This is a genomic window from Rhizobium sp. S152, assembly GCF_030380735.1.
Lineage (GTDB): Bacteria > Pseudomonadota > Alphaproteobacteria > Rhizobiales > Rhizobiaceae > Rhizobium.
On sequence record NZ_JAUDRZ010000008.1, the window covers coordinates 449227 to 505679 of the forward strand.

A 56453-nucleotide genomic window follows, 5' to 3' on the forward strand; every position below is an offset into this window, starting at 1 on the left:
ATCTGGGCGCTCACCATCATCGTCACCATCAAATATGTGCTGCTGCTGCTGCGCGCCGATAACGAAGGCGAAGGCGGCACGCTGTCGCTGCTGGCGCTGCTGCTGAAGACGGCCAACGGCCATACCGCGCTGCTGATGACGCTCGGCCTCGTCGGCGCGGCACTCTTTCTCGGCGACGCGATGATCACCCCGGCGCTGTCGGTGCTCTCGGCCGTCGAAGGTCTGAAGCTGGTCGCGCCATCGCTGAGCAGCTACATCGTGCCGATCTCGGTCGCCATCCTGGCGGTGCTGTTTGCCGTCCAGTCGCGCGGCACCGGCACCATGGCGCGCTACTTCGGCCCGATCACCGCACTCTGGTTCATCGTGCTCGCCATCGTCGGTATCTCCCATATTTCCGACGACTTTGGCATTCTTGCCGCGTTCAATCCCTATTACGCCGTGAGCTTTCTGATGCATGAGGGCTTCTTCGGCGTGATCGTACTCGGCGCCGTGTTCCTGACGCTGACGGGCGCGGAAGCGCTTTATGCCGACCTCGGCCATTTCGGCCGCCGCCCCATCCAGTGGGCATGGTTCGTGCTGGTCTTCCCGGCGCTGGCGCTCAACTATCTCGGCCAGGGCGCGCTGGTGCTCGGCAATCCGCACGCCATGTCCGACCCCTTCTACCTGATGTTCCCGAAGTGGGCGCTGCTGCCGGCCGTGATCCTAGCCACCGCCGCCACCATCATCGCCAGCCAGGCAGTCATCACCGGCGCCTTTTCGCTGATCCGCCAGGCGATCAACCTGGGCTTCCTGCCGCGCATGGAAATCCTCTTCACCTCGGAGACCAATACCGGGCAGATCTTCGTCCCGTCGGTCAACCTCCTGCTGTTCCTCGGCGTGATCTTCCTCGTCATCTCGTTCGGAAGTTCGGATTCGCTCTCGACCGCCTACGGTATTTCCGTCACCGGCGCGATGGTCGTGACATCGATCATGGCCTTCGAATTCGTCCGCGCCCGGTGGAACTGGTCGGCCCTGACGGCGACAGCGGTGCTCGCGCCGCTCTTCGTTCTGGAACTGATCTTCCTCGGCGCCAACCTGATCAAGATCCACGATGGCGGCTATATCCCCGTCCTGATCGCAACCGCCTTCGTCGTCGTCATGTGGACGTGGCGTCGCGGCTCGGCGCTGCTGATGGAAAAGACCCGCCACACGGATATTCCGCTGGCCTCGTTCATCAGTTCGATCGAGCGCAAGAGCGATCACTCGCCGGCGCACGTGCCGGGCACGGCGATCTTCCTCACCAGCGATCCGGAATCCGCCCCGGCAGCATTGCTTCACAATCTGAAGCACAACCACGTCCTGCACGACAAGAACGTCATCCTGACGATCCGTACCGTCAACAAGCCGCGCGTGCCGAGTGCCGATCGCTACAAGGTCGAGCAGATCTCCGAGCGCTTCTCGCGTGTGGAACTGCTGTTCGGCTTCATGGAATCGCAGAATGTCTCGCAGGCGCTGGCGACCTTGCGCAAGACCGGCCTGAAGTTCGACATCATGTCGACCTCATTCTATCTCGGACGCCGCAAGCTGGTGCCGGATGCGAAGTCGGGCATGCCTTATTGGCAGGACCGCCTCTATATCGCGCTCGCCAATGCCGCTGCGAACCCCTCGGATTACTTCCGGCTTCCCGCCAACCGCGTGGTCGAACTCGGCTCCCACGTCATCATCTGACCGCATCGTTTTCAAAAAGCCCGGCCATCGCGCCGGGCTTTGTGCGTCTTTCGTAAAATACAAGTTGCTCATGGAGCTTTCTGGGGCAGCGCATTAACCAAGCATCAAGGTTAATGAGAGATTTTTGACGGCATGTTCATGCGTCCCATGCCGGAGTCTGGTTTTGCGTCGAAATATCCGTTCACGTGGCAAGCTGCGTGTCTTGCTTCAGAGATGGAGCTCTCCCGCTCTCTTCGGTATCTGCGGGTGGCTCGTATTCCCGACCATGGCATCTCATGCCGATCTCGCGGCTCTGCTCGCCGGCCTTGACCACGGGGGCGAAAACTGGCGCATGGTGATGACCAATTCGCCGGCCGGCTCCATTCATCAGGCCGAACTCACCTTCACCGACCCGACCGTGACGGGCGCGATATCAGCCGGCGCCGGCATGGTGCTGCCCGATGGCCGCAAGGTCGCCTTCATGGCCAGGGACAAGGGCCACGAAAACACCGAGGACGAAGATCGCGTCAACCGTGGGCAGAAGAAGGGCAGGGTGGTCGCCGTCGAGCGCGTGCAGCCGCCAAAGGATTTCTCCGCCGGCTCCATCCTTCAGCGCACGCAGCTTCTCTTCGAACCGAAGTTCAATCTCAAGGACAGGTCCGCCTTCGTGAAGCCGAAGATCCGCGGCAAGGAAATCGAGATCGCCACCGCTTTCTACAAAAAGGAAGCGCCGAAGCTCGATCGCGGCGTTTCGCCGATGCTGGCCGATCTCGTGACCAGCCAGAAGGCTGACGTGCTGGCGACGGCATTCGCGCCCGCGGCACCCGACTATGCCCGCCAGTCGCCCTTCGATTCCATCCTGACCGAGAACAAGGACGACGGCCGCTTCGTGCCGCAGATCGGCCCCAAGGATCATGCCTGGGCCGCAAGCGTGCTGCCGCCCACCGTCTTTTCCGCCGCCGAGCAGCAGTGCCTCGCCTCCGGCATCTATTTCGAGGCCCGCGGCGAAACCGTGAAGGGCCAAGCGGCGGTGGCGCAGGTCATTCTCAACCGCGTCCGCAACCCGGCCTATCCCAAGACCATCTGCGGCGTCGTCTACCAGAATGAGGACTGGCGCAACCGCTGCCAGTTCTCCTTTGCCTGCGATGCCATCAAGGACCGCATCAACTCGCAATATCACTGGCGCATCGCCCGCGAAGTGGCGATGGCGGTCACCGCGGGCAAGATCTGGTTGCCGCAGGTTGGTTCGGCGACTCACTATCATGCAGTCTATGTCCGCCCGAAGTGGGCGAAGACGATGGAAAAGGTTGGTCGCATCGGTCTGCACGTCTTCTATCGCACCTATGGCGGCGGCTGGAGCTGATCCAAAAAGCCGATCCGCGACGGTTTTCCTGCCCGAGAACCGCCGCCCGGCGCGGATTCTTTCCACTGAATCCGTCCCGCGCCGGATAAATCGACCTAAGCATATGTTTCTGATCAGTTATTTTATGGCTGGACATCAGGTGCCTACGCCTTGACTATGCTTTTTGCTAAAACTATGTTGCGCGCGACTTCAAAGCGGGCCGGAAGGCTCTTTCGCCTTGGGGTCGTTGTCCGGAAAACCGGGGTAGCGGCATAACGGACGGCGGCAGGCGGAGGAGAGCATGATGGCGGATGACCGCGAGGAGAGTCTAGAAGAGCGCCGTGCGCAATTGGGAGCGAAACTCGCGACCAGGCGCATCGAAGCGGGGAAGGACGAGGCCGACGAGGCCCGCGCCGAGGTAAGTCGCAAAGGCTACGCCCAGGCGATGAAGCTTTCGAGCGAGTTCATTTCCGCCGTCGTCGTCGGCGCCGTCTTGGGCTATCTCTTCGACCGTTTTGTCGGCACTGCGCCTTGGGGGTTGATGGTTCTTCTTCTTCTTGGATTCGGTGCTGGCGTGTTGAACGTTATGCGCGCGGCTGGAAAGGTGTCGAAACCGAGCCCGGCCAGTCGCAGCGACGACAATAAATAGGGCGGACGCTCCGGCGTTCGATCCAGTGCAGAGCTCCCGTGTCATGCGGGCCAAAGATAGAGAGAACAAGCGGTGTCTAACGATCCGACCCATCAGTTCCTGATCCAGAAGATTGTGCCGATCGAAGTCGGTGGAATTGATTTCTCGTTTACGAATGCATCGCTGTTCATGGTGGCTTCCGCGGCCGTTGCCGCCGGCTTCCTGTATTTCTCGACCTCGAACCGCGCCATCGTGCCGGGCCGTTCGCAGTCCGTCGCCGAAATGTCCTACGAGTTCATCGCGGGCATGCTGAAGGAAGGCGCCGGCACCAAGGGAATGAAGTTCTTCCCGCTGGTCTTCTCGCTCTTCATGTTCGTGCTGACGGCAAACCTGCTCGGCATGTTCCCTTACTTCTTCACCATCACCAGCCAGATCATCGTTACCTTTGCTCTCGCTTTGCTCGTCATCGGCACGGTTCTGGTCTACGGCTTCTACAAGCACGGCTTCGGCTTCCTGAACGTGTTCATTCCGCAAGGGGTGCCCGGATTGCTGCTGCCGCTGGTCGTCGCGATCGAAATCATCTCCTTCCTGTCCCGGCCGATTTCGCTCTCCGTTCGTCTTTTCGCGAACATGCTGGCTGGCCACATCACCCTCAAAGTGTTCGCGGGCTTCGTTGCCTCGCTGGGAGCGCTGGGTGCCGTGGGTATCGGCGGAGCCGTTCTTCCCCTCATCATGACGGTCGCCCTGACCGGTCTCGAGTTCCTCGTCGCCTTCCTCCAGGCTTACGTCTTCGCGGTACTGACTTGCATGTACCTCAACGACGCGATCCATCCGGGTGGCCACTAAGGGATACCGACATTGACGCCTTTCCGGCGTCAGTCAAATCGCCGCAACACAACCATTTCAAAGGAGTTCAACATGGAAGCGGAAGCAGCAAAGTTCATCGGTGCAGGTCTGGCTTGCTTTGGTATGGCCGGTACGGCTCTCGGCCTCGGCAACATCTTCGGCAGCTACCTCTCGGGTGCTCTGCGCAACCCGTCTGCCGCTGACAGCCAGTTCGGCCGTCTGGTATTCGGCTTCGCCGTTACGGAAGCTCTGGGCATCTTCTCGCTGCTCGTCGCTCTCCTCCTGCTCTTCGCCGTTTAATTTCGGCGCATTGAAGGATCACGGCCTGCGGACCGCAAGCCGTGATCCTTTGCATTTGCAGTACACCTGGAGGTGAGCATGTTTTTTGTGACCCCGGCTTACGCTCAAGAAGCCCCGGCGGGAACCGCAGAAACTGGTGCAACGACCGGTACCGATACGCATGCTGCCCCGGCCGCAGGCGAGGTCCACACCGAGACTGGCGTGCCAGCCGAACACCATGGCGGTGTGTTTCCGCCTTTCGATTCGACGACCTTCGCATCGCAGCTCCTGTGGCTGGCGATCACGTTTGGCGTCTTCTTCGTGCTCATGCAAAAGGTCATCGCACCGCGCATCAGCGGTATCCTCGATCAGCGCCACACGCGCATCAGCCAGGATATCGACGAGGCAGGCCGCCTGAAGGCGGAAGCCGACGCAGCCGTTGCGACCTATGAAGCCGAACTTGCCGAAGCCCGTGCGAAGTCGAACGCGATCGGCACGGCCGCCCGCGACGCCGCCAAGCTGAAGGCCGAAGCCGACCGCAAGGCTATTGAAGCCAATCTTTCGGAGAAGCTGAAGGCAGCCGAAGGCCGCATCGCCGAAATCAAGGCGAAGGCATTCAGTGACGTCGGCACGATCGCCGAGGAAACCGCGACCGCCGTCGTCGAACAGCTCATCGGCGGCACCGCTGCCAAGGCTGATGTCGCCGCTGCCGTCGCAGCCGCCAAGAAGGGAGCTTGATCGATGGAATTTGCACTGGACGCAACATTCTTCGCATTCGTTGGCCTCGTCCTGTTCCTGGCGCTGGTGGTTTACCTCAAGGTTCCGGGCATGATGGCCAAGTCGCTCGACGACCGCGCCGATCAGATCCGCAACGAACTCTCCGAGGCCAAGCGCCTGCGCGAAGAGGCCCAGCACCTGCTGGCCGAATATCAGCGCAAGCGCAAGGAAGCCGAGGCTGAAGCCGCCAATATCGTGGCTGCCGCCGAGCGCGAAGCGGAAATGTTCACCGCCGAAGCCAAGAAGAAGACGGAAGAATTCGTCGCCAACCGCACTGCGGTTTCCGAGGCGAAGATCAAGCAGGCGGAAGCCGACGCGATGAAGCAGGTTCGTTCTGCTGCCGTCGATCTGGCGATCGCTGCTGCTGAATCCGTTCTGGCGAAGAAGGCCGATGCGAAGGTTCAGTCCGAACTCTTCAGCAACGCGCTGGGCCAGGTGAAGACCCGCCTCAACTAACGTTGTCGCACTGCTTTTTAAGAACCCCGCTTCGGCGGGGTTTTTTCGTTTCGGGATGGGCGTTTGCGATGGGCGAGGCAGGCGAGCGTTCACTCGCCTTCGATGACGAGCGTCTTCTTCAGCGGCCGGAACGACATGCGATGAAGCGGGCAGGGGCCGTGCTGCTCGATGCCGGCCCGATGCTGGGCGGTGCCGTAGCCGGCATGCGCAGCGAAGCCATAGGCGGGGAAGATGAGATCGGCGCGCGCCATCATCCGGTCGCGGGTGACCTTGGCGACGATCGAGGCGGCGGCAATGGAGACCGAGCGCGCATCGCCCTTGACGACCGCCTGGCCGGGGCATTCGAGCCCGGGAGGCACGTCGAGCCCGTCGGTGAGCACGTAGCTCGCCGGAATGGCGAGGCCCATGATCGCCCGTCGCATGGCGTCGAGGCTCGCCTTGCGGATATCGGTGTCGTCGATGCGCGTGGACGAGGAGGAGGCGATGGCGACCGTGGCGGTCGCAAGGATCTGAACGAACAGTTCTTCCCGCTTCTGCGCCGAAAGCTGCTTGGAATCGTTCAGTCCCTCGGGAATGCGCTTCGGGTCGAGAATGACCGCTGCGGCGACGACGGGACCGGCGAGCGGCCCCCGACCGGCTTCATCGGCACCGGCAACCGGCCAGTGGCCGGCCTTGCGCGCCTTCAGCTCGAGCCGGAAATCCGGCACCAGCGGGACATCTTCGAAGAGCATAGGAGAATCGGGTGGCGTGCGACGTTTCATGCGGCTGAACCTCGCACGCCAACCCGATTTCCTGCAAGTCCCCGGATAGGGCGGCACACCGGGGACTTGAGCGCGGACGGGCAGGGCAGCCGTCCGCGAAGCTGAGGCATGTCTCCCGAAAGTGGTCACCGGTTTCGGGATAAAGACATGCTGAGAAAATCAGAGCAGCGACAGCTGCACGCCGCTGCCATCCGGCGGCACGAAGAGATCGTCGCGAAGCGGCATGCTGCGCCTCGTCATGCCAAGCCGTTTCGTCGCCATCTCGAAGCGGCGGGAGATCTGCCAGGCATAGGGACCGGCCCCTTTCATCCGCTTGCCGAACTCCGCGTCGTAATCCTTGCCGCCGCGCATCGAGCGCACCAGCGACATGACGTGGCGGTAGCGGTCGGGATAATTCTGCAGCAGCCAGTCGCGAAACAGCGGCGAAACCTCAAGCGGCAGGCGCAGGATGACATATCCGGCCTCGGTGGCGCCGGCGGCCTGCGCCGCGTCCAGAATGCGCTCCAGCTCGTGATCGTTCAGCGCCGGGATCATCGGCGCCGCCATGACGGATGTCTGTACGCCGGCCTCGGCCAGCGCCCGAATGGCTTCAAGCCGCCGCGTCGGCGTCGAGGCGCGCGGTTCCATCGTCCGTGCCAGCTTGCGGTCGAGCGTCGTCACCGACAGCGACGCCCGCACGAGGTTGCGCTTTGCCATGCTCTCCAGGATATCGAGATCCCGCATGATCATCGCCGACTTGGTGACGATGGAGACGGGATGATTGGCCCTGTCCAGCACCTCGAGGATCTGCCGCATCACGCGCCACTCCTTCTCGATCGGCTGGTAGGGATCGGTATTGGTGCCGATCGCGATCACCCGCGGCTTGTAGCCCGGCTTTGCCAGTTCCCGCTCGAGAAGCCTGGCGGCATCCGGCTTGGCGAACAGTTTTGCCTCGAAGTCGAGGCCCGCCGAAAGCCCCATATAGGCGTGCGTGGGCCGCGCGAAGCAGTAGATGCAGCCGTGCTCGCAGCCGCGATAGGGGTTGATCGAACGGTCGAACGGGATGTCGGGCGATTCATTGCGGGTAATCGCCGTGCGCGGCTTCTCGATCTGTACTTCGGTCCTGAATGGCGGCAGGTCTTCCAGCGATTCCCAGCCGTCGTCATAGACCTCTCGGCGCAGCGGCTCGAATCGGCCGCTCGGGTTCAGCCCGGCTGCCCGGCCACGACGACGGTCCACCTCGATCCTGAGACCGGAAGAAACGATCATTGCGTCGGCAATATCCGCCGTATTGGCAGGCGCAAACGCGGCCTGCCCTGCAAGGGACTGTTCGTTCATTGGATTCTCCACCGACGGAAACGTTGTGCGCCCGTCCGTTCTTGTGATTAGATTCCTATCGCCAAAAAGAGAACAATACAAGAACAAAAATGGAGAACATCGCCGCTGGAAAAATTTTGTGCGCCGCTCTATGAATAGGCAATGTTGACGGTTTTACTTGAGTGCCACGATCAGGAACCTGAGCTGGCGCAGACACTATCGGTATTGGTGGCAGGTGCGGTCGAGGGCCTCGTGTGCGACGTCGTCGTGCTGGATCACGGATCTCGCGACGGCACCTCGCGCGTGGCCGATGCCGCCGGCTGCCGCTTTCACCAGCAGTGGGATATCAAGGACGTGCTGCGCTCGGCGCGCGGCGAATGGCTGCTTTTCGTCGAGCCCGGCGCCCGTCCGCAGAGCGGCTGGATCGACGAGATCGCCGAATATGTGTCGCTGAACAAGACACCCGCCCGCTTCACCGCCTCGCGCGGCTATCGCCGCCCGTTCTTTCGCCGCATCGGCCGCTCCACGCCGCCGCTGGAGCTTGGCTATCTCGTGTCGAAGAAACAGGCGATCGCGGCCGCGAGGAACGGCATGCGGCTGGCGGAATTCGTCAAGGGCCAGAAGCTGCGCAAGCTCTCCAGCGAGCTGATCCCCTCCTGGGTCGCCCGCGCCGCGCGCTAAGCGGGCAGGGGAAGGCTCAACCGCCCGCGCCGCGCTTCAGATGCTCATCGAGACGCGGCATGATCTCCACGAAATTGCAGGGCATGTGGCGGTAGTCGAGCTGCGCCTTCAATATGCCGTCCCAGGCGTCCTTGCAGGCACCGGGGGAGCCTGGCAGCACGAAGATAAATGTCGCGTTGGCGACGCCAGCCATGGCGCGAGACTGGATCGTCGACGTCCCGATCTTGTCGTAGGAGATGCGGTGGAACACTTCCGAGAAGCCGTCCATCCGTTTCTCGAACAGCGGTTCCAGCGCCTCGGGCGTCACGTCGCGGCCGGTAAAGCCGGTGCCGCCGGTGGTGATGACGACGTCGATGCCGTCGGTCTCGGTCCATGCCTTTACGCGCGAAAAGATCGCCTGCCGGTCATCCGGCACGATCGCGCGGTCCATCAGCCGGTGCCCGGCCTCGGTGATCCGTTGCGCCAACGTATCGCCGGAGCGGTCGTCGGCGGCCGTGCGCGTGTCCGAAATGGTGAGAACGGCGATGCCGACCGGAATGAACGGCCGCTGCTCGTCAAGACCTGCCATGTTCCTCTCCGTCCATGTTCTCTCCGGGAATGGTTTCCGTAGCCTGGAAATACCAGTCCGGCCGCTGCCTGTGAAGCATGACCGCAGCCGCCTCTGCCAGCTCGAATGATTGGAATAGCCCGAAGCAGGTCGCACCGGAGCCGGACATGCGCACGAGGTCGGCTCCCTGTTCTGCCAGCATCGCGGAAATCTCGCCGATCTCGGGCAACAGCGCGCGCGCCGGCGGTTCCAGGTCGTTGCGCATCAAGCGGATGGTGTCGAGCCAGTGCGCGGCTCTCCCGGTCGAGAGGGGGGGATTGGTCTTGGTCCCAAGCCTGCGGAATACCTCGGGCGTGGAGACGCCCTTCAGCGGGTTGGCGAGCACCATTGCGAATTGAGGCATGTCGGCAACGGGTTCGATGAGTTCGCCGATCCCGCGCGCAATCAGCGGCGTGCTGTGAAGGCACATCGGCACGTCGGCGCCGAGGCCGAGGGCGATCTCATCCAGAACCGAAGCAGGCAGCGAAATATTCCACAGCCGCGACAGCCCGCGCAGCGTCGCCGCCGCATCCGCCGAGCCGCCGCCGATGCCCGAGGCGATCGGCAGCTTCTTCTGAAGATGGATATGAACCGGCGGCGCATCGGCTCCTGCCTGTAGCACGGCATCGCGCAGCCGGTCGCGGGCGCGGATAACCAGATTGTCCGCTCCCGCATCGCCGAGAGCGGCGCCGAAGCGCCCGGACATCTCGAAGCTGTCCTTGTCGGCGGTGCTAAATTCCAGTCGGTCTCCATGCCGGGCAAAGGTCACCAGCATGTCGAGCAGATGGTAGCCGTCGTCTCTCTGGCCCGTCACATGCAGGGCCAGATTGATCTTCGCGAACGCGTCCTCGACGATCATGCCTTTATCAGGCATGGCCTATCAGGACTTCTTGTCGGCTGGCTTCGGCTCCACCGGGGCGGGATCGGGCTGCTTCTTGTCGGCGGCCTTGGTGTCGTCGCCGTCCTGCGGCAGACCCTTCGCGATCTTTTCCTTGATCTTCGGGATTTCGGCTTCTTCCGGATCGGAGCTGAGCGCGCGGTTCCACTGGTAGACGGCCTCGAGCTTGCGACCGACGCGCCAGTAGGCATCACCGAGGTGGTCGTTGATCGTGGCGTCGCCCGCCTTGATCTGCGCCGCCTTCTCCAACTCGGTCACGGCGTCGTCGAACTTGTTGAGGCGGTAATATGCCCAGCCGAGCGAATCGATGATGTAGCCATCGTCGGGACGTAGGTCGACGGCCTTGCGGATCATCGTCAGCCCCTCATCGAGGTTCCGGTTCATGTCGATCCAGGAATAGCCGAGATAGTTCAGCACCTGCGGTTGGTCCGGGTTGAGGTCCAGCGCCTTGCGGAAGTTCGGCTCCGCCTGGTCCCACTTCTTCAGGCGCTCATAGGCGATGCCGCGCTGGAAGAACACGGTCCACGCGCCACGGCCTGGCAGCGGTCCGATGACCTCAACGGCCTTGTCGTAGTTGGCGGCCATCGCCGCATAGTCCTTGGCGTCCGAGAGAACGCTGCCATAGGCGAGATAGCTGCGCACATCCTTGGGGTCGGAGGTGATCAGGTCCTGCAGGTGCTTGCGGGCTTCCTCGATCTTGCCACCCTGCGCGAGCGCCAGGCCGAGTTGCAGCTCGGAAACGCGGCTCATCGGAGAGTTGTCAGGCACCTGGTTGTAGAGCGCGATGGCGCGGTCCATCTGGTTCTGCTTTTCCGCGATGCCGCCAAGCATGACCAGCAGGTCGGCGCTGTCGGGGTCGAGCGCCTTGGCGGTCTGCAGGTAGAGCGAAACGATATCCTCGGCGCCGTCACGGTTCAGCGCGCCGCCGATCGAAAAGAGGACGCCTGCGGCCCCCTGCTTGGCGGTCTGCACCTGCTGTTCCTGCTTCTCGCCTTTTTCGATGCTCTGGCGCAGCGCGTTGAGCGGCGCGTAATTGGCGATCAGGTTGTCGCCCACCGAGATCGCGTCCAGCGCCTTCTGCTTGTTGCCCTGCGAAGCCTCGAGGCGGGCAAGCGCGATCACCGCGCGCATGAAGGTATCGGGCGCGGTCGCGCCGCCGTCCTTGTCGAGAACGGCATCGTTGAGGTTCTGGCGGGCGGCCTTGATGTCGCCGTTGACGATGGCGATGGCGCCGGCATTGTACGACTTGAAGATGCCGACCCAATCCGGGCCCTTGATCTTCTGCGCCATGGCCAGCGCTTCCTTGCCGCGGCCGGCGCCGAGGCGTGCCCAGGCAGCCAGAAGGTCGTTCATCATCCGGTCGAGATCATTGGGACCGTTGTATTTCAGAAGCGTTTCGGCGCTCTTGAACTCGCCGCGGCGAACGGCGTCCATGCTGCGCACGATCGTGGTGATGCGCTCGACCGACGAATCCTTCTTCAGGTCGTTGGCGTATTTCACGCCATCCTGGATGTCGCCGTTGAGCAGCAGCGAGATCATCAGCCGCTGGCGGATCTCGGGATTGCCAGGCTCGAACTGCAGCGCCTTCTTATAGAGCTCGATCGCCGTTTCATAGTCGTGGTCGACATCGGCGGTGCGGGCCGCGAGAAAGGCGCCGGCGAAGCTGTCGACGCTGTCGGGGTCGAACATCACGGTCGCGGCGGCATCGGCCGGCTTGGCCGCGTCTTCGGCATTCGCGCCACCGAGCGCTGCCAGCGATAGGACCGCTGCCAAGGCTGCGCTCGAAAGAAGACGGATGGCACGTGTCTGCCGCATTAGAAAACCTCTCTCACAGGGCAGCCGGCCTCGCCCGACTGCAAAATCAGTAGAATGACTGATTCACAACAGGATGGCTTTTTTGAAGCGGCCCCGCAATAAAATCAGCCGCGATCCGTGACCGTCGATTAGTTGACGCGCTCGATGCAGAAGTCGATGACTTCCATCAGGGCCGATTTCCATGCCGTGTCGGGAAGCGGCGCGAGGGCATCCCGCGCGATCGTTCCGTAATGCACGGCCCTGCCGATCGTGTCGTTCAGCGTGCCGTACTTTGTGATCAGGCCGAGAGCCCGTTCCAGGTTCTGGTCGCTGCTCTCGCCACCCTCGATCGCCTTGCGCCAGAATGCGCGCTCTTCCTCGGTACCGCGGCGGTAGGCAAGGATGACTGGCAGCGTGATCTTGCCTTCGCGGAAGTCGTCGCCGACATTCTTGCCGAGATCGGCAGCCTTGCCGCCGTAATCCAGCACGTCGTCGACCAGCTGGAAGGCCAGCCCAAGGTTCATGCCGTAGGACTTCATGGCGTTGCGTCCGGCCTTGCCGGCATCCGCCACGATCGGGCCGACTTCGGCGGCCGCTGCAAAAAGCGCCGCCGTCTTGGCGCGGATGACCGAGAGATAGTCGTCCTCGGTGGTCTCCATGTTCTTGGCGACCGAAAGCTGCAGCACTTCGCCTTCCGCGATCACACAAGCAGCGGAAGAGAGAACGTCGAGCGCATCGAGCGAGCCGACATCGACCATCATGCGGAAGGCCTGGCCGAGCAGGAAGTCGCCGACCAGAACGCTTGCCTGGTTGCCCCAGATCATCCGGGCCGTGGATTTGCCGCGGCGCAGGTCGCTTTCATCGACGACATCGTCGTGCAGAAGCGTCGCCGTGTGCATGAACTCGACCGCGGTCGCCAGCTTGATGTGGTTTTCGCCCTTGTAGCCATAGAGCACGGAAGAGGCGAGCGTCAGCATCGGGCGCAGGCGCTTGCCGCCGGACGAGATCAGATGGTTCGCCACTTCGGGGATCATCTGCACGTCTGAACCGGCCTTCGAAAGGATCAACTGGTTGACCCGCTCCATGTCTGCCTTGGTTAGATCCACCAAAGGCTTGACGGATGCCAGTTTGTTTTTGCTTTCTTCAAGCGGTATGACCACGCCCAACGACCCGGACTCCTGTTCACTCATTGTTTTTGACAATAGAAAGGGGCGGCTTGAGCGGCAAGAGGCGAAATTGCCACGTCGCGTAAATTTGAAAGGGATTTCACGGCAAATGCATGAACTTATCCGAGCCAACGATCCCGTTCTGCTCTCCTTCGCGGAAAGCCTGATGAAGGATGCCGGCATCCATTGCTTCATCGCCGACCAGGGCATGAGCATCCTGGAAGGCTCGCTCGGCATGCTGCCGCGCCGCCTGCTCGTCGAGGACGATCAGGCCGATCGCGCCCGCCGCATCCTCATCGACGCCGGTCTTGGCGACGAACTGCGCGAACGGAAGTGAGCGACGCCGTGACCAGCGAGCCGACGCCCGTGACCGAAACCGTCGACGCCTTCCACCGCGGCGGTTTTCACATTCTTCAGCCGAAGGGCAGGGGCCATCGCTCCGGGATGGACGCCATGCTGCTTGCAGCGCTCGTAGACGATGACCGTGCGATCAAGGTCGCCGATCTCGGCGCCGGCGCCGGTGCCGCGGGTCTCGCCGTTGCCTCGCGGCTGCCGAAGGCCGAGGTCGTGTTGTTCGAGCGTTCCGCCGAGATGGCCGACTATGCCCGCCGCAGTCTCGATCTCAAGGAAAACGCCCACATATTGGGCCGCGTCACTGTCATCGAGGCGGATGTGACGCTGAAGGCCAAAGCGCGCAACGATGCAGGCCTGATCGACGAAAGCTTCAATCATGTCATCCTCAACCCGCCCTTCAACGATCCCGGCGACCGCAAGACGCCGGATGCGCTGAAGGCCGAGGCGCATGCGATGACCGAGGACCTGTTCGAAAGCTGGCTGCGCACGGCCGGCGCCATCATGATCCCCGGCGGCCAGCTGTCGTTGATTGCCCGCCCGGAATCGATCGCCGAGATCATCGACGCCTGCGGTCGTCGCTTCGGCGGCATCGAGATCACCGCCATCCACCCGCGCGAAGGCGAAAACGCCGTGCGCATCCTGGTGACCGCGATCAAGGGCTCGCGCGCCCGGCTGTCGCTGCGCGCACCGCTGATCATGCATGACGATAATCGGAGCCACAAGTTCTCCCCCTTCGTCGACGACCTCAACAATGGGCGCGCGGCCTATTCGAGGCGTTAGCCAATCACAAAATCGAACAGCAGCTTGATGTTCAGCCCGGCGATGATGATGGCGATCGTATAGGCGATGGCCGAGAGCCAACGGGGTGCCACGAGGTCGCCCATCTTCGTCTTGTTGGCGGTGAACATCACCAGCGGAAAGACCGCGAAGGAGAGCTGCAGGCTGAGCACGACCTGCGTCAGGATCAGAAGTTCGGCCGTGCCCGCGTCGCCATACCAGATGGTCACGAAGCCGGCCGGCACGATGGCGATGGCGCGGGTGATCAACCGCCGGATCCAGGGCTGCAACCGGATCTTCAGGAACCCTTCCATGATGATCTGCCCGGCCATGGTGGCCGTCACCGTCGAGTTCAGGCCGCAGCATAAGAGCGCGATACCGAACAGCGTCGGCGCCAGCGCAAGACCGAGCAGCGGCGCCAGCAGCGACGAGGCTTCGCCGAGTTCGGCAACGTCGGTGCGTCCATTGGCATGAAAGGCGGCGGCCGCCAGGATCAGGATCGAGGCATTGATCAGAAGCGCGAAGCAGAGCGCCACGGTGGAATCGATCGTCGCATAGGTCAGCGCCTCGCGCTTTTCCGGCAGGCTGTGGCCGTAGTCGCGGGTCTGCACGATGCCCGAATGCAGGTAGAGATTATGCGGCATGACCGTGGCGCCGAGAATGCCGAGCGCCAGATAGAGCATCTCCGGATTGGAGACGATCTCGGTCGTCGGGAAGAAGCCGCGGATCACTTCGCCCCACTGCGGATCGGCCATGAAGATCTGCACGCCGAAGCAGACGGTGATGATCCCGAGCAGCGCGATCACGAAGGCCTCGACGAAGCGGAAGCCGATCTTCTGCAGATAGAGGATGAGGAAGACGTCGAGCGCGGTGATGAGGACGCCGAGTTCGAGCGGAATGCCGAACAGCAGGTGGAGGCCGATGGCCGTGCCGATCACCTCGGCGATATCGGTGGCGATGATCGCGATTTCGGCGAACAGCCAGAGCGGGATCGACACCCAGCGCGGGAAGGCGTCGCGACAGGCCTGCGCCAGATCACGGCCGGAGCCGATGGCAAGGCGTGCGCAAAGCGATTGCAGCACGATCGCCATCAGGTTGGACAAGAGCGCCACCGTCAGCAGCGTATAGCCGAACTTCGAGCCGCCGGCGAGCGATGTCGACCAGTTGCCGGGGTCCATGTAGCCGACGGCCACCAGATATCCGGGGCCGACGAATGCGATGGCGCGGCGCCAGCGCGAGGCGTGCTTCTGTGTTCCGATCGAACGGTGGACATCGGCAAGCGAGGCCTCCTCGCGCTCGTGGCGCCAGCCCGTCTTGGCCTTCGGTGTCATAATGTCCATGCAGCATCCGCCTGTTTTATCGATAGAAGCAATATGGCCGATTAGAATGATAATGCAAGTCATTCGCAACAAGAAACTTTGCGCGCAGTTGTTTTGCGTCTCGCCCATTGCGTTTGCCGTTGTGACGCATACATGGAGGTGACGTTTCACGCAGCCTATACGAAGGAATGGGAATGGCCGGATTTTTGAGAAAATTGATGCCGAAGCGCTTCCGCAAGGAGGGCATCGTGATCCCGGTCGTCAGGCTGCAGGGCACGATCATGACCGGCGGCAGCCAGTTCCGCCCGGCGCTGAACCTTGCCTCGACCGCGCAGACGCTAGAAAAGGCCTTCGGTTTCAAGGACGCGCCCGCCGTCGCCATCTCCATCAATTCGCCCGGCGGTTCGCCCGTTCAGTCGCGGCTGATCTTCACCCGCATCCGCGAACTGGCGCGCGAGAAGCAGAAGAAGGTCATCGTCTTCGTCGAGGATGTGGCTGCCTCCGGCGGTTACATGATCGCGCTTTCGGGCGACGAGATCATCGCCGACCCCACTTCGATCGTCGGCTCGATCGGCGTCGTCTCCGGCGGCTTCGGTTTCCCCGAGCTTCTGAAGAAGATCGGCGTCGAGCGCCGCGTCTACACGGCGGGCGAAAATAAGGTGATCCTCGATCCCTTCCAGCCGGAGAAGGAAAAGGACATCGAATATCTGAAGACCCTGCAGCTGGAGATTCACCAGGTCTTCATCGCGATGGTGCGCGAGCGCCGCGCCGGCAAGCTGAAGGATGACGAGACGGTGTTTTCCGGCCTGTTCTGGACCGGGACGCGCGGCCTGGAACTCGGGCTGATCGACGGCCTCGGCGACATGCGCCAGGAACTGAAGAAGCGCTACGGCTCGAAAACCAAGCTCGAACTCGTGACCCCTGCAAGGGGGCTTTTCGGACGCCGCATTCCCGGCATATCATCATCGCTCGAAGGAGCCGCCTCCGGCTTCGCGGCCGGCCTTGTCGAGACCGCCGAAGACAGGGCATTGTGGAGCCGATACGGCCTTTGAGGCTAGGAAGACAGAAGGACGAAAACGGACGACATGCCGCAGCTTTTGATCATGGGTGTGCTCGTCCTGGGCGCCTGGCTCCTCTACCGCCGCTTCGTCGCCGAAGCGACGCGCCTTCAGGAAAGATCCCGCCGCGCCCAGAAGGAGCAGCAGACCGGAGCGATCGGCACGCTGGTGAAGGACCCGGTGACGGGAGAGTATCATTTGAAGAAGGATGAGGAGTGAGGGGCGTTAGCCGCGCTCCCGAACTCGCTCCTGCCAGTTCGCGCCGCCATAGCTGACGCATAGAATGAAGACGGATTGAGCTTCGTCGTTGACAGTGAAGCAGACAACCGCCTTCTCCGATGCCGGCACGGCCCGCAAGCTGGGATAGAGGTCGCTTCGAATGCTGCCGATGTTGGGGAAGTCCGCAAGAGAACGGAGCTTACGCTCTATTTCGTTGATCTTCGTTTCAGCCACATCGTAGCCGGCATACTCGCCGACCAAAATGGTAATATCGACCAGATCGGTCTTGACCAGGGGATGGCGCGTAACCCTATACGCCATGCACCTTGGCCGCCTTCCGCTCGCGAATAAGTGTTCTTATCTCATCGAACATGGTGTCGCCGTCGAAAGGAATCCTTTGATCCTCGGGCAGTTCCGCGCGCCGTCGGATTTCGTCCGCCATTCCGGCCAACGGATCCTCGGACACACGATCAAGCATCCGCATCCGCGTCAGACCCGCGCTGATCACGTCGGATACGCTGGGGAACCGCCCGTTCTCGACAAGCTCTTCCGCATAGCGAAGATCCTCATCCGATAGGGTCACGGCGTTTTTGATATTCATTGGCCGTCTCCAAGGCAAAGCATGCCTTGTTATAAGCCAATGAACGCTGTTTGTCCTCCCTGCAAACTGTGGGGTAAGGAGATCGCAAGGCGAAACCCTTGACCCTCACCGCCGCCCGTGGCACCTGTCGCCGCATCGAACCAATTGAACGGCGACCAACCTCATGTCCGCATCCAGCATCCCCGACCATATGAACCCGAAGCGCTCGTTCCAGGCGCTGATCCTGACCCTGCACAGCTACTGGGCGGACAAGGGTTGCGCGGTGCTGCAGCCTTACGACATGGAAGTCGGCGCCGGCACGTTCCATCCGGCGACCACGCTGCGCGCGCTCGGCCCCAAGCCCTGGAAGGCCGCCTACGTGCAGCCCTCGCGCCGCCCGTCCGACGGCCGCTATGGCGAAAACCCGAACCGCCTGCAGCATTACTATCAGTACCAGGTCATCTTGAAGCCGAACCCGCCGAACCTGCAGGAGCTCTATCTCGGCTCGCTGAAGGCGATCGGGCTCGATCCGCTGCTGCACGATGTCCGTTTCGTCGAGGACGACTGGGAAAGCCCAACCTTGGGTGCCTGGGGTCTCGGCTGGGAGTGCTGGTGCGACGGCATGGAAGTCTCGCAGTTCACTTACTTTCAGCAGGTCTGCGGCCTCGAATGCTCGCCTGTCGCGGGCGAGCTTACCTACGGCCTCGAGCGTCTTGCCATGTATGTCCAGGGCGTCGACAACGTCTACGACCTGAACTTCAACGGCCGCGAAGGCGACGAGAAGATCTCTTACGGCGATGTCTTCCTGCAGGCCGAACAGGAATATTCGCGCCACAACTTCGAATTCGCCAACACCGAGATGCTGCATCGTCATTTCATCGATGCCGAGAAGGAATGCCAGGCGCTTCTCGCCGCCGGCGCACCGGGTGACAGCGATAACCACAAGCTGCACAAGTGCGTCTTCCCGGCCTACGACCAGTGCATCAAGGCCAGCCATGTCTTCAACCTCTTGGACGCGCGCGGCGTGATCTCGGTCACCGAGCGCCAGAGCTATATCCTGCGCGTGCGCACGCTCGCCAAGGCCTGCGGTGAAGCCTTCCTCCTGACCGATGCCGGCGGCGTCAACCTCGCCAACAAGGCTGCTTGAGTAAGGGCAACCGGTGAAAACACGAAGGCGGGATGACAAGCGCGGTCAACCCGCCTAGTCTCCCGGCCGACCTTTACGTCGTCCTGGGGGATTCGCGATGTATATTATTCTAGGCATCATCGTCCTGATCGCGCTCTATGCGGTCTTCGTCTATAACGGCCTCGTGCGCGCACGGCAGATGGCCGAGGAAGCCTGGTCCGGCATCGACGTGCAGCTGAAGCGCCGCGCCGATCTGATCCCCAACCTGATCGAAACGGTGAAGGGCTACGCCACCCACGAGAAGACGACGCTCGAAGAGGTCGTCAAGCTCCGCAACCAGGCGCAGGCCGTTCCATCAGGCGATGTCGCCGGTCGTGCGCAGGCCGAAGGTCTGCTGGGCGCCGCCCTTGGCCGCGTCATGGCGCTTGCAGAGGCCTATCCCGATCTCAAGGCCAACGAGAATTTCCGCGAACTGCAGACCTCGCTGGAAACCATGGAAAGCGAGATCCAGATGGCCCGCCGCTATTACAACGGTGCCGCCCGCGATCTCAACGTCAAGGTCGAGAGCTTCCCGTCCAATCTGGTCGCCAATCAGTTCGGCTTCCAGAAACGCGAGTATTTCGAGATCACCAACGAGGCCGATCGCGCCGTTCCGAGCGTAAAGTTCTGATCCCGAAAGTTCTGATAACAGGCATTTGCCTTTGCTGAAAAGCTGCTATGAGCAGGGCATGATAACGGCCTGACATGGCCGTTGCGCAAAGACGGAAAAGACAAGGTAATGAGTAAAGACAAGCTCACGATCATCCCGGCCTCCGCGCCGCTGTCCGGCCGCGCCGTGCCTCCCGGCTCGAAGTCGATCACCAACCGCGCGCTGCTGCTCGCCGGTCTCGCCAAGGGTACCAGCCGGCTGACCGGCGCGCTGAAGAGCGACGACACGCGCTATATGGCCGACGCCCTGCGCGCCATGGGCGTGACGGTGGATGAGCCCGATGCGACGACCTTCGTCGTCACCGGCACCGGCGAGCTCAAGGCGCCCGCAGCATCGCTCTTCCTCGGCAATGCCGGCACCGCGACCCGCTTTCTCACGGCAGCGCTGGCGCTCGGCCATGGCCGCTATGTCGTCGATGGCGACGAGCATATGCGCAAGCGGCCGATCAAGCCGCTGGTCGATGCCCTGAAATCGCTTGGTGTCGCCATCGAGGCGCCTACCGGCTGCCCGCCCGTCACCATCGACGCATCAGGCAGCTTCACCAAGAACAAGGTCGTCATCGATGCCGGCCTATCGAGCCAGTATGTCTCCGCCCTGCAGATGGCGGCGGCCTGCGGTTCCGAGCCGTTCACCATCGAGCTTGCCGGTGCAGATATCGGCGCGCGCGGCTATATCGACCTGACGCTATCAGCCATGCGCGCCTTCGGCGCCAAGGTCAGCCAGCCGACACCGTCCTCCTGGGTCATCGAGCCGACCGGTTACACCGCCACCGATTTCGTCGTCGAGCCGGATGCCTCCGCCGCCACCTATCTCTGGGCCGCCGAAGTGCTGACCAAGGGCACGATCGACCTCGGCGTCGCCAATGAGGATTTCACCCAGCCGGACGCGAAAGCCTACGACGTCATCCGGCAGTTCCCGCATCTTCCCGCCGAAATCGACGGCTCGCAGATGCAGGATGCGGTGCCGACCATCGCCGTGCTGGCCGCCTTCAACGAGACGCCGGTGCGCTTCGTCGGCATCGCCAATCTGCGCGTCAAGGAATGCGATCGCATCCACGCCGTCTCGACCGGCCTCAACAACATCCGCGCAGGCTTGGCGACCGAGGATGGCGACGACCTGATCGTCGCCTCCGATCCGGCACTATCAGGCCAGCATCTGCCGGCTGATATCGACACCTTTGCCGATCACCGCATCGCCATGAGCTTCGCTCTGGCCGGCCTGAAGATCGATGGCATCACCATTCTCGACCCGGATTGCGTCGGCAAGACCTTCCCGTCCTACTGGCGGATGCTGGCCGGGCTCGGCGTGGAGTATGCGGACGAGGACTGAGACGATAAAGGGCGGCTGAGGCCGCTTGTGGGGGAATGAGATGATCCGGCGGCTTTTCGGCCTTTGCTTTGCACTGTTCCTGATGGCCGCCGCAGGCCCGTCGCTCGCGGCCGAGATCATCAATTCCTACGTTTCCGACATCGCGCTGGAAAAGAACGGCATGATGACGGTGTCGGAGACGATCACCGTCAATGCCGAGGGCAACCAGATCCGCCGCGGCATCTTCCGCGATTTTCCGCTGACCCAAAAGAACGCCGACGGCCGCACCATCCGCGTCGATTTCGACGTCGTCTCGGTCAAGCGCGACGGCCATGACGAACCCTGGCGCACGGAAACCATCACCAACGGCATCCGCATCTATGCCGGCTCCGCCGATGTTATGCTGAACTACGGTCGCCACCAATATGTCTTCACCTACCGCACCGGCCGCCAGATCCGCTATTTCGACGATCACGACGAACTCTACTGGAACGTCACCGGCAATGGCTGGATCTTCCCGATCCAGTCGGTCCAGGCAAACGTCACGCTTCCCCCGGGCGTAAGCGCAACCGACACCGCCTTCTTCACCGGCCCGCAAGGGGCGGCCGGGGAAGACGCCCGCGCCAGCGTCAGCGGCAGCCGTGCCACCTTCGCCACTACCGCGCCGCTCGGCACGAACGAGGGGCTGACCATCGCCATCAAGATGCCGAAGGGCTCGATCGATCCGCCATCCGGCAGCGATGCGAACCGCTGGTGGCTGAGCGACAATCGCGACTACCTCATCGGCTTCGGCGGCCTCATCCTGGTTTTCCTCTACTACACTCGCTCCTGGCTGAAGGTTGGCCGCGATCCCCAGCGCGGCGTCGTCGTCCCGCGCTGGGATGCGCCCGATGGCATCTCGCCGGCGCTGGTCAACTACATCGACAATCGCGGCTTTTCCGGCCAGGGCTGGACGGCGCTGTCGGCCACGGCACTCAATCTCGCGGTGCGCGGCTTCGTCGTGCTTGAGGACCTGAAGAACTCGATCATCATCCGTCGCACGGACAAGTCCGTGACCGGCGCGAAACTGGAAGCCGGAGAGGCGAGCCTGCTCAACGCCGTCGGCGCCAAGGGTTCGCTCACCATCGACAAGTCCAATGGCGAGCGCGTCAAATCGGTCGGCGAGAAGTTCCGCTCCGCCATCGAGCGCGAGCATCGCGGCAAGTATTATAATTCCAACGCCGGCTACACGATCGGCGGCGTTGTCCTCAGCGTCGTCTGCCTGATTGTGCTCTTCGTCTTCGGTTCGCTGGAGCCTGAGACGATCGTGGCGATGGTGGTGCCGATCGTCGTTACCGTGTTCATCTCCGTCTTCGTCGGCGGTTTCGCGAAGTCGCTGCGTCCCGGAAAGCCACTCGGCAGCAAGATCATGGCGGTGGTGTCGATCGCCATCGCCGTCTTCGTCGGCTTCAGTATGTTCGCGACGCTGCTCATGTCCTTGCTGTCGTCGCTGATGGAGATCCACGAAACGCCGATGCTCTTCGCGGTCGGCGGCATCGTGCTTTTGAACATCCTCTATGTCTTCATCATGGGTGCGCCGACGCCGCTCGGCTCGAAGATGATGGATGGTATCGATGGCCTGCGGCAATATCTGACGCTGGCCGAAAAGGACCGGATGAACATGGCCGGTGTCCCGGAGATGTCGCCGCAGCATTTCGAAAAACTGCTGCCCTATGCGGTCGCCCTCGGTGTCGAAAAGCCGTGGAGCCGCACCTTCGAGACCTGGCTTGCCGCGGCCGCCGCAGGCGTCGCGGGTGCCGCCGCCTATCAGCCCGGCTGGTATTCCGGCAACTTCGGCGGCGGCAACTTCTCCGACCGCATCGGCGGCTTCTCCTCCTCGATGGCCTCGACCATCGCCTCGACGCTCCCGAGCCCGCCACCCAGCTCGTCCTCCGCCTTCGGCGGCAGCAGCGGCGGCGGTGGCGGTTTCTCCGGCGGCGGCGGCGGTGGTGGCGGTGGAGGCGGCTGGTAGCCTTTGAGCTTGACCTTTGGCCGCTCTGCCCTTAACCGCCACTCACAAACTGGAAAGGGACGGGCATGAAGGTTCTGTTGATCGGATCGGGCGGACGCGAGCACGCATTGGCCTGGAAGCTGGCGCAATCGCCCGAACTCACCAAGCTCTATGCCGCCCCCGGCAATCCCGGCATCGCCGAACACGCGACGCTCGTCCCCGTCAACACCGAGGACAACGACGCCGTCGTCGCCTTCTGCAAGGACAATGCGATCGATTTCGTCGTCGTCGGCCCGGAAGCCCCGCTGGTCGCGGGCGTTGCCGATCGCCTGCGCGCCGAAGGCTTCGCCGTCTTCGGTCCGTCGGCCGCCGCCGCCCAGCTCGAGGGCTCCAAGGGTTTCACCAAGGATATCTGCGCCCGCTATGATATCCCGACCGGCGCCTACCAGCGTTTCAACAATGCCCCCAAGGCCAAGGCCTATATCCGCGAGCAGGGCGCGCCGATCGTCGTCAAGGCCGATGGCCTTGCCGCCGGCAAGGGCGTGACTGTCGCGATGACCGTCGATGAGGCGCTTGCCGCCGTCGACGATTGCTTCGAGGGTGCGTTTGGCGCCGCTGGTGCCGAAGTCGTGGTCGAGGCCTACCTCGATGGTGAAGAGGCAAGCTTTTTCTGCCTCAGCGACGGCAAGCACGCGCTGGCGCTCGCCACCGCCCAGGACCACAAGCGGGTGGGCGAGGGCGACACGGGTCCGAACACCGGCGGCATGGGCGCCTATTCTCCGGCGCCTGTCATGACGCCCGAGATGGTCGAGCGCACGATGAAGGAAATCATCGAGCCCACCATGCGGGGGATGGCCGAGAGTGGCTATCCCTTCTCCGGTGTCTTCTTCGCCGGCTTGATGATTACCGCGAAAGGCCCGGAGCTGATCGAATACAACGTCCGCTTCGGCGATCCCGAATGCCAGGTGCTGATGATGCGCCTGAAGAGCGATCTCCTGCCGATCCTCTATGCGACCGCCACCGGCACGCTGGACAAGGTCTCGGCCGAATGGAGCGCCGATCCGGCACTGACCGTCGTCATGGCCTCCAAGGGCTATCCCGGCTCCTATGACAAGAACACGCCGATCAAGTCCATCCCCGAAGCAGGCGAGGGCGCCAAGGTGTTTCATGCCGGCACAGCGCTGAAGGACGGCGCGCTGGTCGCCACCGGTGGCCGCGTGCTGAATGTCACCGCGACGGGCAAGACGGTGGGCGAGGCCCAGGCCCGCGCCTATGCCCTGCTGGACAAGGTGGAATGGGACAATGGTTTCTGCCGCCGCGATATCGGCTGGCAGGCGATCAAGCGCGAAAAAGTCTGACGCGACCACGAAATCGGGTCAGTTCCCTAAATTTTTACCCTTTGCCCTGACGGGATGGAAACAAAGCTCGGTTAAACCTGTGCCCAAGGTGAGACGGAGTGGTTCCATGCGTCAGGTATTTCTGGGTGTCGTCATTGCATTCGCGGCGGGTTCCGCTGCCTCGGCATCCTCGATCGAGGTGGTAGGCAAGGGCACTGCCGTTGATAGCGGCAGCATCATCACCGCCACATGCCAGACCTGCCCGCCGCTCGCCGTGATCGAGCGCAAGAAGGACTATACCGTTCCCTCGCTGCCGCAGGGCGAGCTGCAGTCGTCGCAGGTCCGCGACATCGGCGGTGAGAAGAAGCTCTATCGGACCGAAGGCTGGATGGGCGGCTCGCCGATCGTTTTCGTGACCAAGGCGCCGATTGCAACTATGACGGCATCCGCGCCTGTCATGGAGGGCGTCGACCGGATGGAGACAACATCGGTGGTCATCGGCAGCGGCGCCAAGCCCGTTGCCGCCGGCATGGCCGGCCAGGCGCCGGAACAAAAGGCGCCGCTTGACGTTTCTACCTTCAAGCTTAGGCAGTAAGTTTCACAGTTCCCTGCCCCATCCGCCCAAGTTTCTGGTCGGTCGGGTTCCACCAAAGGTGGATAAAATGCGTCCCTGAAGAGAAGCAGGGGCGCATTTTTCTTTCGAACTCAAGAACACTTCCTAATTTAAGCATCACATGAACATCTAGATCGTGGTTAAACCTTTCTTAGAATAAAGCTACCATTTCTAGCCTCGACCGGTAGCCGCATGTCGATTTCGCAGCAGTAGCAGCGGGTGGCCAATCAGCCCTCGCATACGTGGTAGGACGCCACGCCGGATATCCCAACCGAGCTCCGTTGCGAGGCACAATGAAGAATTTGAAGATTTCCCGGCAGCTTTCGCTGCTGGTGGCAGGATTGATGGTGGCATTCTGCATCGCCTCCTACCTGCAGATCAGTGCATCCACCACCGCGATCTACAATGAGCGCTACGATATGCTGCGCACCCAGGCGGAATCGGGAATATCGCTGTTGCAGCAGTATTACGACCGCGAAAAGTCGGGAGAACTCACACGTGATCAGGCGCAGGCCCAGGCCTTCAAGGCGCTCAGCAACCTTCGCTTCGAGCCGGACGGCTATTTTATCGGTTACGACAACGATGTGGTCTTGCGTGTTCACTATGACGGCGCGAAGCTGAACAAGAGCAGCAAGGGCGTGCCTGATAGTCAGGGCAAGATGTACCGCGACGAGATCGTCAAGGTCGGCAAGGCCGGCGGCGGCATCGTCGATTTCTACGGCCCGAAGCCCGGCCAGCCGGCCGACGTCCTTGTTCGCAAGGTGGTCTATGCCAAGTCGTTCGAACCCTGGCAGATCGCCATCGCCACCGGCGTTTATCTCGACGATCTAGATGCCGAGGTGCGGTCAACGATCCTCAAGGCGATTTCCGCCGGCATCGTCGTCCTGCTCTTTGGCACCGCCGCCGCGGTCTATGTCGTACGCAGCATCTCGACGCCGCTCACCCGCATCCACGACGCCCTGCGCGCCGTTGCCGACGAGAATGTCACCGTCACCATCCCGCACACCGAGATGAACAACGAAATCGGCATGATGGCGAAGGCGACACAGGCGCTTCAGGAAAAGGTCCGCGAGCGCCACGCCATGTCCGAGCGCGAAACCGCGCAGCAGATGGCGCTGGACGGCGAACGCGAAAACAGCCAGCGTCTGCAGCGTGACGAAGCCGCCGCGCAGACCCACGTCGTCGCCACCATCGGCACCGCTCTGGAACAGATCGCCCGCGGCGACCTGACGGTGCGCTGCGCCGATCTCGGCCAGAAATACGCCGCCCTGCGCGACAACTTCAACGACGCCCTGTCGCATCTTGAAGCGGCCATGGCCAAGGTCAGCTCCAAGGGTGGCGACATCGCCGTCAGCAAGGAAGAAATCCGCCGGGCTTCCAACGACCTCTCGCAGCGCACCGAGCGCCAGGCCGCCAGCCTGGAGGAAACCTCGGCGGCCCTCGACGAGCTCACCGTGGCTGTCCGCCAGACCGCCGAAGGCGCGCATGAGGCAAGCAAGCGCGTCCAGGAAGTCAGCTCGGAGGCCACCCGCAGCGACCAGGTCGTCACTCAGGCGATCGAGGCGATGAGCGGCATCGAGAACTCGTCCAACGAGATCGGCAAGATCATAGGCGTGATCGACGATATCGCCTTCCAGACGAACCTCCTGGCGCTGAACGCCGGTGTCGAGGCTGCGCGCGCCGGCGAGTCCGGCAAGGGCTTCGCCGTCGTCGCCCAGGAAGTCCGGGAACTGGCGCAGCGCTCGGCCGCCGCCGCCAAGGAGATCAAGGACCAGATCGCCCGCTCGTCCGGTCAGGTCGATCACGGTGTCCGTCTCGTCGGCGAGGCCGGTGCCGCGCTGAAGCGCATCTCCGACCAGATCAAGTCGGCGAGCGAGATCGTCGCGAAGATCGCCCACAGCGCTTCCGAACAGGACACGACGTTGCGCTCGATATCGTCTTCGATGAACCAGCTCGACGCCGCCACCCAGCAGAATGCCGCCATGGCGGAGGAAACCACGGCATCGGCGGAATCGCTCGCCAGCGACACCGACGAACTGCTGAACCTCATCCACGGCTTCCGCGTCGGCTCCGGCCACCAAGGCTCGATGCAGACCCGCCGCGCGGCCTGAGCGGTCGAGCAAGGAATGACAACGAAAGCCGCCGGAGCGATCCGGCGGCCGTTTGCTTTTCAGCGTGCAACTTTGGGTGACCTACAGTTCGACCTGCTGATTTGCCAACGGCGCCTGCAGCGACGGCAATGGACACTTGGCGACCTTTTAAACCCGCGCCGCTGAACTCCTGGCGGCGTGCTTAGATCCTCGGCACGACGGCCGAGGATGACGTCGCGGATGGATTTCCGATGCAGAAACAGATGGTTGGTATTCGCTAGCTCGCACTTCTCTGTGCCGTCACGCCACCCTCGACGTCATGCTCGGTCTTGTGCCGAGCATCTGCCAACAGCTCCACTTGCTCGACGTGAGTGGACCTTGCGAAGTGCTCCAAACATACCCGGCGGTGGCGTCAATCCCAGATCACCTCCACAAGCCGATCCACTTCCCGGTCCGAATAGACCGCGACGCCCGCCCGCCGCAGCAGCGCCGCCGTCACGCCAGCCCCATCGCGTCTGCTGCCGCTAAACGAACCGTCGTAGATGAAGCCAGAGCCACACGAAGGGCTGCCATCGATCAGCAGGGCGTAGCGGCAACCGGTCTCCGTGGCGAGCTTCAGGGCGTTTTCCGCCGCGATCACGAAGGCATCCGTCACGTCGCCGCCCGACACCTCGACGACGCGCGCCGTACCCTCAAGCACGTCCTCGCCTCCTGCACCATCGGCGATTTCCGCCGGCGGCCGCGGCACCGGCATGCCGGCCGACATCTCCGGACAGATCGTCACCAGCCGTCCCTCCGCCCGCCAGCGCTCAAGAACAGGATGCACGAGCGGCTTTGCCCTGCCGTCATAGCGAACGGCATGGCCCATGAGGCAGGCGCTGACGAGAATCTTCTGCATGGATTGGGAATAGCGCGCCCGATGTGATAGTGCCAGCCTCAGGCGGCAGCGACGGCGAGATGCACGCCGGTTTCCTCCTGAAGCCGACGGATCACGCCGAAGAGATTGTCGGCGCGCGGATTGCCTTTCGGCCCGAACATCCGCATCAGGCTCTTGGCCGGTGTATCGGTGAGTTCGCCAAGCTTCTCGAAGCCGATCGTGGCATTGATGAAATCGCGCAGTACGGCTTTGCCGGTCTCGACATCACCGGACAGAAGCAGTTCCACGGCATCCGTCAGCAGCGCCGCCCGGAAGGCCGCATCATCGGTTGCGCGGGCTTTGATGGTTTCCTAACGCTTGCGCCCAGCCCCGCAACATGATCATGAAAACCCCACATCTGTCGCCATTTGAAAGCCCCACCATGCAGACCACCGAGCCGAGCGCGACATGACCACCCTCGCGGCCTATGCCGGCCTCTTCGCCATCTCGTTGATTGCCGCGACTATCCTGCCGGCGCAGTCGGAAGCCGGCCTCGTCGCGCTCATTCTCTCCGGGCAATATTCCACGTTGCTGCTGGTCGCAGTCGCCAGCGTCGGCAATGTCCTCGGTTCGCTGATCAACTGGCTGCTCGGCATAGGCATCGAGCGCTTTCGCGACAGGCGGTGGTTTCCGGTGGGGGAGGCGGCGCTCGATCGGGCGCAGCGCTGGTATCGGCGTTATGGAAAATGGTCGCTGCTGGCAAGCTGGCTGCCCGTCGTCGGCGATCCCATCACCGTTGTCGCCGGCGTCATGCGCGAGCCGCTGCCGGTCTTTCTGCTTCTGGTGACGATCGCCAAGACCGCGCGTTACGCGATCCTGGCGGTGATCACGCTGGGCATCGTCGGCTGATACAGATCAGCCGACGATCTTCGAGAAGTCGGCGACGGTGCCGGTGGCTTCGCGGATGAGGCGCAGCAGCGCCAGGCGGTTGGCGCGGATCGCCGCGTCCTCGTCGTTGACGAGCACGTCGGTGAAGAAGCGATCGACCGGCGCGCGCAGCGTCGAAAGTGCGGCCATCGCCGAACGGAAGTCTTCCTTCTCGATTGCGCCGGAGGCCTCGGCCGAAGCCGTCTTGATCGCCGCGAACAGCTCCTTCTCGGCGTCGAGCTTCAGAAGCGCCTCGGAGACGCCGTCGGCGACCACGGTGCCCTTCTTCTCCTCGGCGGCCAGGAGCTGCACGGCGCGCTTGGTGCCGGCGAGCAGGTTCTTGCCGTCCTCGGAGCTGACGAAATGCGTCAGCGCCTCGACACGACGGGCGACCATACGGAGATCGTCGGTCTCGGGCGTCAATACCGCGTCGATCAGGTCGTGGCGCGCGCCCTGGTCACGCAGATAGACCTTCAGGCGGTCGTGGAAGAACGAGAGCAGGTCGAGCTGGCGCGTCATGTCGTCGGCGGCAACGGTGCTTCCGATATCCATGTCGATCCGGCCCATGTGGCTGACGATGCGCGGCAGCAATGTCAGGTGCACGCCGCGCTCGAGTATGATGCGGATGACGCCGAGTGCGGCACGGCGGAGCGCGAAGGGGTCCTTCGAGCCCGTCGGCTTCTCGTCGACGGCCCAGAAGCCGATCAGGGTGTCGAGCTTGTCGGCCAGCGCCACCGTGATCGCCACCTTGTCCTGCGGCAGCTGGTCGGAAGGGCCCTGCGGCTTGTAGTGTTCCTCGATCGCCGTGGATACCACCGCGTCTTCGCCCTGCAGAACAGCATATTTGCGGCCCATCACGCCCTGCAGTTCGGGGAATTCGCCGACCGCCTCGGTGCGCAGATCCGCCTTGGACAGCACCACGGCGCGATCGACCAGCTTGTAGTCGGCGCCGGCGGGGAAGGCGACCTTGGCGGCCATGGCGCGAATGCGCTCGACGCGCTCGCCCTGGGTGCCGAGCTTGGCGTGGAACGTCACGTTGAGCGCATCGAGCTTCGCCATGCGCTGGTCGAGCGGCTTGGCGAGATCGAGGCCGAACTTCTTCGCGGAGGCTTCCAGCGTTTCCAGATCCGGCAGGTTGCCCTGGTCGCGCTTCCAGAAATGCAGCGCGTCGGAGAGGCGCGCGCGCACCACCTTGCCGTTGCCGTGGATAATTTCCTTGCCGCCGTCGGTGGCTTCGATATTGGAAATCAGGATGAAATTGTTCGAAAGCGTCTCGCTACCCGGTTTGCGGGTGACGAAGCACTTCTGGTTGGTCTTGATCGTCAGCCGGATGATTTCCGAGGGGATCGAGAGGTAGTCTTCCTCGAAGCTGCCCAACAGAACCTGCGGCCATTCGACGAGGCCGGAAACCTCTTCCAGCAAGCCTTCGTCCTCGACCAGTTCGAGGCCGTTGGCGAATGCGACGTCGCGGGCGTCGTGCAGTATGATGTCCTTGCGGCGCTCGGCGTCGAGGATGACCTTGGCCTTCTCAAGGCTCGCGACGTAATCGTCGAAGCGCTTGACGGTGATCGCCTCGGGCGCGTGGAAGCGGTGGCCGTAGGTGATGTTGGAGGCGACGATGCCGGAGATCTCGAACGGAATGACCGTCGTTTCCTCATGCTCGGTACCAAAAAGGCAGACGATCGACTGCAGCGGACGCACCCAGCGCAGCGAGCCCGGCTGCGACGAGGCCTTGCCCCAACGCATCGGCTTCGGCCAGGGAAAGTCGCGGATGATACCAGGCACAACCTCCGCGATGATCTCCTCGGCGCTGCGGCCGGGCTTGGAGATGATCGCGACGTAGAAGTCGCCCTTCTTCGGATCGCTCTGCACCTGCGCCTCGGAAATCGAGGCAAGCCCGGCGCCGCGCAAAAAGCCTTCGATCGCCTTTTCGTTGGCGTCGGTGCGCGGACCCTTGCGTTCCTCGCGCACGTCGGCGGAGCGGGCGGTCAGCCCGCGAATGTCGAGCGTCAGGCGGCGCGGTGTCCAGTATTCCCGCGCACCCTCGTAGGAAAGTCCCGCCTCGACGAGCGCGTCGGTCACAAGCTTCCTCAGATCGCCGGCAGCCTTGCGCTGCAGGCGGGCCGGGATCTCTTCGGAGCGGAGTTCTAGCAGCAGATCGGGCATGTCACTTTCCTTGCCTCCACGGGGAAGGCGCTACCTTGCGGGTCTGAAAACGGTCGCCTCTGCTAGCAAAGAATGGCGCAGGTTTACAAGCTGCAAAAGCGGATGATGGGGGCGGGGAGGGGATTTGGGTAACCGGAATGCCTTTCGGCAGCCTTTGATGTTTGGAAACGGGCTCCGCCTCGCGGTCGAGTGCCAATGCGGTTGGCCGCAATGTCGGCTATCGGCCCTAAGCGGACGGTCACCTCACCCTACTGCCCTCGAAAAGGGTGCTGGGGATCCGCTACTGCACAACTTGCGACGAAGCAGCGTGTGGCTACTGTCCAAGGTTTGGCGAACTTAGGCGCCTCCCATGCAGTAAAAAAGCTGATGACAGACACTAAAATTCAAGGTAGCAAATCTTCCAGCTAGTCGATTAAGGTGTGGCCCAAGATGACTGAAGAGGCGACAGAAAATGCGGAGAAAGCTCGGATCGACGAACTCTTTCGCGCCCCGTTGCCTTGGTATAGTGAGCCAAAAATAGTTCGTCGTCTCATCATCCTCAGTGCCGTCGGTGGCGCCATGATCTTCTTTCTTTCGGAGTATCTCTTCTAGCGAGGGGCGGCTGCGGCGATCGGTGAGGCCTCTTCTCCAAAGAGTTTCTGAAAGCGTGACGAGACCTTCATGAATAAGCTGACTATCTATCGATTGTGTTTGCTGGGTCTCATTTTGATTGCAATCTGCATTGAGCACTCCATCGCTTTTATACTGCTCGCATGGTGGGCAAGCGCGTTGATAGCTCACTGGTTCAAGCAATCTGGAAAGCGAGCTCTCCATGCTTCTGCATTCATGGCTATGGACATGCTGAGTGCATGGCTTTAGCTCGGGAACGCTTTCTACATATGGCGAGATACTGGCGAAGACGGCTGAGTGAGGCAGGCCCCTGATAGTCGTCATGCTATCAACCCTGTCACAAGATGCTTGCGCGGTAGGGCCGCCATCGGCCCAAATCGGACAGCGCGTCGCCTAAAACGGATGTCCCCTATTGGCGCAAATCAGTCATCAGCGGTTCTGGCTGTTGAGGCGCGGGAAGTCCCGGCCCGGTCGGGGCGGCTCGCGAAATGGCCTTGGCAAGGATGTACCGTTACCGATGCTCCGTTTCACGTTTTAGTACCGGCAGGGTGCTCCGCCGCAAGTATAATGCTTCGGTATTCTGACTGCTTTCTGTCTATAATCCATCATAGACACTGCTGTCGGGAACGGAAAAAAATGATCGTCGGTCGGGTAACGCCGCACAATTTTTGTGATCGAACCACCGTCTTTCGTGGTCCACACCTCCGCCCCGGCAATGCGCCCGCCTCTATGATAGGTGGCGTAATAGATGGCAGTGCCTTTGGCCTTCTTAGCCGTGCATGAGGTAAAAGCCTGCCAGTATGGGGTCTCGTTGCTCCTGCGATCCCATGTCGTTTCATCGGCTCTTTTTTGATAAACGTAATCGCCGTGAATAATCAACGCCATGCGTTCTTGCAGCGTCCCGTCGGCCCTCAATTCAAAGATAGTTTCTCGATAGAGAGCTAGCTCCTTCATTCTCCTGTAGATGGAGTTGAGTTTCTCACATGTCGGATCAATAAGTCGGGGTATATCTCTGCTTTCGTGGTCGATGTCGCTCGCCATACTCTGCGTTGTGGTAGCGACGAGCGGAAGAAAGATAGCGACGAGCATCAGCTTTAGTGACGTCTGCAAGGAGTTACCACCTCGGAATTTCCGAAACACAAGCCACAGCATCGTGGTGACAACCTAAAATTTTATTATGGTGCAGCGAAGTCTGCATCACGCCTCCCTAGACGACCGCTTCTGGCGCGAAGCGGAAGACCGAAGTCGGCCCAATGCGGACATTCGGTTGCTATGCTTCCACCATAGAGTTGCCAGCAAAGCTCTTTCTGGTGGTGACGTGGACAGTCTTCACTGCAATAGGGTCAAGCCGAAAAATGTGCTAAGCGGCAGCCAGACAACAACAGGAGTGTATCGTGAGCGAACCGACCGTAGCAGAGGCAACAGACCGTATTTATGAATCGCTCCGGGCGGACAATGCTGACATCGACCTGCATATAGCAGCCCTCAAGGCAGCTTTGACGCGGGCGGGCTTGAAAGAGGCCGTCTTCGATCCGGCCAAGCTTGTGCACGGCAATCGCTCCGGCCGGAAACTCATGCAGGCCTACTTTCGGCAGCGTGGCGTGAAGGTGACATTCACGGCACAGTGACGCTGTCCGACGATGGCAGATGCAGCGTGATCAAGCGTCTGTAGTAGCGCTTGCTGCAATCAGGTTGAAGCTGCCGCAGATTTCGTCCGCAATTGGCGCCAAGCATCCCGGCTTTGGCCGTCGTGCCCCGATCGTCGCTGCCACTTCCGCTGTGGAAACCCATCTCAAGCATTGCCTCGCCGCTTTTCGCCGCTATGGTCCGCCAACTTTATAAAAACGCAGGAACCATCATGGCCGCTGATATCCGCATGCTCTCCGCAGTCATCGCCTCCGAGATCAATGCCCGGCCCGAGCAGGCCAAGGCCGCGATCGAGTTGCTGGATGAGGGCGCGACCGTGCCGTTCATTGCGCGTTACCGCAAGGAAGTGACCGGCGGGCTCGACGATACGCAGCTGCGCGATCTCTCCGAGCGCCTCGTCTATCTGCGCGAGCTCGAAGCCCGCCGTGATACGATCGTCGAGTCGATCTCAGGCCAGGGCAAGATGAGCGACGAGTTGATGGCCAAGCTCAAGGGCGCTGCCACCAAGGCCGAGCTTGAGGATCTCTATTTGCCCTACAAGCCGAAGCGTCGCACCCGCGCCGAGATCGCCCGCGAGCGCGGCCTCGGACCGCTCGCCGAGGCGATCCTGGCTGAGCGCTCGAAAGAGCCGGCAACGCTGGCCGCGGCCTATATCACCGCTGATGTTCCCGACGTGAAGACGGCGCTGGAAGGTGCGCGCGATATCGTCGCCGAAGGCATCGCCGAAAATGCCGACCTGCTCGGCAAGCTGCGCGCCCATATGCGCGGTGCCGCCCTGCTCAAGGCCAAGGTGGTCGATGGCAAGCAGGCTGCGGGCGAGAAGTTTTCCGACTATTTCGACCATTCCGAACGCTGGGCAACGGCCCCAGGTCACCGTGCGCTCGCCATGCTGCGCGGCTGGAACGAGGAAGTGCTGACGCTGACGATCGAGGCCGACGCCGAGACTGCCTCGCCGAACAAGCCCGTCGAGCGCATGATCTTTGCCGCCTACGAGATCGGCGCGAGCCGCCCGGGCGATCGCTGGCTGATGGAAGTCGCCAGCTGGACCTGGCGCGTCAAGCTTTCCATGTCGTTGTCGCTCGACCTGATGCGCGAGCTGCGCGAACGCGCCGAGGAAGAGGCGATCCACGTCTTCGCCCGCAATCTCAAGGACCTGCTGCTCGCGGCCCCCGCCGGATCGCGCCCGACCATGGGTCTCGATCCGGGTATCCGCACCGGCGTCAAGGTCGCCGTCACTGATGCCACCGGCAAGGTGGTCGCGACCTCGACGGTCTATCCCTTCCAGCCGCGCAACGACGTGCGCGGCGCGCAAATCGAGCTCGCCTCGCTGATCCGCAAGCACAATGTCGAGCTGATCTCGATCGGCAACGGCACCGGCAGCCGCGAAACCGAAAAGCTGGTGGCCGACATGCTGGCCGAGCTGCCGGCGCCCAAGCCGACCAAGGTCATCGTCTCGGAAGCCGGCGCCTCCGTCTATTCGGCGTCCGCGACGGCCGCCGCCGAATTCCCCAATCTCGACGTGTCCTTGCGTGGCGCCGTCTCCATCGCGCGCCGCCTGCAGGATCCGCTCGCCGAGCTCGTCAAGATCGAGCCGAAGTCCATCGGTGTCGGCCAGTACCAGCACGATGTCGACCAGCAGAAGCTGTCACGCTCGCTCGATGCCGTGGTGGAAGACGCGGTGAATGCCGTCGGCGTCGATCTCAACATGGCCTCGGTTCCGTTGCTCGCCCGCGTCTCTGGCCTCGGCACGTCGATCGCCGAAGCCATCGTCAGGCATCGCGACGAGGCCGGCCGTTTCGAGACCCGCCGCGATCTCCTGAAGGTCGCGCGCCTCGGCCAGCGCACCTTCGAGCAGTGCGCCGGGTTCCTGCGCATCCGCGACGGCAAGGAGCCGCTCGATGCCTCCTCCGTGCATCCGGAAGCCTATGGCGTCGCCAAGAAGATCGTCGCCGCCTGCGGCCGCGACCTACGCTCGCTGATGGGCGACAGCGCTGCGCTGAAATCGATCGATCCGCGCCAGTTCATCGACGACAAGTTCGGCCTGCCGACGGTGAAGGACATCCTCTCCGAACTGGAAAAGCCCGGCCGCGACCCGCGCCCGAGCTTCAAGACCGCGACCTTCGCGGAAGGGATCAACGAGATCTCCGACCTGAAACCGGGCATGACGCTTGAGGGAACGGTCACCAATGTCGCCGCCTTCGGCGCCTTCGTCGATATCGGCGTCCATCAGGACGGTTTGGTGCACGTCTCGCAGCTTGCCGACCGCTTCGTCAAAGATCCTCACGAAGTTGTGAAAGCCGGCGATGTGGTCAAGGTTCGCGTCGTCGAGGTGGATGCCAAACGCAAGCGCATCGCCCTTTCCATGCGCAAGGACGATGGCGCCGGCGCGCCTCCGCCGCGTGGCGAAACGCGTTCAAATCCAGCCCCTCGCGGTGGAAACGACCGGCGCACGTCCAGCCCCAAGAGCGAGAGCCAGGGGGCATTCGGCGCAGCGCTTGCCGAAGCCATGAAGCGAAAATAAGGGCTTAGAGATAAGCATTGCAAAAATATCACACTTTGGCAGTCATGTTGCCAAGGTGCCAAATGCGGCGCTTGTAAGGCGGCGGAGAGGGGCTAAGTTTACCGAACTAACCTGTCACATTGCGAGGCCTAACTGATGGCGTCGGCTTTCTTATCGATTGTCCAGAAAATCATCCGCAAGGGTAACCTTAAGCTCACGCTCGCCAATGGCGAGACGCATACGATTGGGGACGGCACGGGAGATCCTGTTGCCGCCCGCATCGCCGACGAGGAGGCGGAACGACTGATCCGCCGCGACCCCACCCTCAAGCTCGGCGAAATGTACATGGATGGCCGGTTCATTCTCGAACAGGGCAACATTTACGACTTCCTGGCTCTGGTGAAGCAGAACACGACCAACGAAGTCTTCGACATCCCGATGGCAGCTCTTCTGGTTGGCCGCATTGCCCTGCAGCAGCTGAAGAGCCGTCTTCCCGTCAATCACAACAAGCGCAACGTCGCGCATCACTACGATCTCTCCGAAAAGCTGTTCGAGCTGTTCCTGGACGAGGACTGGCAATACTCCTGCGCCTATTACAATCCGCCGGGCATCAGCCTGGAGGAGGCGCAGGTCGCCAAGAAGCGGCATATCGCTGCCAAGCTCCTGCTTGAGCCCAATCAGCGGGTGCTGGAAATCGGCTCCGGCTGGGGCGGCATGGGCATGTACCTGACGGAATCGACGCCGGGCGTGGATCTTACGGGCATCACGCTCAGCGAGGAGCAGCTGAAGATCTCGCGTGAGCGAGCGCAAAAGCGCGGCCTGTCCGATCGCCTGCGGTTCGAGCTGCAGGACTACAAGACGATGAAGGGTCAGAAGTTCGACCGCATCGTTTCCGTCGGCATGTTCGAGCATGTCGGCATCGGCAATTTCGGCAATTTCTTCCGCAAGGTGCACGAGCTGCTCGCCGATGACGGCGTCATGGTCCTGCACTCGATCTCGCGGCCGAAGCCGAGCTTCGCCACCAATGCCTTCATCGAGAAGTACATCTTCCCGCAGGGCTATATCCCCTCGATCGGGGAGACGCTGCCGGCCATCGAAAAGGCGAACCTTCTGGTGCGCGACGTCGAGGTCCTGCCGCTACACTACGCCTACACGCTGCGCCACTGGCGCGAGCGTTTCGTGGCGCGCAAGGCGGAAGCCGTGGCGCTCTACGACGAACGCTTCTTCCGCATGTGGGAATTCTATCTGGCGGGCTCCGAGATGGGCTTCCGCTGGGACGAGCTCTTCATCATGCAGATCCAGATTTCCAAGAACCAGTATTCCACCCCCGACAATCGCGACTATATCGCCGCGAACGAGGCGAAGCTGAAGGAATTCGAGGCAACGCGTCCGCCGCTCGAAAAGGTTATTCTCTGACCGCATGAAGAGGCGCGGCAAACTCCGCGCCTTTTTCGTTTCCGCTGTTTCGTTTTGAAAGGGTTGCAAGATGAGCAGTGCCTATCCCGAGATCACGCTTGTGCGCCACGGCGAGACCGAATGGAGCCTGTCGGGCCGCCACACCGGCCGTAGCGATATCCCGTTGACGGAAAACGGCGAAGCCGCCGCCCGTCTCGTCGGGCCGCGTCTTGAGGGATTGACCGTCGCCGAGGTCTGGTCGAGCCCATCCCAGCGCGCCCGCAACACCTGCCGCCTTGCCGGGTTCGGAGAGCGGATGGTGGTCAAGGACGATCTCGCCGAATGGGATTATGGCGCCTACGAGGGTATCAAGACCAAGGAGATTCTGGCCAGCCGCCCGGGCTGGCAACTCTTTCGCGACGGCTGCCCGGATGGCGAGACGGCAGCCGATGTCGGCGTGCGAGCGGACCGTATCATTGCGGCGATCCGCGCGGCGAACGCCGCGATCCTGATCTTCTCCAGCTCCCACTTCCTCCGCGTGCTGGCCGCCCGCTGGATCGGATTGCCGCCAGAGGGCGGGGCGCATTTCGTGCTGGATACGACCAGCATCAGCGTTCTCGGCTACGAGCACGATCTGACCGAGCCGGTGATCAGACGATGGAATGAAATGTAAGCCAGAGTTGTGGCCGTGATCCCTAGGAGTATTTATGAGCTCAATAGCTGCGCGGATCATATTGCTTAACGGCGTAGGGAGTTCGGGGAAATCATCGATTGCCCGAGAACTGCAGCGGATTGCCGGGCGTCCGTTTCTGCATGTGGAGATGGATATGTTTCTCAACATGTTGCCCCAGGCCCATGAAAACCATCCTGATGCATTCATCTATGAGACCACTGCAGACGCAGATGGCCTTCCCGTCGTGGCGATCAAAAACGGTCCGCTAGGCGAAAGGCTTATGAAAGGAATGCGCCACTCTATCAGGGCAATGGCGGCGCAAGGGCTCGATCTCATCGTTGATGATGTTCTTATCGGAGCGGATGACGTCGGAAGCAGGGAATATGCAGAGCTCTTGAGGCCGTTCCAGTTCTATCGGGTGGGCGTTTTCGCAAGCCTTGAAGTGCTAGAGGAGCGGGAGCGGAAGCGTGGAGATCGGATGCTTGGATTGGCGAGATGGCAATTCGATAGGGTGCACAGCGGGATGAGCTACGATCTCGAGCTCGATACGAGCAATGTCTCGCCCGCCGAATGCGCGAACACGATCAAGCAGAGATTTCAACTCTGACTGTCCATAACTCGTAACGAGTCGTTTTGCCACGCAGGTCTACTCGAGCCCACCATCCCGCTTGACCCACCATCCCCCACGTCGCTAGATGACCGCATGCAACAGATCGACGGAATCAACGGCCGCGTCGCCGATGCGCCTTCCAACAACTGGGTTTACCGGGTGCTGCCGCCATGGCTCTGGCCTTATGCGCAGCTCGCACGCTGGGACCGGCCGATCGGCTGGCAGCTTCTGCTCTGGCCGTGCTTCTGGTCGGCTGCGATGGCGGCCAATGCGGCCGCGCATGTCGGGCTCTTTTCCGGCAGCCAGCTGATCTGGCACCTGCTGCTTTACTTCATCGGTTCCGTCGCCATGCGCGGCGCCGGCTGCACCTATAACGACCTCGTCGACCACAAGATCGACATGGAAGTCGCCCGTACCCGCTCGCGGCCGCTGCCGTCGGGCCGCGTCACCCGCACGCAGGCGAAGATCTTCATCCTGTTGCAAGCGCTGGTCGGCCTGCTGGTCGTTCTCCAGCTCAACTGGTTTTCGGTCATATTGGGCGTCGCGTCGCTCGGCATCGTCGCGCTTTATCCTTTCGCCAAGCGCTTCACCGACTGGCCGCAGTTCTTCCTCGGTCTGGCCTTCTCCTGGGGTGCGCTGATGGGCTGGGCCGCCATTTTCGGCAGTCTGTCACTGGCGCCGGTCCTGCTTTATGTCGGCGCGGTCGTCTGGACGATCGGCTACGACACTATCTACGCCCACCAGGACAAGGAAGACGACGAACTGATCGGCGTGCGCTCGACCGCCCGCCTGTTCGGCGACAACACCAAGCCATGGCTGGTCGGTCTCTATGGCCTGATGCTGCTCCTCACCTTCGCCGCCTTCCTGCTCGCGGGCGTCGGCATCGTCGCCTATCTCGGTCTTCTGGTCGCAGCCGGCATGTTCGCCTGGCAGATCGTCACGCTCGATATCAACGATGCCGATGAGTGCCTCGTGCTCTTCAAGTCGAACAACCGCGTCGGCATGATCATCTTTGCAGGCCTGTTCCTGTCGCTGCTGTTCGTGCTGCCGTAGGACGCAGTCCCTATGGAACGTGCTGCATGATGATCTGCGTGTGCAGCATTGGCGCATCGCTGCCGAAATAGCTGTCGAGCACAGATAGAAAATCGTCGGACAGATAGAAATCCGTCAAAGCGCGATCGGCGAGCAGCCGAAAATCGGCGTCGTTTCGGGGCACGGCGATCGCATAGGGCTCATGCGTGAACAGCCGATTGCCGACCTCGAGCAGGGATGGATCGCGCGCCCGGGTCGCGAGGCTGGTGAGCAACACCTGATCGCCGATATAGGCGTCGATCTTGTGATCCTCCAGCGCCTTGAGGCCCTCTTCATGCGTTGCGAAATCGGCGATCGTCGTCTTCGACACTTGGCCTTTCATGGCCTCGTGCAACGCGGCGCCCGTCGTCGAGTTCGCCCGCGCGCCGATGACGCTTGTCGACGCAACGCGTTCGCTGACGGCGCTGACGGCCGGCTTGTCGAAAAAGAACGTCTGCAGGTAGCCGGGCGAATCCTTGCGAAGCAGCCCGCTGGCCCCGGTCAGGAAGATGGGCTGCGAAAAGTCGACGATCTCCCGCCGCTCCAGATTGACGGTGATCGCGCCGCAAAGCAGATCAACCTCACCATCCTTCACCGCATCAAAGCCGTTGGCGAGCGTCTTCTGGACATACTCGCGTTTCAGCTCCGGAACCTGGTGCTCGATGTCGTCGGCGATCCTGTTGCACAGGTCGATAGCGTAACCCGTCGGCTCGGCGCCGGCCTTGGCCGAGGAGAAGGGCGCTTCGTCATCGATATAGCCGATGCGCACCGTTCCGCGCTCGATGATGCCGTCGAGGGTAGCGGCGCCTGCCGTCAGGGCTGAAAGGGAAAGGGCGACAATCGCCAGCGAGAGCCGTCTCATGCACTTTGTTACGACCGGCATGACGCTCATCTCCGAAAGACGGTTGCGATCTCAAAGGCGTGCACGCAGCTTATGGCCGGGCCGCCATTTGTCAACCAAGGTCCGAAAACGAAAAACCCGGCGCGCTGGCCGGGTGTTTCCGTTAAGTCGATCCATCCCACTTAGCTGCGGGCGATGATTTCCTTGCCTTCGATCTTCATCGCGACGCCGAGCTTGCCGGTCGTGCGGCGCACGAGGAAGCGGGGGCGGCGGTTGGCGAAGTAGGAGTGGCGGCGGCGCGGCTTCAGCGTGTTGGTACGCAGGTCGCCGAGATGTTCTTCGAGCGGGCGGGCAACGCCATCTGCCTCGACCATCAGCATTGGAATGCGGAAGGCTTCCGACCAGCCGCGCCAGTCGGCGGCGATGTCGGAGAGGTCGTGGGCCACCAAGAGCGGCACGCAGAGTTCCGGATCTTCGTGGTGCAGTTCGAGCGTCACGGTGACTTCGCCGTTGCCATGGTCGATGGCGCGGGCGGCGACGCCCTTGAAGGCGCGCTTCGGCAGGGCGATTGAAAGTGGAAGGCCGCTCGATGGGAGGATCTTGCGCAGGATCGCGCCGCGTTCGTCTATCGTTATGCTGACGTCACTCGTGGAGTCGTGAATGGCGTAGCTCACCTGCTGGGGGAAGCGCGACGGATCGAGACGCAGTGTCGTGCCGGCCCATGCGGGCTTCATAACGGTGTTGTTCATGTTCATTCTCACCCTTGTCTTACCTGAGAGCCGGTTTCCGGTCTTCTCCTCGGGGCTTTTCGCCCTCTATGGCTGAACAATAGGCGCCGGCTGTTCGAGACAGCTTAAAAATCGCGGTTAAGAAGACCTTGCCTCGGGGGATGGTTATCAAAACCGAACGTGGCAAGGTTTCCGAGGAGTGAACACCGCCCGTCTCATTCCGCGACGGAAGAGGGGTAAGTCTCGGGTAAGCTTTTTATCGCAGAATGAGGCACAACATCTGTGTCATTCCTTTAAGATTTTGCCGAAAAAGGTCGTCCCATGATCTCTGCTTCGATGGCGTACAGCATATTGTCGGGGAATATGCAGAAGAGCCTCGACAACGTCGCCAAGCAGTCGACGGTCAAGCGCGACGCCGAATATTACAAGGAAAACATCAACATGGTCAAAGATGTCGATGATTTCCTCGGCAACTACAAGCTCTACAACTACGCGATGCAGGCTTACGGTCTGGGAGACATGGCTTACGCCAAGGCCTTCATGAAGAAGGTGCTGGAAAGCGACCTGACCGATTCCAACAGCTTCGCCAACCGTCTTTCGGACACGCGCTACAAGGAATTCGCGGCGGCGTTCAATTTCAGCGCTTCGACGGCCGACGCGCAGAGCGATTCCCAGGAAGACGACCTGATCGGCCTCTATAATCAGTCCTTTGCGGATGAGGGCAAGAACGCCGCGACCGAGACCAGCTATTACAGCGACGCCATGGACAACGTGGAAAACGTATCCGACCTGGTCAACAACACGCGCCTTCGTACCTACGCACTGAAGGCCTATGGTATCGATCCGACCTATGTTTCCCAGGACTTCCTGACGCAGGTTCTGACGAGTGATCTCGATGATCCCGACAGCTTCGTCAACGTCAACGGCAACGACAAATATAAAGCACTGGTTGCGCAATTCAGCTTCAACGCCGACGGCACCGTGACCGGCGCCGCCCAGACCGCGACACAGAAAGACGCGGTCATGGAACAGTATAATCTGGTCGTTCCATCGATCGTCACGCAGGCGGCCGCCGATTACAACAAGGCTTACTATCTGTCCAAGATCGGGACCATCACGAATGTGACCGATATCACCGCCGATACGCGCCTGTCGTCCTATATCAAGACGGCGTTCAACATGGGCTCGACTTTCAGTGATGCGGCATTTCGCAAAGTGCTAACGGATCCGACCTACGCCGCGTCGCTCGACTTCAGCGACGCCTATCAGGCCTTCAATTTCAAGTCCGACGGCACGGTTGCCACGACAGCGCGTGCGCAGACGTCCTCCCAGACAAAAGCGACCACCGCGCAGGCGACCAGCGCATCCAGCTACTATACCAGCCAGATCACCGGCGGGACGATCACGACCGTTGACCAGCTGTTGGCCGATCCCAAGCTGACGGCCTACATCAAGGATGCCTATTCGTTGTCGCCGACCTTCAGCGATGCCGACCTGAGAAGCATTCTCACCGATGCCGATTATGCCTCGACCAACGGCTACAGCGCCATCAACGCCGCCTTCAATTTCAAGGCCGATGGAACGTTGACAGGCACGGACGTGCAGACTTACGCGCAGCGCAGCGCGACGACCGGCAAGATAACGACAAACGGAAACTACTTTCTGACTAAGGTCGGCGACTATACCAGCGTCGATGATCTCCTGGCCGATACGCGGAGCGTCAGCTATCTCCGCAACGTCTATAACGTGTCCTCGACGATCAGCGACGCGGATCTGAAAACGATCCTGTCGGACGGCGATGCGGCGGCCACCATGGGCTATACCAGCCTGCACGACGCCTTCAATTTCACCTCGTCCGGCGGCCTTGCCGCCACCTACCAGCCGCAGACGCCGGATCAGGTCAATGCCATGGCCGACATGGCGACGGCGACGCGAAACGGCTACCAGCAGGCCATCGTCAATATCACCAATGTCGATGACCTCCTGGCCAACACGACGCTGACGAACTACATCAAGAATGCCTACGGCATGCCGATGACCTTGAGTGACGCGGACCTCCGCAGCGTGCTGACGGACGGAGACTATGCGACGCTGCTGGGCTATGGCGATGTCCACGCGGCCTTCAATTTCCTTGCCGATGGCAGCACGCCGAATGACGTCAACGCGCAGAGCACCAGCCAGGCGCGGTCGACGACGACCAGGGCCATCACGACCCAGGACTATTTCCAGAGCACGATCAGTACCATCTCCAATGTCGACGAGTTGATCGCGGATCCGAAGCTCACGAGCCAACTCCGCACGGTCTACCGAATTTCGCCCGCGGTCAGCGACGCCGACCTGAAGAGCATCCTGACAGACGCCACCTTTGCCGCATCGGCCGGTTACTCCAACGTCAATGCCGCATTCAGCTTCGCCGCCGATGGTTCGGCGGCTCTGGCTTCCGGCCCGCAGAACGGTCAGCAATTGGCGGATACCACCGCGTTCTACAACACCCGCTACGACGATCTTCAACAGGAGACGATCGACGATTCGATCGCCAACTATAAGAGCCGGATGGCGGACGGGAACATCAAGTCCATCGCCGATTTCATGCGCACCAACGCGACGGCCGATACGGACAAGGCCAACGACAGCCTGCCCGATCTCTATCAGATGGCGTTGCGCGCCTACGGGTTGACCGAACAGGATGTATCGCGGTCGACAATGCGCAAGCTGCTGGAAAGCGACCCCTACGACCCGAACAGCTACGTCGCGTCGTTCAAGGACGAGCGCATCACCAACCTCGTGCGCGCCTTCAACTTTGGATCGGACGGCAAGGTTTCTTCGGAAATCCAGGCGTTGTCGCCCGCCGTCATGGCCAAGTACGCCACCAACTACAAGTCGCTCTCCTTGCTCGGCATTGCCGAGGGTCCGCTGCGGGACAAGGCGTCCAAAGATGCGACCACGGCGGTCAACAACTTCGCCAAAGGCATGGCCGAGGTGAAGTCGCTGGATGATTTCCTTGATAACAAGGACCTTACCAATCTGGTGCTGAAGGCGAATGGCCTCGACCCGACCAAGTACACAGCGGAGACGCTGAAGAAGATCTTCACCTCCGACCCGTCGGATCCCAAGAGCTATCTCAATACCGAAGCGGAATCGAAGTTCCAGGAAATCGTTGCCGATTTCAACTTCGACACCGATGGCGACCTGACCCGATCCAAGATCGGCGCGATCCAGAACGTCGGTGCAGAAGAACGCACCGAAAAGAGCTACATCCAGCAGACGCTCGAAACCCAGCAGGGTGAGACCAATGACGGTGTCCGTCTGGCGCTCTATTTCTCGCGCAAGGCGCCGAGCGTGACTTCGATCTACACGCTGCTCGGCGATCAGGCGCTGTTCCAGCTGGTGCAGACGGCCTATAGCCTGCCGAGCGGATTCTCGAACATGGACGTCGACAAGCAGGCCGACAACCTGAAGAAGTTCATCAATATCGAGGATCTTCAGGACCCGAAGAAGGTCGACAAGCTGGTGCGCCGCTTCACCGCGCTCTACGACGTGCAGAACAGCTCAAGCACCTCGGCAGCCCTTACCATCCTGACCAACGGCGCCACGTCGTCCTGAGCGAACTCAATCCACGCTAACGACCTTGCCCGGGTTCATGATACCGGCAGGGTCGAACGCCCGCTTGATCCGCCGCATCAGATCCATCTCGATGTCCGAGCGGATGGAAGCCAGTTCATCGCGCTTCAATTGGCCGATGCCGTGCTCGGCCGAGATCGAGCCGCCATGGGCGAGCACGATGCCGTGGACGATGTGGTTCATCTCATGCCAGCGGTCGATAAACGCCTGCTTGTCGGCGCCGACGGGCTGGGAGATGTTGTAGTGGATGTTGCCGTCGCCCATGTGGCCGAAGGCGCAGATGCGCGCACCCGGCATGGCGGCCATCACCGCTTCTTCGGCTTCATTCATGAAATGCGGAATGCGCGACACCGGCACCGACACGTCGTGCTTGATCGATCCGCCTTCCGGCTTCTGCGCTTCGGACATGCTCTCGCGCATATGCCACAGCGCTTGCTGCTGCGCGACGGAGGAGGCGATTGCCGCATCCTGCACAAGTCCGGCCTCGAAGCCCTGTTCCAGCAGCGCCGTCATCATGCGCTCGGCGGTCTCGGCCGAATCCGATGTCGAGATGTCGATCAGCACGTACCAGGGATGCGGCGTCTCCAGCGGATCGCGCACGCCGTCGATGTTGCGCGCGGTGATCTCGACGCCGAAGCGCGGCATCAGCTCGAAGCCCGTCAGCGAGGTGCCGCACAGGCTGGAGGCAAGGTTGAAGAGCGAAAGCGCGTCCTCCACCGTGTTGAGGCCCGCGAACGCCACCTGCTTGCCGAGCGGCTGCGGGAAAAGCTTCAGCACCGCGCCGGTGATGATGCCGAGCGTGCCTTCCGCGCCGATGAAGAGGTCGCGCAGGTCGTAGCCGGTATTGTCCTTCTTCAGGCTGCGCAGCCCATTCCAGACCTCGCCGGTCGGCAGAACGACCTCCAGGCCCAGGCAAAGCTGGCGCATGTTGCCATAGGCAAGCACCGCCGTGCCGCCGGCATTGGTGGAAAGGTTGCCGCCGATGCGGCAGGATCCTTCGGAGCCGAGCGACAGCGGAAACAGCCGCCCGTGCGCTTCCGCCGCTTTCTGCACCTCGGCCAGAATGGCGCCGCCGTCGGCGACGAGGACATTGGCGACCGGATCGACGGAACGGATCTTGTTCATGCGCTCGAGCGAGATGATGATGTCCGACTTGCCTTCACGCGGTGTCTGCCCGCCGACGAGGCCGGTATTGCCTGTCTGCGGCACCACCGCCGAACCCGTTTCCGACGCAAGCTGGAGGATGGCGGAGACTTCCTCGACCGTCGCCGGCTTCAACAGCAGCGGCGAGGAGCCGTGATAGAGGCCGCGGTTCTCGATCAGGTGCGGGGCAAGGTCGGCCTCACCGCGAAGCGCATATTTCTCGCCGACGATGGCTGCAAAACGGTCGAGTAGATCGGGGGAAACGCTGCTCATCGGGCTTTATCCTCTGTTATTCCCGCGGGGCCGCGGCGCGCCGCAGCCGGTCGTTGATGGCTTCGCCGAGACCCTCGTCGGGAATGGCGGAAAAGGCGATGGTCGTGGCGCCGCTGGCATCGGCGCGCTTCATATAGTCGAAGAGATTGGCCGCGGCCTCCGAGAGATCGCCCGTTTCGCTGAGATTGAGCACGATCCTTGCCGATTGCGAGCCGGCGACAGGCGCGGGGCCGAAACTGATCAGCGCCTCACTGTCTGAAACGTCGGTCGCATCAAGCCGTACATGCGCGCCCGGCGCATAATGAGACGCCATCATCCCAGGCGCCTCGATCGCGGCCGACGCCTTCTTCGGGCGCACCAGCTTCATGCCCGCCACCCGCTCGATCTCGACCGCCGGCAGCCCGCCCGGACGCAGCAGCCTGAGCTTGCCGTCCTCGACCTTGACGATGGTCGATTCCACGCCGACGTCGCTGGCGCCGGAATCGAGGATCAGCCGGATCTTCTCGCCGAGATCGGCGGCCACATGGTCAGCACTCGTGGCGCTGATCTTGCCCGATGTATTGGCACTCGGCGCCGCCAGCGGATGTCCGAAGGCGCGTATCAGTTCTCCCGCAAACCCTTTGGGAACGCGGATGCCGACCGTGTCGAGCCCGGCCGTCGCCAGCGCGTGAATGGCGCTGCCCCCCTTGAGCGGAACGACGATCGTCAGCGGTCCCGGCCAGAAGGCTTCCGCCAGCGTCCGGGAGACAGGATCGAAATCGGCATACTGCTCGGCCATGGCGAGATCGGCCATGTGGCAGATCAGCGGATTGAACTGCGGCCGGCCCTTGGTCTCGTAGATGCGGGCGATGGCCGCTGGATTGGTGGCGTCGGCGGCAAGTCCGTAGACGGTCTCGGTCGGAATGGCGATCGGCAAGCCTTCGCCCAGCACCTTGCAAGCGGCCTCTATGGCCTGCTCCTTGTTCGCGGTGATGTCGATGATCTCTGCCATGGTCTGCCCGGATGCCGTGTCGGGCAGTCCTTATGCTTTCCCGGCGCTCCGATCAATATCAGAGCTGGCGAATGATCTCGCGCAGCTGTTCGTTGCGGGCGCCGAGCAGCAGCACGTTTCGGATCGCCACCTGCGGATCGTCGGTCCGAAACAGGACGCCGTTGCCGCGCACCGAACGGTCGATCGTCATCTTCTCCGGCGTGTGCTCGCCGGGCTTGATGGCGACGGCGAAATACATGCGCGACTGTCGCGCATCGATGCGCTCGAAGAAATTGTCGTTGTCGCTGATATCGGCGTAGAAGTTGGCAATGTAGAAGGCCCAACTCACTTCCTCGTAGCGGGCGAACTTCGTACGCGATGCCGTCACGTGACAGTAGCCGAGATGCGGGCTGTCCTGCAGCGTGCGGTGGAACACCAGCTTCGGGAACTGGATGGCGCGATGGAAGGCGTTGATGTGCTGATGCGTCTGCATGCCGGCGGCTTGCAGCTTTCTGCCGGTTTTTTCCGCCACTTCCTCATGGCTGAGATAGCGGCGCTCGGCGGCAAGCCAGTGACTGCGCTGGCGCGTGATCCGGCCGGTGCGCAGGAATTCCGAGTGGGAGCTTGCCTGCGCTGGCTCCTTCTGCGCCGTTTCCGTGCTCGCGTCGAAGTAACGAAGTTTTGCCATTGTGCGCATTCCGAATGCTTGCCTGATGGCAGGGAGAATAGGCCGATCATGCTTAACGCGCCCTTAAACCGGACTGGCGGGGTTTCCGTTCACCGGCCGGCGGTCCGCATGTCGCAAACGCGATATGCGGCGATTGGGTTACGAGAAGGCATTGTATTCACGTGTTTGCATCCATGTCGCAATCGATGATATTTTCCGTGGGATAGCTGCCGGCATGCGGTTCCCGCGGTGCGATTTCTGCCTCGCTGAACCCTGTCGTCATTTTCGAAGCCGATGTCGCTTTGCAACCAAGCGTCCGGCCCCGGCGGTGATTAAATATGCAGAATGAAATCTCCTTCGGGAGAGACGGAACGAAATGCTTCCGGAGGCTTTGGACTCCAGCGAAGCGGCGGCCTGAACAGACGAGGATAGGCGCATGGATATTCGTAGCAACGTGTTGCGGCAGCTGAAGAACCGCCGGGAAGGCTTCAGCCTCGAACAGCCGTTCTATATCGACGAGGATTACTTCAAGCTCGATATGGAGATGATCTACTACCGCGACTGGCTGTTCATGGGTCATGACTGCGAGCTACCGAAGGCAGGCGCCTATTTCACGGTGCAGATCGGCCAGTATCCCGTCGTCATCGTTCGTGGCCGCGACAATGTCATCCGCGCCTTCCACAACAGCTGTCGCCATCGCGGCTCGCGCGTCTGCACCAAGGATCACGGCTCGTCCGTCCGTCTCGTCTGCCCCTACCACCAGTGGGCCTATGATCTCGACGGCAAGCTCGCCTTTGCCCGCCACATGGGCGACGATTTCGACAAGAGCGGTTTCGGCCTGAAGCCTGTCCATTGCGAGAGCTTCGGCGGCTACATCTTCATCTGTCTCGCCGACAAGGCGCCGGACTTCCAGCCGGTCCGCGACATGGTCGCCCCCTACATGATGCCGCATCATCTGAAGGACGCGAAGATCGCCTTCCAGAGCACCATCATCGAGAGGGGAAATTGGAAGCTCGTCTGGGAAAACAACCGCGAGTGCTACCACTGCGCCGCCAACCATCCCGAACTCTGCCGTACCTATCCTGAGGCCCCGAGCGTCACCGGCACCGACGGCGGCGCCGACGATCCGGAAATTTCCGGCCACTGGGCGCGCTGCGAGGCCGCCGGGCTGCCGAGCAAGTTCCAGATCTCGCCGGACGGCCAGTTCCGCGCTGCCCGCATGCCGCTAATCGAGGATGCCGAGAGCTACACCATGTCCGGCAAGCGCGCCGTCAAGCGTGCGCTGTCTGATGACGTGACGATCGACCGGATCGGCACCATGCTGCTCTTCCACTATCCGACGACTTGGAACCACATCCTCGGCGACCACGCGATCTCCTTCCGCGTCCTGCCGCTCAGCGCCAACGAGACTGCCGTCACGACTAAGTGGCTGGTCCACAAGGATGCCGTCGAGGGCGTCGACTACGACCTCGATGAACTGACCCACGTCTGGACCGAGACCAACGACCAGGACCGCCGCATCGTCGAGGAAAACGCCTTCGGCATCCATTCGCCGGCCTATGAGCCCGGCCCGTACTCGATGCTGCACGAGGGCGGCGTCATGCAGTTCCTCGAATGGTACGCGCTGTTCATGACCAGCCGGCTGCAGGGCGACCAGGCCAAGCTCTCCGTCGTCGCCTGATCGGCATATAGGATCTCCCAAGCGGCTCCGTTTCCTTGATGGAAGCGGGGTCGCTTTCGTTTGGGCGCTCAGAAGTCCTGATAGTTCAGCGTGTTGATCTCGCGCTTGGGCACGGAGGAGGTGGTGATCGGGTCGGGCGCGGTGGTGTCCTTGGCTGCGAACTTCGGCTCCATCTCGATCTTGGCGAGGATCAGCGGCGGATCGGGTTCTCGCGCCGGCAAAAGGTTCCCCTGCGCCCACACCCTGGCGAGATCGGCCCTGTTCATCGCCGCGACGTTGACGTCGATATCTGTGAGCGCTCCCGGCACGCGGTAGGGACAGCGGCGTTTGCTGCAATTGGCGCCAGAGGAGAACTGCCAGAGCAGATAGTTGTCCCAGTTGCCCATCGGGAAAACGCCATTGATCTCAGGCCTGTAGCGCGCATACCAAAGCGGCAGCCGTGCCAGGACGGGGTAATCGTTGTGATAGGCGGCGATGTAGCGGGCGGTATTGTGGTTCGTGTAGAGCACGGGATATCGCCCGGTACGCGCCTTGATATGGCCGGCGAAAATCTGCGCGTCCTCCAGCGACATGAACTTGCCGGGATCGATGCCTTCGATGTCGAGGATCATCATCTCGTCGTCGCGCGGCGTGGCGTAGTCGAGGAAGTGATTTGCCTGGTCGACGGGATTGCCGGGACGCCCCAGGTGATAGGCACCCCAGAGCAGGCCCGAGGCGCGGGCGACCAGCCGCCGCGTCTGAAAGAGTTCGCGGCTGACCGCGTACTTACGCCACATGGTCTTGCAATGCGCGACGGTATCTCCGGCATGGTCGCCGCTGCAATCGAAGCTTTCGGGCAGGCCGTCGGACGCCTTGGAGATGAAGCCCGCGATGCGCTTGTCCGATCGCAGGGCCTCCCAGTCGAGCGTGTTCAGCTCGTAGGCATCGATCACGATGGCGTTATCGGTTTTGTTCCAAGGCAGCACATCGGCCGCCGTCGCATGCTGCGCCGCAAGGCTTGCGAGCATCAAAAGCAGAAACTGGAAGATAAGGATTCCACGGTCTTGCCCCATGGAACGAGGTTGGTGAGAAACGGTTAATGTCCGGTTAATCATTAGCAAATACAACGCCAGAGCCGGTCGGACGCGCGCCTGCGCCTCTGGAACGTTGCGGTGTTCTGTACGTTTATGATCACGCGAATTTATCGGGATTGGAGACGAAATGCTCGGATCATTTAAGAAGCATGCTGTTGCTGCTCTTTCTTCCATTATTTTTTTGACAGGTTTTGTTCCCTCTCAGGCCATGCAGATGCCGTCGCTGCCGCAAGTCGAACGCTCCGGCGATGTCCAGAATGTCCAGTATTGCCGCCCCGGCATGCGCTGCGGCCCGGGCTACCGCCCGCACTATCGTCCAGGCCCAGGCTATCGCCCCGGTCCGCGCTACCGCCCCGGCTACTACAATGGCTATCGCGGTTATAGCTACTATCGTCCGGGTTACCGTCGCTACAATGACTACTGGTACCCGCTGGCAGCCTTCGGCGCGGGTGCGATCATCGGCGGTGCGATCGCTTCGCAGCCGCGCTACGTGGCTCCGTCCGGTGGCATCAACCCGAGCCATGTCGCCTGGTGCGAAAACCGCTACCGCTCGTACCGCGCCTATGACAACACCTTCCAGCCCTATAATGGCCCGCGCCAGCAGTGCCTGTCGCCTTACTACTGAGGCGACCGCTGAAAACGCAGACATCAAGCCCGGCGCGAATGCCGGGCTTTTCGCGTTGGGCTAGAGAATATCGACCCGCTTCAGCAGCCACCAAGCAAGCACGATTGATGCGATGATCATGCCGATCGCGTATTCCGTCCCGGTCGATCCTTGCGTGAAGGGCAGGTTGGCGGTGTTCATGCCGAAGAAGCCGGTCACCAGCGTCGGCGGCAGCAGGAAGGCGGTCATGATCGACAGGATGTAGAGGTGGCGGTTGGTCTCGGACGAGAGCTTCGAATCGATTTCCTCGTGCAGCAGCCGTGCCCGGTCCTGTAGCGCATAGATGTCGTGATCGACCGTCTCCAGCCGCGCCGTCAGCCGCCCTGCCACGTCCTCGAAACCGAAGGGCATCTCGTCGTCGTCGGACGCCGCCGCCCGCCGCATCAGCGCCAGAACGGTGCGCAGATGCCTGTGGATGCGCACGACGGTGCGCCGCACCGGCGCCAGCCGCCGCCGCTCGTCGCGCGGCGCGTTGTCGTAGACGAAATCCTCGATGACATTGAGTTCTTCGGTGAGATCCATGACGATCGAGATCAGCGTCCGCTGGAATTCGGTAACGAGCAGCTCGAATAGATCGACCGGTCGCACATACTTTGCCGGGTTCTTCTCGATCAGCGCTCGCGCGCGGTCGACGCTGCGCAGCGGCTGCAGGCGCGTGGTGATGATGAAGCGGTCCGATATCGCGAAGTGCAGCCAGCCGAGATCGGCTGTTTCGTGGTCGAACTCGCGCTGGCAATCGACCAGCGTGCCATAGAGCATCTGGTCGTCGACGGTGATGGCCGAGTGCGTGTCGTGCGTGATGAGCGCCGCCTTTGCATCTTCCGTCAGGCCGGTCAGCGTATCGAGCAGGGCTGGAACGCGGGCGTCGGCGAGGTTGAGGTGCAGCCAGTAGAAGCCGTCGCCTTCGGTCAGATCCGCCGCAAGCGCGCTGTTCGTCAGCCGGATTGCCTTGCCGCCCTCGGCGGGGAAGCGATAGGCCCAGACGAAACCCGGCATGCTAACAGGCAATGTGTCCATGATGCGCCGGTCCTCTTGCGACTTGCGTGATATATCGACCATAACGCCGGATTCGCCATCGGTCGACAAGCGGGACAGGCGGTCGCCCCGGGCGGCGGGACTGGCGGCGGAACCCGTTCAGGGACCATGCCTTGGCGCTTTATTTATGACCGATATTTTGCAGTTTCAAGACAGTTCGCACGGCCAGTATCACCGCTAGCGCGGCCCGGGGCAGGGGCAAGTTTGAAATTGACGTTTACGTAAAAATCAATTAGCTCTGCGACTGGAGGAGCGGACCGGATCGGCAGATTCGTGCCGCCGGCATACGAGGAGATCAGCATGTACAAGGCGCCCGTCGAGGAGATCGCATTCACCCTGAAGCATGTGGCCGGTCTTGCGCAGGCGATCGACGACGGTCTGCTTGGCGATCTCGGCGAGGATCTGGTTGACGCCATCCTCCACGAAGCCGGCCGTTTCGCATCCGATGAAATCGCGCCGCTCGCCGAAATCGGCGACCGCCAGGGCGCTCGGATCAGGGACGGTGAGGTAACGACGCCGGATGGCTGGCGCGATCTCTACCGCAACTGGATTTCAGGCGGCTGGAACGGCCTGACTGCATCAGAAGACTTCGGCGGCCAGGCGCTGCCCCACATGCTCAACGTTGCCGCACTCGAGATGTGGAATTCCGGCTCCATGGCCTTCGCGCTCTGCCCGACGCTGACCATGGGCGCCATCGAAGCGATCGCCGCTCACGGCAGCGACGCGCTGAAGAAGACCTATCTCCCGAAGCTCGTCTCCGGCGAATGGACCGGCACGATGAACTTGACGGAACCGCATGCCGGCTCCGATCTCGGCGTGCTCAAGGCCCGCGCCGAACGCCGCGACGACGGCAGCTACCGCATATCGGGCCAGAAGATATTCATCACCTGGGGCGAACACGACGCCGCCGAAAACATTATTCATCTGGTGCTCGCCCGCCTGTCGGATGCGCCATCGGGCACGCGCGGCATCTCGCTGTTCCTCGTGCCGAAGTTCCTGGTCAATGACGACGGCTCGCTCGGGGCCCGCAACGATCTCTTTTGCCACGCGCTGGAACACAAGCTCGGCATCCACGGCTCCCCCACCTGCACGATGATCTACGGCGACGGCCGCTTCGGCGAGGAAAAGGGCGCCATCGGCTGGCTGGTCGGCGAGGAAAACAAGGGCCTCGCCTGCATGTTCACGATGATGAACAACGCCCGCCTTGCCGTCGGCATGCAGGGCGTCGCGATTGCCGAAGCCGCCACGCAGAAGGCCGTCGCCTATGCCCGCGAGCGCACCCAGGGCAAAGCGCCGGGCTGGACGGGTTCTGGTATGAGCCCAATCATAGAGCACCCCGACGTTATCAGAATGCTGCTCACCATGAAGGCGCTGACTCAGGGCGCCCGCGCTATCGCCTATAGCTGCGCCCACGCTACCGACATGGCGCACCGCGCCGGCGATGCCAGGAAGCACTGGCAGGAGCGCGCCGCCTTGCTGACCCCGGTCGCCAAGTCCTTCGCCACCGATATCGGCGTTGATGTCGCCTCGCTCGGCATCCAGGTGCATGGCGGTATGGGCTTCATCGAGGAAACGGGGGCGGCCCGCTACCTCAGGGACGCACGCATTGCCCCCATTTACGAAGGCACCAACGGCATCCAGGCGATCGATCTCGTCACCCGCAAGCTGCCGCTGTCCGATGGCGGCGAGGTCAAATGCCTGATCGCCGAACTGCAGGAGATCGCCGACCGCGTCGGTGCCTCCAACGCGGAAAGCTTCGGCGCCACGGCGAACCGCCTGAACGCCGCGATCACCGACTTGGCCGAAGCGACCGACTGGCTTCTCGAGCAGCTGGCGCAGGGCCGGACCACCGAAGCGCTGTCCGGCGCCACGCCCTACCAGCGCCTGTTCGGCCTGACGCTGACTGGCTGCTACCTCGCCAAGGGTGCCCTTGCCGATGGCAATGATGGCGCCGCCGACAAGCGCATCGCGCTTTGCCGCTTCGCTGCCGAAAACCTGCTGCCCGAAACGACGGCCCTGAAGGATGCCGTCATCAACGGTGCCGCCAGCCTTGCCGCCGCCCGCGCCATTCTCGCCTGAGGGACCTGATATGACCGATCACATCATCGTCGAGCGCCCCGAAGCTCACCCCGGCATCCAGGTCATCCGCTTCAACCGCCCGGAGAAGAAGAACGCCATCACCCGCGCCATGTATTCCGCCATGACCGAGGCGCTGGCGGCCGCTGAGGACGATGAGGCCATCCGCTCCACCGTCTTTCTCGGCACCGAAGGCTGCTTCTCGGCCGGCAACGACATGGGTGATTTTCTGGCTGTTGCCATGGGCGGCGGCATGCCGCGTGAGGTGATCGACTTCCTCTATGCCCTGGTGCGCTCGACCAAGCCCCTTGTTTCAGGTGTCGATGGCCTGGCCATCGGCATCGGCGCCACCATGCATTTCCACTGCGACATGACCATCGCCTCGGCCCGCAGCGAGTTCCGCACGCCCTTCGTCGATCTGGCGCTGGTGCCCGAAGCTGCGTCCAGCCTGATCGCACCGCGCTTGATGGGCCACCAGCGCGCCTTCGCCATGCTGGCGGCCGGCGAGCCGTTTTCCGGCGAGGAGGCGAGGGAGGCCGGCATTGTGTGGAAGCTCTGCGCGCCGGAAGAGGTGGAGGCGGCGGCACTGGCCGCAGCGAACAAGCTCGCCGGTAAGTCGCCGGAAGCCCTGCGGATCGCTCGTGATCTCATCCGCGGCAATCGCGGCGAGATCATCGCCCGGATCGACGAGGAAGCACGCCACTTTTCGGAGCGTCTGCGCAGCGCCGAGGCGAGGGCTGCGTTCGACGCCTTCATGCGGCGCTAAAAAGCGTGCTTAAGCAATAGTATTACTTTTAATCAAATTTTACCTAATATGACGCCTAATGCCGCCAATGCATGATGCATGGCGGAACTCTCCGCATCCCATCCTCGACCAATCATGGCACAAGGCAAGGAGCCGATCGGCAGACGATCCGGCTGACCCGCGCCCATAGGCCGCTGCGAGAAACTGCTATGTCCAAGTTAAAGATCAAGACGCTTCTGCCCCTTCTGTTCTTGTCGCTCGTGGTGATCGCCATCGTGCAGGGCGCGATTTCTGCCTTCGCCCTGATCCGGCTGGAGAGCAACGCGCATGAGATCGGCGTGCAGAACATCCCGAACACGGCGCGGCTGCAGACCATCGTCGGCACGATGAACGACGTCCGCCGCAGCTATGCCGATTACCTGCTGGCCGCGAGCAAGACCGATTTCCGCAACGCCGAGCAGACGCTGAAGTCGCGTCGCCAGCGCCTGACGGCGGCGATCAGCGCTTTCGAAACGCAGCCGAAGAGCGACTACATGAGCCAGAACTTCGAACGGCTCAAGAAGGCGCTCGCCAGCGACACCGCCCTTGCCGACAAGATCATCGCGCTTGCGCTCGACAACAAGAAGAGCCAGGCGAACCTGCTCTATCGCGGCGAGCTTTCGATGTCGTTCAACAATATCCAGACGCTGGTCGACGGCATGATCGCCAGGGACCGGCAGTCGACCGATACGGCCTTGTCGGCCGCGGCAAGCAACTATTCGACTGGCATCATAGCGATCGCCGCCGGCCTTGCCGTCGCCGTTCTGATCGCCGTTGCCGCCGCCTATATTGGCTGGCGTCGTATCTCGGCGCCGATTTCGACCATCACCACGCGCATGGCGGGCCTTGCGCGCGGCGAGCTCGATGCCGCCGTTCCCTATGCCGATCGCCACGACGAAATTGGCGAGATGGCAGCGGCCGTCGCGGTCTTCCGCGACAACGCCTTCGCTCGCCTCGATCTGGAACGCAGCGCCGAGGGCAGCAGGACGCAGGCGCAGGAAGAGCGTGCGCGTAACGAGGCGATGAAGGCGCGTGAAGCGGCCGAAACCCAGCACGCCGTCGATGCGCTGGCAGGCGCGCTCGGCGAACTCTCCGACGGAAACCTCGCGCACCGCATCGAGACGCCGTTTGCCGATCACCTCGATCGTCTCCGCAGCGATTACAACAGCTCCGTCGCCAAGCTGCAGGCCGCCCTTCAGGCCGTGGGCAGCAATGCCAACGCGATCGATGCCGGCGCAACCGAGATCCGCACCGCAGCCGATGGCCTCGCGCGCCGCACCGAGCAGCAGGCGGCCTCCGTCGAGGAAACCGCCGCAGCACTCGAAGAGATCACCACGACGGTCAAGGACACCGCGCGCCGTGCCGAGGATGCCGGCACGCTGGTCTCCCGCACGCGCCTCGGCGCCGAAGAGTCCGGCAACATCGTCCGAAAGGCCGTATCGGCGATGACCGAGATCGAGGAATCCTCCGGCAAGATCGCCAACATCATCGGCGTGATCGACGATATCGCCTTCCAGACCAACCTGCTGGCGCTCAATGCCGGTGTCGAGGCCGCGCGCGCGGGCGAAGCGGGCAAGGGTTTTGCCGTCGTCGCCCAGGAAGTGCGTGAGCTCGCCCAGCGCTCCGCCCATGCAGCCAAGGAAATCGAGAGCCTGATCACTGCATCGAATGCCCAGGTCCGCTCCGGCGTGACGCTGGTCGGCAGTACCGGCCAGGCGCTGGAGACCATCGTCTCGCAGGTCCAGGAAATCAGCCGTCACGTCGAGG

53 protein-coding genes (2 of these 53 only partly in view) are annotated in these 56453 nt (G+C 62.2%); 33 read left to right on the plus strand and 20 right to left on the minus strand.

Translation table 11 applies throughout. The annotated features are described in order from the left end of the window. From QTL95_RS11725 to QTL95_RS11755, 7 genes are all read left to right on the plus strand, one after another. Positions 1–1707, plus strand: the 3' portion of a protein-coding gene (locus tag QTL95_RS11725) for a potassium transporter Kup (protein WP_289720134.1). 192 nt of this gene lie to the left of the window's left edge; 1707 of the gene's 1899 nt are visible here — the last part of the coding sequence; its start codon lies off the left edge, out of view; it ends in the stop codon at positions 1705–1707. A 163-nt stretch (positions 1708–1870) separates the two neighbouring features. Then, complete coding sequence (locus tag QTL95_RS11730) at positions 1871–3049, plus strand: cell wall hydrolase (RefSeq protein ID WP_289720135.1); 1179 nt, start codon at positions 1871–1873, stop codon at positions 3047–3049. Between the two features lie 283 nt (positions 3050–3332). Continuing rightward, positions 3333–3677, plus strand: a complete 345-nt coding sequence (locus QTL95_RS11735; RefSeq protein WP_289720359.1) for an AtpZ/AtpI family protein — start codon at positions 3333–3335, stop codon at positions 3675–3677. Between the two features lie 72 nt (positions 3678–3749). Continuing rightward, positions 3750–4502 carry a F0F1 ATP synthase subunit A gene (locus tag QTL95_RS11740; RefSeq protein WP_289720136.1) on the plus strand — a complete coding sequence of 251 codons (753 nt, stop codon included), beginning with the start codon at positions 3750–3752 and terminating at the stop codon, positions 4500–4502. Positions 4503–4574: 72 nt separating this feature from the next. After that, positions 4575–4802, plus strand: a complete 228-nt coding sequence (locus tag QTL95_RS11745) for a F0F1 ATP synthase subunit C (RefSeq protein WP_003588243.1) — start codon at positions 4575–4577, stop codon at positions 4800–4802. 78 nt (positions 4803–4880) lie between these two features. Then, positions 4881–5519, plus strand: coding sequence for a F0F1 ATP synthase subunit B (locus QTL95_RS11750; protein ID WP_289720137.1), 639 nt, complete (start codon positions 4881–4883; stop codon positions 5517–5519). Between the two features lie 3 nt (positions 5520–5522). Then, on the plus strand, positions 5523–6014 hold the full coding sequence (locus tag QTL95_RS11755) for a F0F1 ATP synthase subunit B (RefSeq protein ID WP_289720138.1): 492 nt from the start codon (positions 5523–5525) through the stop codon (positions 6012–6014). Between the two features lie 89 nt (positions 6015–6103). Here the strand turns inward: QTL95_RS11755 and QTL95_RS11760 are convergent, their stop codons facing one another. Beyond that, positions 6104–6775 carry a ribonuclease HII gene (locus QTL95_RS11760; protein WP_289720139.1) on the minus strand — a complete coding sequence of 224 codons (672 nt, stop codon included), beginning with the start codon at positions 6773–6775 and terminating at the stop codon, positions 6104–6106. A gap of 159 nt (positions 6776–6934) precedes the next feature. Beyond that, complete coding sequence (locus tag QTL95_RS11765) at positions 6935–8092, minus strand: PA0069 family radical SAM protein (RefSeq protein ID WP_289720140.1); 1158 nt, start codon at positions 8090–8092, stop codon at positions 6935–6937. Positions 8093–8233: 141 nt separating this feature from the next. Between QTL95_RS11765 and QTL95_RS11770 the strand changes: the two genes are divergently transcribed. Beyond that, on the plus strand, positions 8234–8752 hold the full coding sequence (locus tag QTL95_RS11770) for a glycosyl transferase (RefSeq protein ID WP_289720141.1): 519 nt from the start codon (positions 8234–8236) through the stop codon (positions 8750–8752). Positions 8753–8768: 16 nt separating this feature from the next. Here QTL95_RS11770 and moaB read toward each other — a convergent pair whose 3' ends face one another. The 4 genes from moaB to QTL95_RS11790 form a co-directional block, all read right to left on the minus strand. Next, on the minus strand, positions 8769–9320 hold the full coding sequence (gene moaB, locus QTL95_RS11775) for a molybdenum cofactor biosynthesis protein B (RefSeq protein WP_289720142.1): 552 nt from the start codon (positions 9318–9320) through the stop codon (positions 8769–8771). Continuing rightward, on the minus strand, positions 9307–10212 hold the full coding sequence (locus tag QTL95_RS11780) for a 4-(cytidine 5'-diphospho)-2-C-methyl-D-erythritol kinase (protein WP_289720143.1): 906 nt from the start codon (positions 10210–10212) through the stop codon (positions 9307–9309). Before QTL95_RS11780 ends, moaB begins: the two co-directional genes overlap by 14 nt. 6 nt (positions 10213–10218) lie before the next feature. After that, on the minus strand, positions 10219–12051 hold the full coding sequence (locus QTL95_RS11785; RefSeq protein WP_289720144.1) for a tetratricopeptide repeat protein: 1833 nt from the start codon (positions 12049–12051) through the stop codon (positions 10219–10221). A 128-nt stretch (positions 12052–12179) separates the two neighbouring features. Continuing rightward, positions 12180–13196 (minus strand): polyprenyl synthetase family protein, encoded by a 1017-nt coding sequence (locus tag QTL95_RS11790; RefSeq protein WP_112534411.1) that lies wholly within the window; start codon positions 13194–13196, stop codon positions 12180–12182. A 109-nt stretch (positions 13197–13305) separates the two neighbouring features. Here QTL95_RS11790 and QTL95_RS11795 point away from each other — a divergent pair, with 109 nt between their 5' ends. Beyond that, positions 13306–13533, plus strand: coding sequence for a putative signal transducing protein (locus QTL95_RS11795; protein ID WP_289720145.1), 228 nt, complete (start codon positions 13306–13308; stop codon positions 13531–13533). Then, positions 13530–14330 (plus strand): tRNA1(Val) (adenine(37)-N6)-methyltransferase, encoded by an 801-nt coding sequence (locus QTL95_RS11800; RefSeq protein WP_289720146.1) that lies wholly within the window; start codon positions 13530–13532, stop codon positions 14328–14330. The genes QTL95_RS11795 and QTL95_RS11800 overlap by 4 nt, the downstream gene beginning before the upstream one ends. Here QTL95_RS11800 and QTL95_RS11805 read toward each other — a convergent pair. Next, entirely contained in the window at positions 14327–15667 is a 1341-nt protein-coding gene (locus tag QTL95_RS11805) for an Nramp family divalent metal transporter (protein WP_289720147.1), read from the minus strand. The two genes, QTL95_RS11800 and QTL95_RS11805, sit on opposite strands and share 4 nt — an antisense overlap. Before the next feature lie 173 nt (positions 15668–15840). Between QTL95_RS11805 and QTL95_RS11810 the strand changes: the two genes are divergently transcribed. Both QTL95_RS11810 and QTL95_RS11815 read left to right on the plus strand, forming a co-directional pair. Further along, positions 15841–16698 (plus strand): S49 family peptidase, encoded by an 858-nt coding sequence (locus tag QTL95_RS11810; protein WP_289720148.1) that lies wholly within the window; start codon positions 15841–15843, stop codon positions 16696–16698. A gap of 33 nt (positions 16699–16731) precedes the next feature. Further along, complete coding sequence (locus QTL95_RS11815) at positions 16732–16923, plus strand: hypothetical protein (protein ID WP_289720149.1); 192 nt, start codon at positions 16732–16734, stop codon at positions 16921–16923. A gap of 6 nt (positions 16924–16929) precedes the next feature. Here QTL95_RS11815 and QTL95_RS11820 read toward each other — a convergent pair whose 3' ends face one another. Together QTL95_RS11820 and QTL95_RS11825 are read right to left on the minus strand one after the other, a co-directional pair. Further along, positions 16930–17244 carry a type II toxin-antitoxin system RelE/ParE family toxin gene (locus tag QTL95_RS11820; RefSeq protein ID WP_289720150.1) on the minus strand — a complete coding sequence of 105 codons (315 nt, stop codon included), beginning with the start codon at positions 17242–17244 and terminating at the stop codon, positions 16930–16932. Next, positions 17234–17524, minus strand: coding sequence for a hypothetical protein (locus QTL95_RS11825; protein WP_289720151.1), 291 nt, complete (start codon positions 17522–17524; stop codon positions 17234–17236). Before QTL95_RS11825 ends, QTL95_RS11820 begins: the two co-directional genes overlap by 11 nt. Positions 17525–17687: 163 nt before the next feature. On the opposite strand from QTL95_RS11825, the gene QTL95_RS11830 reads away from it, so the two are divergent. The 7 genes from QTL95_RS11830 to QTL95_RS11860 all read left to right on the plus strand — a co-directional run bounded on the left by QTL95_RS11830 (position 17688) and on the right by QTL95_RS11860 (position 26697). Beyond that, complete coding sequence (locus tag QTL95_RS11830) at positions 17688–18650, plus strand: glycine--tRNA ligase subunit alpha (protein ID WP_289720152.1); 963 nt, start codon at positions 17688–17690, stop codon at positions 18648–18650. 97 nt (positions 18651–18747) lie between these two features. Beyond that, positions 18748–19299: a LemA family protein gene (locus QTL95_RS11835; protein WP_289720153.1), complete on the plus strand. Its 552-nt coding sequence runs from the start codon at positions 18748–18750 to the stop codon at positions 19297–19299. Between the two features lie 108 nt (positions 19300–19407). Beyond that, positions 19408–20667 carry a 3-phosphoshikimate 1-carboxyvinyltransferase gene (locus QTL95_RS11840; RefSeq protein WP_289720154.1) on the plus strand — a complete coding sequence of 420 codons (1260 nt, stop codon included), beginning with the start codon at positions 19408–19410 and terminating at the stop codon, positions 20665–20667. 40 nt (positions 20668–20707) lie between these two features. Beyond that, positions 20708–22657 (plus strand): DUF2207 domain-containing protein, encoded by a 1950-nt coding sequence (locus tag QTL95_RS11845; RefSeq protein WP_289720155.1) that lies wholly within the window; start codon positions 20708–20710, stop codon positions 22655–22657. Between the two features lie 65 nt (positions 22658–22722). Further along, positions 22723–23994, plus strand: a complete 1272-nt coding sequence (gene purD, locus QTL95_RS11850; protein ID WP_289720156.1) for a phosphoribosylamine--glycine ligase — start codon at positions 22723–22725, stop codon at positions 23992–23994. A gap of 106 nt (positions 23995–24100) precedes the next feature. Further along, a complete protein-coding gene (locus tag QTL95_RS11855; protein WP_289720157.1) occupies positions 24101–24568 on the plus strand; it encodes a plant virulence effector HPE1-like domain-containing protein in 468 nt (155 codons plus the stop codon). Positions 24569–24879: 311 nt separating this feature from the next. Continuing rightward, positions 24880–26697, plus strand: coding sequence for a methyl-accepting chemotaxis protein (locus QTL95_RS11860; protein WP_289720158.1), 1818 nt, complete (start codon positions 24880–24882; stop codon positions 26695–26697). A gap of 391 nt (positions 26698–27088) precedes the next feature. On the opposite strand, the gene QTL95_RS11865 is transcribed toward QTL95_RS11860, so the two are convergent. Continuing rightward, positions 27089–27574: a DUF523 domain-containing protein gene (locus QTL95_RS11865; protein WP_289720159.1), complete on the minus strand. Its 486-nt coding sequence runs from the start codon at positions 27572–27574 to the stop codon at positions 27089–27091. Positions 27575–27612: 38 nt separating this feature from the next. Beyond that, a complete protein-coding gene (locus QTL95_RS11870; RefSeq protein WP_289720360.1) occupies positions 27613–27897 on the minus strand; it encodes a helix-turn-helix domain-containing transcriptional regulator in 285 nt (94 codons plus the stop codon). A 103-nt stretch (positions 27898–28000) separates the two neighbouring features. Here QTL95_RS11870 and QTL95_RS11875 point away from each other — a divergent pair, with 103 nt between their 5' ends. Further along, complete coding sequence (locus QTL95_RS11875) at positions 28001–28441, plus strand: YqaA family protein (protein ID WP_289720160.1); 441 nt, start codon at positions 28001–28003, stop codon at positions 28439–28441. Between the two features lie 6 nt (positions 28442–28447). On the opposite strand, the gene glyS is transcribed toward QTL95_RS11875, so the two are convergent. Then, complete coding sequence (gene glyS, locus QTL95_RS11880) at positions 28448–30625, minus strand: glycine--tRNA ligase subunit beta (protein WP_289720161.1); 2178 nt, start codon at positions 30623–30625, stop codon at positions 28448–28450. A gap of 429 nt (positions 30626–31054) precedes the next feature. Between glyS and QTL95_RS11885 the strand changes: the two genes are divergently transcribed. Beyond that, positions 31055–31216: a hypothetical protein gene (locus QTL95_RS11885; RefSeq protein ID WP_289720162.1), complete on the plus strand. Its 162-nt coding sequence runs from the start codon at positions 31055–31057 to the stop codon at positions 31214–31216. A gap of 552 nt (positions 31217–31768) precedes the next feature. On the opposite strand, the gene QTL95_RS11890 is transcribed toward QTL95_RS11885, so the two are convergent. Further along, complete coding sequence (locus QTL95_RS11890; protein WP_289720163.1) at positions 31769–32344, minus strand: hypothetical protein; 576 nt, start codon at positions 32342–32344, stop codon at positions 31769–31771. Between the two features lie 281 nt (positions 32345–32625). Here QTL95_RS11890 and QTL95_RS11895 point away from each other — a divergent pair, with 281 nt between their 5' ends. From QTL95_RS11895 to ubiA, 6 genes are all read left to right on the plus strand, one after another. Beyond that, positions 32626–32862, plus strand: a complete 237-nt coding sequence (locus QTL95_RS11895) for a hypothetical protein (RefSeq protein ID WP_289720361.1) — start codon at positions 32626–32628, stop codon at positions 32860–32862. A gap of 230 nt (positions 32863–33092) precedes the next feature. Then, positions 33093–35402 (plus strand): Tex family protein, encoded by a 2310-nt coding sequence (locus QTL95_RS11900; protein ID WP_289720164.1) that lies wholly within the window; start codon positions 33093–33095, stop codon positions 35400–35402. 135 nt (positions 35403–35537) lie between these two features. Further along, a complete protein-coding gene (locus QTL95_RS11905; protein WP_289720165.1) occupies positions 35538–36797 on the plus strand; it encodes an SAM-dependent methyltransferase in 1260 nt (419 codons plus the stop codon). A 70-nt stretch (positions 36798–36867) separates the two neighbouring features. Continuing rightward, complete coding sequence (locus QTL95_RS11910; protein ID WP_289720166.1) at positions 36868–37449, plus strand: histidine phosphatase family protein; 582 nt, start codon at positions 36868–36870, stop codon at positions 37447–37449. Positions 37450–37483: 34 nt separating this feature from the next. Further along, positions 37484–38056 (plus strand): chloramphenicol phosphotransferase CPT family protein, encoded by a 573-nt coding sequence (locus tag QTL95_RS11915; RefSeq protein ID WP_289720167.1) that lies wholly within the window; start codon positions 37484–37486, stop codon positions 38054–38056. Between the two features lie 96 nt (positions 38057–38152). Next, entirely contained in the window at positions 38153–39112 is a 960-nt protein-coding gene (ubiA, locus tag QTL95_RS11920) for a 4-hydroxybenzoate octaprenyltransferase (RefSeq protein WP_289720168.1), read from the plus strand. A gap of 10 nt (positions 39113–39122) precedes the next feature. On the opposite strand, the gene QTL95_RS11925 is transcribed toward ubiA, so the two are convergent. Then, positions 39123–40022 (minus strand): amino acid ABC transporter substrate-binding protein, encoded by a 900-nt coding sequence (locus QTL95_RS11925; protein WP_289720169.1) that lies wholly within the window; start codon positions 40020–40022, stop codon positions 39123–39125. A gap of 131 nt (positions 40023–40153) precedes the next feature. Then, complete coding sequence (locus QTL95_RS11930) at positions 40154–40720, minus strand: DUF6101 family protein (protein WP_289720170.1); 567 nt, start codon at positions 40718–40720, stop codon at positions 40154–40156. A 300-nt stretch (positions 40721–41020) separates the two neighbouring features. On the opposite strand from QTL95_RS11930, the gene QTL95_RS11935 reads away from it, so the two are divergent. Next, the gene (locus QTL95_RS11935) at positions 41021–44302 is read left to right on the plus strand and encodes a DUF1217 domain-containing protein (protein ID WP_289720171.1); all 3282 of its coding nucleotides are present in this window, start codon (positions 41021–41023) and stop codon (positions 44300–44302) included. A 6-nt stretch (positions 44303–44308) separates the two neighbouring features. Here QTL95_RS11935 and QTL95_RS11940 read toward each other — a convergent pair whose 3' ends face one another. The 3 genes from QTL95_RS11940 to QTL95_RS11950 are packed head-to-tail and all read right to left on the minus strand — an operon-like array spanning position 44309 to position 47394. Continuing rightward, positions 44309–45736, minus strand: a complete 1428-nt coding sequence (locus tag QTL95_RS11940) for an FAD-binding oxidoreductase (protein WP_289720172.1) — start codon at positions 45734–45736, stop codon at positions 44309–44311. Positions 45737–45752: 16 nt separating this feature from the next. After that, positions 45753–46727 carry an L-threonylcarbamoyladenylate synthase gene (locus tag QTL95_RS11945; protein WP_289720173.1) on the minus strand — a complete coding sequence of 325 codons (975 nt, stop codon included), beginning with the start codon at positions 46725–46727 and terminating at the stop codon, positions 45753–45755. 58 nt (positions 46728–46785) lie between these two features. Next, the gene (locus QTL95_RS11950) at positions 46786–47394 is read right to left on the minus strand and encodes a DUF6656 family protein (RefSeq protein ID WP_289720174.1); all 609 of its coding nucleotides are present in this window, start codon (positions 47392–47394) and stop codon (positions 46786–46788) included. A gap of 415 nt (positions 47395–47809) precedes the next feature. Between QTL95_RS11950 and QTL95_RS11955 the strand changes: the two genes are divergently transcribed. Then, positions 47810–49054, plus strand: coding sequence for an aromatic ring-hydroxylating oxygenase subunit alpha (locus QTL95_RS11955; RefSeq protein ID WP_289720175.1), 1245 nt, complete (start codon positions 47810–47812; stop codon positions 49052–49054). A gap of 68 nt (positions 49055–49122) precedes the next feature. On the opposite strand, the gene QTL95_RS11960 is transcribed toward QTL95_RS11955, so the two are convergent. Continuing rightward, positions 49123–50106, minus strand: coding sequence for a glycoside hydrolase family 25 protein (locus tag QTL95_RS11960; RefSeq protein ID WP_442981286.1), 984 nt, complete (start codon positions 50104–50106; stop codon positions 49123–49125). Positions 50107–50254: 148 nt separating this feature from the next. Here QTL95_RS11960 and QTL95_RS11965 point away from each other — a divergent pair, with 148 nt between their 5' ends. After that, positions 50255–50752 (plus strand): BA14K family protein, encoded by a 498-nt coding sequence (locus QTL95_RS11965; RefSeq protein ID WP_289720176.1) that lies wholly within the window; start codon positions 50255–50257, stop codon positions 50750–50752. 60 nt (positions 50753–50812) lie between these two features. Here QTL95_RS11965 and QTL95_RS11970 read toward each other — a convergent pair whose 3' ends face one another. Next, a complete protein-coding gene (locus QTL95_RS11970) occupies positions 50813–51808 on the minus strand; it encodes a transporter (RefSeq protein WP_289720177.1) in 996 nt (331 codons plus the stop codon). A 318-nt stretch (positions 51809–52126) separates the two neighbouring features. On the opposite strand from QTL95_RS11970, the gene QTL95_RS11975 reads away from it, so the two are divergent. The 3 genes from QTL95_RS11975 to QTL95_RS11985 all read left to right on the plus strand — a co-directional run. Continuing rightward, the gene (locus QTL95_RS11975; protein ID WP_289720178.1) at positions 52127–53905 is read left to right on the plus strand and encodes an acyl-CoA dehydrogenase; all 1779 of its coding nucleotides are present in this window, start codon (positions 52127–52129) and stop codon (positions 53903–53905) included. Between the two features lie 10 nt (positions 53906–53915). After that, positions 53916–54668 (plus strand): crotonase/enoyl-CoA hydratase family protein, encoded by a 753-nt coding sequence (locus QTL95_RS11980; RefSeq protein WP_289720179.1) that lies wholly within the window; start codon positions 53916–53918, stop codon positions 54666–54668. 188 nt (positions 54669–54856) lie between these two features. Next, positions 54857–56453, plus strand: the 5' portion of a protein-coding gene (locus QTL95_RS11985) for a methyl-accepting chemotaxis protein (RefSeq protein ID WP_289720180.1). It continues 218 nt past the right edge of the window; the window shows 1597 of its 1815 coding nt (coding positions 1–1597); the start codon lies at positions 54857–54859; its stop codon lies off the right edge, out of view.

Excerpts from the sequence above, each read along its gene's own strand:
- QTL95_RS11735 (WP_289720359.1), top strand. The coding sequence starts at position 3,333 with ATGGCGGATGACCGCGAGGAGAGTCTAGAAGAGCGCCGTGCGCAATTG.
- QTL95_RS11745 (WP_003588243.1), top strand. The coding sequence starts at position 4,575 with ATGGAAGCGGAAGCAGCAAAGTTCATCGGTGCAGGTCTGGCTTGCTTT.
- QTL95_RS11750 (WP_289720137.1), top strand. The coding sequence starts at position 4,881 with ATGTTTTTTGTGACCCCGGCTTACGCTCAAGAAGCCCCGGCGGGAACC.
- QTL95_RS11755 (WP_289720138.1), top strand. The coding sequence starts at position 5,523 with ATGGAATTTGCACTGGACGCAACATTCTTCGCATTCGTTGGCCTCGTC.
- QTL95_RS11760 (WP_289720139.1), bottom strand. The coding sequence starts at position 6,775 with ATGAAACGTCGCACGCCACCCGATTCTCCTATGCTCTTCGAAGATGTC.
- QTL95_RS11765 (WP_289720140.1), bottom strand. The coding sequence starts at position 8,092 with ATGAACGAACAGTCCCTTGCAGGGCAGGCCGCGTTTGCGCCTGCCAAT.
- QTL95_RS11770 (WP_289720141.1), top strand. The coding sequence starts at position 8,234 with ATGTTGACGGTTTTACTTGAGTGCCACGATCAGGAACCTGAGCTGGCG.
- moaB (WP_289720142.1), bottom strand. The coding sequence starts at position 9,320 with ATGGCAGGTCTTGACGAGCAGCGGCCGTTCATTCCGGTCGGCATCGCC.
- QTL95_RS11780 (WP_289720143.1), bottom strand. The coding sequence starts at position 10,212 with ATGCCTGATAAAGGCATGATCGTCGAGGACGCGTTCGCGAAGATCAAT.
- QTL95_RS11785 (WP_289720144.1), bottom strand. The coding sequence starts at position 12,051 with ATGCGGCAGACACGTGCCATCCGTCTTCTTTCGAGCGCAGCCTTGGCA.
- QTL95_RS11795 (WP_289720145.1), top strand. The coding sequence starts at position 13,306 with ATGCATGAACTTATCCGAGCCAACGATCCCGTTCTGCTCTCCTTCGCG.
- QTL95_RS11805 (WP_289720147.1), bottom strand. The coding sequence starts at position 15,667 with ATGGACATTATGACACCGAAGGCCAAGACGGGCTGGCGCCACGAGCGC.
- QTL95_RS11810 (WP_289720148.1), top strand. The coding sequence starts at position 15,841 with ATGGCCGGATTTTTGAGAAAATTGATGCCGAAGCGCTTCCGCAAGGAG.
- QTL95_RS11815 (WP_289720149.1), top strand. The coding sequence starts at position 16,732 with ATGCCGCAGCTTTTGATCATGGGTGTGCTCGTCCTGGGCGCCTGGCTC.
- QTL95_RS11820 (WP_289720150.1), bottom strand. The coding sequence starts at position 17,244 with ATGGCGTATAGGGTTACGCGCCATCCCCTGGTCAAGACCGATCTGGTC.
- QTL95_RS11825 (WP_289720151.1), bottom strand. The coding sequence starts at position 17,524 with ATGAATATCAAAAACGCCGTGACCCTATCGGATGAGGATCTTCGCTAT.
- QTL95_RS11830 (WP_289720152.1), top strand. The coding sequence starts at position 17,688 with ATGTCCGCATCCAGCATCCCCGACCATATGAACCCGAAGCGCTCGTTC.
- QTL95_RS11835 (WP_289720153.1), top strand. The coding sequence starts at position 18,748 with ATGTATATTATTCTAGGCATCATCGTCCTGATCGCGCTCTATGCGGTC.
- QTL95_RS11840 (WP_289720154.1), top strand. The coding sequence starts at position 19,408 with ATGAGTAAAGACAAGCTCACGATCATCCCGGCCTCCGCGCCGCTGTCC.
- QTL95_RS11845 (WP_289720155.1), top strand. The coding sequence starts at position 20,708 with ATGATCCGGCGGCTTTTCGGCCTTTGCTTTGCACTGTTCCTGATGGCC.
- purD (WP_289720156.1), top strand. The coding sequence starts at position 22,723 with ATGAAGGTTCTGTTGATCGGATCGGGCGGACGCGAGCACGCATTGGCC.
- QTL95_RS11855 (WP_289720157.1), top strand. The coding sequence starts at position 24,101 with ATGCGTCAGGTATTTCTGGGTGTCGTCATTGCATTCGCGGCGGGTTCC.
- QTL95_RS11860 (WP_289720158.1), top strand. The coding sequence starts at position 24,880 with ATGAAGAATTTGAAGATTTCCCGGCAGCTTTCGCTGCTGGTGGCAGGA.
- QTL95_RS11865 (WP_289720159.1), bottom strand. The coding sequence starts at position 27,574 with ATGCAGAAGATTCTCGTCAGCGCCTGCCTCATGGGCCATGCCGTTCGC.
- QTL95_RS11875 (WP_289720160.1), top strand. The coding sequence starts at position 28,001 with ATGACCACCCTCGCGGCCTATGCCGGCCTCTTCGCCATCTCGTTGATT.
- glyS (WP_289720161.1), bottom strand. The coding sequence starts at position 30,625 with ATGCCCGATCTGCTGCTAGAACTCCGCTCCGAAGAGATCCCGGCCCGC.
- QTL95_RS11885 (WP_289720162.1), top strand. The coding sequence starts at position 31,055 with ATGACTGAAGAGGCGACAGAAAATGCGGAGAAAGCTCGGATCGACGAA.
- QTL95_RS11900 (WP_289720164.1), top strand. The coding sequence starts at position 33,093 with ATGGCCGCTGATATCCGCATGCTCTCCGCAGTCATCGCCTCCGAGATC.
- QTL95_RS11905 (WP_289720165.1), top strand. The coding sequence starts at position 35,538 with ATGGCGTCGGCTTTCTTATCGATTGTCCAGAAAATCATCCGCAAGGGT.
- QTL95_RS11910 (WP_289720166.1), top strand. The coding sequence starts at position 36,868 with ATGAGCAGTGCCTATCCCGAGATCACGCTTGTGCGCCACGGCGAGACC.
- QTL95_RS11915 (WP_289720167.1), top strand. The coding sequence starts at position 37,484 with ATGAGCTCAATAGCTGCGCGGATCATATTGCTTAACGGCGTAGGGAGT.
- ubiA (WP_289720168.1), top strand. The coding sequence starts at position 38,153 with ATGCAACAGATCGACGGAATCAACGGCCGCGTCGCCGATGCGCCTTCC.
- QTL95_RS11925 (WP_289720169.1), bottom strand. The coding sequence starts at position 40,022 with ATGAGCGTCATGCCGGTCGTAACAAAGTGCATGAGACGGCTCTCGCTG.
- QTL95_RS11930 (WP_289720170.1), bottom strand. The coding sequence starts at position 40,720 with ATGAACAACACCGTTATGAAGCCCGCATGGGCCGGCACGACACTGCGT.
- QTL95_RS11935 (WP_289720171.1), top strand. The coding sequence starts at position 41,021 with ATGATCTCTGCTTCGATGGCGTACAGCATATTGTCGGGGAATATGCAG.
- QTL95_RS11940 (WP_289720172.1), bottom strand. The coding sequence starts at position 45,736 with ATGAGCAGCGTTTCCCCCGATCTACTCGACCGTTTTGCAGCCATCGTC.
- QTL95_RS11945 (WP_289720173.1), bottom strand. The coding sequence starts at position 46,727 with ATGGCAGAGATCATCGACATCACCGCGAACAAGGAGCAGGCCATAGAG.
- QTL95_RS11950 (WP_289720174.1), bottom strand. The coding sequence starts at position 47,394 with ATGGCAAAACTTCGTTACTTCGACGCGAGCACGGAAACGGCGCAGAAG.
- QTL95_RS11955 (WP_289720175.1), top strand. The coding sequence starts at position 47,810 with ATGGATATTCGTAGCAACGTGTTGCGGCAGCTGAAGAACCGCCGGGAA.
- QTL95_RS11960 (WP_442981286.1), bottom strand. The coding sequence starts at position 50,106 with ATGGGGCAAGACCGTGGAATCCTTATCTTCCAGTTTCTGCTTTTGATG.
- QTL95_RS11965 (WP_289720176.1), top strand. The coding sequence starts at position 50,255 with ATGCTCGGATCATTTAAGAAGCATGCTGTTGCTGCTCTTTCTTCCATT.
- QTL95_RS11970 (WP_289720177.1), bottom strand. The coding sequence starts at position 51,808 with ATGGACACATTGCCTGTTAGCATGCCGGGTTTCGTCTGGGCCTATCGC.
- QTL95_RS11975 (WP_289720178.1), top strand. The coding sequence starts at position 52,127 with ATGTACAAGGCGCCCGTCGAGGAGATCGCATTCACCCTGAAGCATGTG.
- QTL95_RS11980 (WP_289720179.1), top strand. The coding sequence starts at position 53,916 with ATGACCGATCACATCATCGTCGAGCGCCCCGAAGCTCACCCCGGCATC.